The sequence below is a fragment of the Streptomyces sp. NPDC002138 genome, assembly GCF_040296485.1.
Classification (GTDB): domain Bacteria; phylum Actinomycetota; class Actinomycetes; order Streptomycetales; family Streptomycetaceae; genus Streptomyces.
In genome coordinates, this window is sequence record NZ_JBEOXE010000015.1 from 1 (window position 1) to 55,253 (window position 55,253).

The 55,253-nt window shown below is 72.6% G+C and carries 53 protein-coding genes, 1 tRNA gene, 1 pseudogene and 1 riboswitch (1 of these 56 running past the window's edge); of the genes and pseudogenes, 26 read left to right on the top strand and 29 right to left on the bottom strand.

Annotated elements, in window-relative coordinates; translation table 11 throughout:
* Positions 1-106: 106 nt before the first annotated feature.
* Entirely contained in the window at positions 107-1,195 is a 1,089-nt protein-coding gene (locus ABT084_RS12460) for an ABC transporter ATP-binding protein (protein ID WP_351041607.1), read from the bottom strand.
* Positions 1,196-1,492: 297 nt separating this feature from the next.
* On the opposite strand from ABT084_RS12460, the gene ABT084_RS12465 reads away from it, so the two are divergent.
* A tRNA-Thr gene (locus tag ABT084_RS12465) sits at positions 1,493-1,567 on the top strand.
* Between the two features lie 49 nt (positions 1,568-1,616).
* Here the strand turns inward: ABT084_RS12465 and ABT084_RS12470 are convergent.
* Entirely contained in the window at positions 1,617-3,014 is a 1,398-nt protein-coding gene (locus ABT084_RS12470; RefSeq protein WP_351041609.1) for an NAD(P)/FAD-dependent oxidoreductase, read from the bottom strand.
* Between the two features lie 118 nt (positions 3,015-3,132).
* On the opposite strand from ABT084_RS12470, the gene ABT084_RS12475 reads away from it, so the two are divergent.
* Positions 3,133-3,612 carry a GNAT family N-acetyltransferase gene (locus tag ABT084_RS12475; protein WP_351041612.1) on the top strand — a complete coding sequence of 160 codons (480 nt, stop codon included), beginning with the start codon at positions 3,133-3,135 and terminating at the stop codon, positions 3,610-3,612.
* 61 nt (positions 3,613-3,673) lie between these two features.
* On the opposite strand, the gene ABT084_RS12480 is transcribed toward ABT084_RS12475, so the two are convergent.
* Positions 3,674-4,678: a zinc-binding dehydrogenase gene (locus ABT084_RS12480; protein WP_351041859.1), complete on the bottom strand. Its 1,005-nt coding sequence runs from the start codon at positions 4,676-4,678 to the stop codon at positions 3,674-3,676.
* A gap of 153 nt (positions 4,679-4,831) precedes the next feature.
* Here ABT084_RS12480 and ABT084_RS12485 point away from each other — a divergent pair, with 153 nt between their 5' ends.
* A complete protein-coding gene (locus ABT084_RS12485; protein WP_351041615.1) occupies positions 4,832-5,491 on the top strand; it encodes a pentapeptide repeat-containing protein in 660 nt (219 codons plus the stop codon).
* Between the two features lie 108 nt (positions 5,492-5,599).
* Here ABT084_RS12485 and ABT084_RS12490 read toward each other — a convergent pair whose 3' ends face one another.
* The 5 genes from ABT084_RS12490 to ABT084_RS12510 form a co-directional block, all read right to left on the bottom strand.
* Positions 5,600-6,727, bottom strand: a complete 1,128-nt coding sequence (locus tag ABT084_RS12490) for a Vgb family protein (protein WP_351041618.1) — start codon at positions 6,725-6,727, stop codon at positions 5,600-5,602.
* 171 nt (positions 6,728-6,898) lie between these two features.
* On the bottom strand, positions 6,899-7,402 hold the full coding sequence (locus ABT084_RS12495) for a hypothetical protein (protein WP_351041620.1): 504 nt from the start codon (positions 7,400-7,402) through the stop codon (positions 6,899-6,901).
* A gap of 100 nt (positions 7,403-7,502) precedes the next feature.
* Positions 7,503-9,104 (bottom strand): M4 family metallopeptidase, encoded by a 1,602-nt coding sequence (locus ABT084_RS12500; RefSeq protein ID WP_351041623.1) that lies wholly within the window; start codon positions 9,102-9,104, stop codon positions 7,503-7,505.
* Positions 9,105-9,300: 196 nt separating this feature from the next.
* Positions 9,301-9,924, bottom strand: a complete 624-nt coding sequence (locus ABT084_RS12505) for a response regulator (protein ID WP_351041626.1) — start codon at positions 9,922-9,924, stop codon at positions 9,301-9,303.
* Positions 9,921-11,108 carry a sensor histidine kinase gene (locus ABT084_RS12510; RefSeq protein ID WP_351041862.1) on the bottom strand — a complete coding sequence of 396 codons (1,188 nt, stop codon included), beginning with the start codon at positions 11,106-11,108 and terminating at the stop codon, positions 9,921-9,923. Before ABT084_RS12510 ends, ABT084_RS12505 begins: the two co-directional genes overlap by 4 nt.
* Before the next feature lie 740 nt (positions 11,109-11,848).
* On the opposite strand from ABT084_RS12510, the gene ABT084_RS12515 reads away from it, so the two are divergent.
* Positions 11,849-12,436: a GlcG/HbpS family heme-binding protein gene (locus tag ABT084_RS12515; protein ID WP_351041629.1), complete on the top strand. Its 588-nt coding sequence runs from the start codon at positions 11,849-11,851 to the stop codon at positions 12,434-12,436.
* 77 nt (positions 12,437-12,513) lie between these two features.
* A complete protein-coding gene (locus tag ABT084_RS12520; protein WP_351041631.1) occupies positions 12,514-14,037 on the top strand; it encodes a M1 family metallopeptidase in 1,524 nt (507 codons plus the stop codon).
* Here the strand turns inward: ABT084_RS12520 and ABT084_RS12525 are convergent.
* On the bottom strand, positions 14,021-14,548 hold the full coding sequence (locus tag ABT084_RS12525) for a GNAT family N-acetyltransferase (protein WP_351041634.1): 528 nt from the start codon (positions 14,546-14,548) through the stop codon (positions 14,021-14,023). The two genes, ABT084_RS12520 and ABT084_RS12525, sit on opposite strands and share 17 nt — an antisense overlap.
* A gap of 187 nt (positions 14,549-14,735) precedes the next feature.
* Positions 14,736-15,311 (bottom strand): TerD family protein, encoded by a 576-nt coding sequence (locus ABT084_RS12530; protein ID WP_351041636.1) that lies wholly within the window; start codon positions 15,309-15,311, stop codon positions 14,736-14,738.
* A gap of 159 nt (positions 15,312-15,470) precedes the next feature.
* On the opposite strand from ABT084_RS12530, the gene arfB reads away from it, so the two are divergent.
* Entirely contained in the window at positions 15,471-15,905 is a 435-nt protein-coding gene (gene arfB / locus ABT084_RS12535) for an alternative ribosome rescue aminoacyl-tRNA hydrolase ArfB (RefSeq protein WP_351041865.1), read from the top strand.
* Between the two features lie 77 nt (positions 15,906-15,982).
* Here arfB and ABT084_RS12540 read toward each other — a convergent pair whose 3' ends face one another.
* Positions 15,983-16,576 (bottom strand): flavin reductase family protein, encoded by a 594-nt coding sequence (locus ABT084_RS12540; RefSeq protein ID WP_502968919.1) that lies wholly within the window; start codon positions 16,574-16,576, stop codon positions 15,983-15,985.
* A 346-nt stretch (positions 16,577-16,922) separates the two neighbouring features.
* On the opposite strand from ABT084_RS12540, the gene cdgB reads away from it, so the two are divergent.
* Both cdgB and ABT084_RS12550 read left to right on the top strand, forming a co-directional pair.
* A complete protein-coding gene (gene cdgB / locus ABT084_RS12545) occupies positions 16,923-18,641 on the top strand; it encodes a diguanylate cyclase CdgB (protein ID WP_351041642.1) in 1,719 nt (572 codons plus the stop codon).
* Between the two features lie 79 nt (positions 18,642-18,720).
* A pseudogene (locus tag ABT084_RS12550) lies at positions 18,721-19,768 on the top strand (CBM35 domain-containing protein).
* A 40-nt stretch (positions 19,769-19,808) separates the two neighbouring features.
* Here ABT084_RS12550 and ABT084_RS12555 read toward each other — a convergent pair.
* From ABT084_RS12555 to ABT084_RS12565, 3 genes are all read right to left on the bottom strand, one after another.
* Complete coding sequence (locus ABT084_RS12555) at positions 19,809-20,750, bottom strand: 1-phosphofructokinase family hexose kinase (RefSeq protein WP_351041645.1); 942 nt, start codon at positions 20,748-20,750, stop codon at positions 19,809-19,811.
* Between the two features lie 104 nt (positions 20,751-20,854).
* Entirely contained in the window at positions 20,855-22,006 is a 1,152-nt protein-coding gene (nagA, locus tag ABT084_RS12560) for an N-acetylglucosamine-6-phosphate deacetylase (protein WP_351041648.1), read from the bottom strand.
* A complete protein-coding gene (locus tag ABT084_RS12565; protein WP_351041867.1) occupies positions 22,006-22,938 on the bottom strand; it encodes an ROK family protein in 933 nt (310 codons plus the stop codon). Before ABT084_RS12565 ends, nagA begins: the two co-directional genes overlap by 1 nt.
* Positions 22,939-23,116: 178 nt before the next feature.
* Between ABT084_RS12565 and ABT084_RS12570 the strand changes: the two genes are divergently transcribed.
* The 3 genes from ABT084_RS12570 to otsB are packed head-to-tail and all read left to right on the top strand — an operon-like array spanning position 23,117 to position 25,598.
* The gene (locus tag ABT084_RS12570; RefSeq protein WP_502968914.1) at positions 23,117-24,421 is read left to right on the top strand and encodes an ABC transporter substrate-binding protein; all 1,305 of its coding nucleotides are present in this window, start codon (positions 23,117-23,119) and stop codon (positions 24,419-24,421) included.
* A 49-nt stretch (positions 24,422-24,470) separates the two neighbouring features.
* The gene (locus tag ABT084_RS12575; RefSeq protein ID WP_351041651.1) at positions 24,471-24,707 is read left to right on the top strand and encodes a DUF3263 domain-containing protein; all 237 of its coding nucleotides are present in this window, start codon (positions 24,471-24,473) and stop codon (positions 24,705-24,707) included.
* A gap of 33 nt (positions 24,708-24,740) precedes the next feature.
* Complete coding sequence (gene otsB / locus ABT084_RS12580; protein ID WP_351041654.1) at positions 24,741-25,598, top strand: trehalose-phosphatase; 858 nt, start codon at positions 24,741-24,743, stop codon at positions 25,596-25,598.
* A gap of 676 nt (positions 25,599-26,274) precedes the next feature.
* Here the strand turns inward: otsB and ABT084_RS12585 are convergent.
* Positions 26,275-27,708, bottom strand: coding sequence for an alpha,alpha-trehalose-phosphate synthase (UDP-forming) (locus ABT084_RS12585; protein ID WP_351041657.1), 1,434 nt, complete (start codon positions 27,706-27,708; stop codon positions 26,275-26,277).
* Positions 27,709-27,791: 83 nt separating this feature from the next.
* Positions 27,792-28,742: a glucosyl-3-phosphoglycerate synthase gene (locus ABT084_RS12590; protein ID WP_351041659.1), complete on the bottom strand. Its 951-nt coding sequence runs from the start codon at positions 28,740-28,742 to the stop codon at positions 27,792-27,794.
* 194 nt (positions 28,743-28,936) lie between these two features.
* A riboswitch (SAM riboswitch) is annotated at positions 28,937-29,086 on the top strand.
* A 17-nt stretch (positions 29,087-29,103) separates the two neighbouring features.
* Here ABT084_RS12590 and thrC point away from each other — a divergent pair.
* The 8 genes from thrC (at position 29,104) to ABT084_RS12630 (ending at position 36,340) form a co-directional block, all read left to right on the top strand.
* A complete protein-coding gene (thrC, locus tag ABT084_RS12595) occupies positions 29,104-30,390 on the top strand; it encodes a threonine synthase (RefSeq protein WP_351041662.1) in 1,287 nt (428 codons plus the stop codon).
* A gap of 32 nt (positions 30,391-30,422) precedes the next feature.
* The gene (locus tag ABT084_RS12600) at positions 30,423-30,698 is read left to right on the top strand and encodes a ubiquitin-like small modifier protein 1 (protein ID WP_351041665.1); all 276 of its coding nucleotides are present in this window, start codon (positions 30,423-30,425) and stop codon (positions 30,696-30,698) included.
* Between the two features lie 427 nt (positions 30,699-31,125).
* A complete protein-coding gene (locus ABT084_RS12605; RefSeq protein ID WP_003967346.1) occupies positions 31,126-31,332 on the top strand; it encodes a cold-shock protein in 207 nt (68 codons plus the stop codon).
* 381 nt (positions 31,333-31,713) lie between these two features.
* Positions 31,714-33,336 carry a chaperonin GroEL gene (gene groL, locus ABT084_RS12610; protein WP_351041668.1) on the top strand — a complete coding sequence of 541 codons (1,623 nt, stop codon included), beginning with the start codon at positions 31,714-31,716 and terminating at the stop codon, positions 33,334-33,336.
* A 217-nt stretch (positions 33,337-33,553) separates the two neighbouring features.
* On the top strand, positions 33,554-34,060 hold the full coding sequence (locus tag ABT084_RS12615) for a SigE family RNA polymerase sigma factor (RefSeq protein WP_351041671.1): 507 nt from the start codon (positions 33,554-33,556) through the stop codon (positions 34,058-34,060).
* 47 nt (positions 34,061-34,107) lie between these two features.
* A complete protein-coding gene (locus ABT084_RS12620) occupies positions 34,108-34,911 on the top strand; it encodes a hypothetical protein (protein WP_351041674.1) in 804 nt (267 codons plus the stop codon).
* Between the two features lie 44 nt (positions 34,912-34,955).
* Positions 34,956-35,564, top strand: a complete 609-nt coding sequence (locus ABT084_RS12625) for a phosphoribosylanthranilate isomerase (protein ID WP_351041676.1) — start codon at positions 34,956-34,958, stop codon at positions 35,562-35,564.
* A gap of 77 nt (positions 35,565-35,641) precedes the next feature.
* Positions 35,642-36,340: a LamG domain-containing protein gene (locus tag ABT084_RS12630; RefSeq protein WP_351041873.1), complete on the top strand. Its 699-nt coding sequence runs from the start codon at positions 35,642-35,644 to the stop codon at positions 36,338-36,340.
* Positions 36,341-36,374: 34 nt separating this feature from the next.
* Here the strand turns inward: ABT084_RS12630 and ABT084_RS12635 are convergent, their stop codons facing one another.
* Positions 36,375-36,725, bottom strand: a complete 351-nt coding sequence (locus ABT084_RS12635; protein ID WP_351041679.1) for a protease inhibitor I9 family protein — start codon at positions 36,723-36,725, stop codon at positions 36,375-36,377.
* A gap of 392 nt (positions 36,726-37,117) precedes the next feature.
* On the opposite strand from ABT084_RS12635, the gene ABT084_RS12640 reads away from it, so the two are divergent.
* Positions 37,118-38,299 (top strand): S8 family peptidase, encoded by a 1,182-nt coding sequence (locus ABT084_RS12640; RefSeq protein ID WP_351041682.1) that lies wholly within the window; start codon positions 37,118-37,120, stop codon positions 38,297-38,299.
* Between the two features lie 78 nt (positions 38,300-38,377).
* Here ABT084_RS12640 and ABT084_RS12645 read toward each other — a convergent pair whose 3' ends face one another.
* From ABT084_RS12645 to ABT084_RS12655, 3 genes are all read right to left on the bottom strand, one after another.
* Positions 38,378-38,956, bottom strand: a complete 579-nt coding sequence (locus ABT084_RS12645; RefSeq protein ID WP_351041684.1) for a Uma2 family endonuclease — start codon at positions 38,954-38,956, stop codon at positions 38,378-38,380.
* Positions 38,957-39,118: 162 nt separating this feature from the next.
* Positions 39,119-39,373, bottom strand: a complete 255-nt coding sequence (locus ABT084_RS12650) for a DUF397 domain-containing protein (protein WP_351041687.1) — start codon at positions 39,371-39,373, stop codon at positions 39,119-39,121.
* The gene (locus ABT084_RS12655; protein WP_351041690.1) at positions 39,357-40,193 is read right to left on the bottom strand and encodes a helix-turn-helix domain-containing protein; all 837 of its coding nucleotides are present in this window, start codon (positions 40,191-40,193) and stop codon (positions 39,357-39,359) included. Before ABT084_RS12655 ends, ABT084_RS12650 begins: the two co-directional genes overlap by 17 nt.
* A 114-nt stretch (positions 40,194-40,307) precedes the next feature.
* On the opposite strand from ABT084_RS12655, the gene ABT084_RS12660 reads away from it, so the two are divergent.
* A complete protein-coding gene (locus ABT084_RS12660) occupies positions 40,308-40,526 on the top strand; it encodes a hypothetical protein (protein WP_351041692.1) in 219 nt (72 codons plus the stop codon).
* A 48-nt stretch (positions 40,527-40,574) separates the two neighbouring features.
* Positions 40,575-41,819 (top strand): serine hydrolase domain-containing protein, encoded by a 1,245-nt coding sequence (locus ABT084_RS12665; RefSeq protein ID WP_351041695.1) that lies wholly within the window; start codon positions 40,575-40,577, stop codon positions 41,817-41,819.
* Positions 41,820-41,836: 17 nt separating this feature from the next.
* Here the strand turns inward: ABT084_RS12665 and ABT084_RS12670 are convergent, their stop codons facing one another.
* From ABT084_RS12670 to ABT084_RS12680, 3 genes are read right to left on the bottom strand one after another with little or no spacing between them, the layout of a single operon-like run.
* A complete protein-coding gene (locus ABT084_RS12670; RefSeq protein WP_351041698.1) occupies positions 41,837-43,363 on the bottom strand; it encodes a PTS transporter subunit EIIC in 1,527 nt (508 codons plus the stop codon).
* 50 nt (positions 43,364-43,413) lie between these two features.
* A complete protein-coding gene (gene murQ / locus ABT084_RS12675; protein WP_351041700.1) occupies positions 43,414-44,349 on the bottom strand; it encodes an N-acetylmuramic acid 6-phosphate etherase in 936 nt (311 codons plus the stop codon).
* Positions 44,350-44,405: 56 nt separating this feature from the next.
* Positions 44,406-45,398, bottom strand: coding sequence for a MurR/RpiR family transcriptional regulator (locus ABT084_RS12680; protein ID WP_502968920.1), 993 nt, complete (start codon positions 45,396-45,398; stop codon positions 44,406-44,408).
* A gap of 201 nt (positions 45,399-45,599) precedes the next feature.
* Here ABT084_RS12680 and ABT084_RS12685 point away from each other — a divergent pair, with 201 nt between their 5' ends.
* Positions 45,600-45,971, top strand: coding sequence for a DUF8819 family protein (locus ABT084_RS12685; protein WP_351041703.1), 372 nt, complete (start codon positions 45,600-45,602; stop codon positions 45,969-45,971).
* 11 nt (positions 45,972-45,982) lie between these two features.
* Positions 45,983-46,252: a DUF4031 domain-containing protein gene (locus ABT084_RS12690; RefSeq protein ID WP_351041706.1), complete on the top strand. Its 270-nt coding sequence runs from the start codon at positions 45,983-45,985 to the stop codon at positions 46,250-46,252.
* A 22-nt stretch (positions 46,253-46,274) separates the two neighbouring features.
* Here ABT084_RS12690 and ABT084_RS12695 read toward each other — a convergent pair whose 3' ends face one another.
* Both ABT084_RS12695 and ABT084_RS12700 read right to left on the bottom strand, forming a co-directional pair.
* Positions 46,275-47,531, bottom strand: a complete 1,257-nt coding sequence (locus ABT084_RS12695) for a Cmx/CmrA family chloramphenicol efflux MFS transporter (RefSeq protein ID WP_351041875.1) — start codon at positions 47,529-47,531, stop codon at positions 46,275-46,277.
* Positions 47,532-47,631: 100 nt separating this feature from the next.
* Positions 47,632-48,321 (bottom strand): HD domain-containing protein, encoded by a 690-nt coding sequence (locus tag ABT084_RS12700; protein WP_351041709.1) that lies wholly within the window; start codon positions 48,319-48,321, stop codon positions 47,632-47,634.
* Positions 48,322-48,463: 142 nt separating this feature from the next.
* Between ABT084_RS12700 and ABT084_RS12705 the strand changes: the two genes are divergently transcribed.
* Positions 48,464-49,150, top strand: a complete 687-nt coding sequence (locus ABT084_RS12705; RefSeq protein ID WP_351041711.1) for a copper homeostasis protein CutC — start codon at positions 48,464-48,466, stop codon at positions 49,148-49,150.
* Positions 49,151-49,552: 402 nt separating this feature from the next.
* Here ABT084_RS12705 and ABT084_RS12710 read toward each other — a convergent pair whose 3' ends face one another.
* Entirely contained in the window at positions 49,553-51,622 is a 2,070-nt protein-coding gene (locus ABT084_RS12710) for a HelD family protein (protein ID WP_502968915.1), read from the bottom strand.
* A 330-nt stretch (positions 51,623-51,952) separates the two neighbouring features.
* Between ABT084_RS12710 and ABT084_RS12715 the strand changes: the two genes are divergently transcribed.
* A complete protein-coding gene (locus tag ABT084_RS12715) occupies positions 51,953-52,198 on the top strand; it encodes a hypothetical protein (protein ID WP_351041714.1) in 246 nt (81 codons plus the stop codon).
* Between the two features lie 70 nt (positions 52,199-52,268).
* Here the strand turns inward: ABT084_RS12715 and ABT084_RS12720 are convergent, their stop codons facing one another.
* From ABT084_RS12720 to ABT084_RS12730, 3 genes are all read right to left on the bottom strand, one after another.
* Entirely contained in the window at positions 52,269-53,912 is a 1,644-nt protein-coding gene (locus tag ABT084_RS12720) for a DNA repair helicase XPB (RefSeq protein ID WP_351041717.1), read from the bottom strand.
* A 144-nt stretch (positions 53,913-54,056) separates the two neighbouring features.
* Positions 54,057-54,686, bottom strand: a complete 630-nt coding sequence (locus ABT084_RS12725; protein ID WP_351041880.1) for a DUF4291 domain-containing protein — start codon at positions 54,684-54,686, stop codon at positions 54,057-54,059.
* An 81-nt stretch (positions 54,687-54,767) separates the two neighbouring features.
* On the bottom strand, positions 54,768-55,253 hold the end of the coding sequence (locus ABT084_RS12730; RefSeq protein ID WP_351041720.1) for a helicase-associated domain-containing protein. 1,962 nt of this gene lie beyond the right edge of the window; the window shows 486 of its 2,448 coding nt (coding positions 1,963-2,448); its start codon lies beyond the right edge, outside the window — the gene reads right to left on this strand; it ends in the stop codon at positions 54,768-54,770.

Below are 55,253 nucleotides of genomic sequence, written 5' to 3' on the forward strand. Positions count from 1 at the left end.
GCGCCGGCCAGCTCGGCCAGCTCGCCGAAGGCGCCGGTGCCGGTCACCACGGTCACGTGCCCCTGCTCCTCGCGCACCCGCGCGCCCAACGCCCCCTGTCCGTTGATCAGTTGGCGAGCCGCTCGCCCGACGAGGTGGAGAACACGTGCGCCTCACCGGCGCGCGGCACCACGTGCAGCACGGAACCCTTCTCCGGCACCTGACGGCCGTTGACCCGGACCACGATGTCCTGCGCCTTGTCGTCGATCGTCGCCGTGCCGTAGACGTAGCCGTCCGCGCCCAGCTCCTCGACGACGTTGACCGTCACGGCCAGGCCGCCCTCGGAGGCGAGGTCGAAGTGCTCGGGTCGCACGCCGACCGTCACCGTACGGTCACCGGCGTCCGCGGCGGCGGAGAGCGCCTCGCGGGCGATCGGGACCAGGCTCTCGCCGAAGGTCACACCGCCGTCGGTGATCGGGACCTCGACCAGGTTCATCGCGGGCGAGCCGATGAAGCCGGCGACGAAGAGGTTGGCCGGGCGGTCGTACATGTTCCGCGGGGTGTCGACCTGCTGGAGCAGACCGTCCTTGAGCACCGCGACCCGGTCGCCCATGGTCATGGCCTCGACCTGGTCGTGGGTGACGTAGACGGTGGTGATGCCCAGGCGGCGCTGGAGGCTCGCGATCTGCGTACGGGTGCTGACGCGGAGCTTGGCGTCCAGGTTGGACAGCGGCTCGTCCATGAGGAACACCTGCGGCTGGCGCACGATGGCACGGCCCATGGCGACGCGCTGGCGCTGGCCGCCGGAGAGCGCCTTGGGCTTGCGGTCGAGGTACGCGCGCAGGTCCAGGATGTCCGCGGCCTCTTCGACCTTCTTGCGGATGGTGGCCTTGTCCACACCGGCGATCTTGAGCGCGAAGCCCATGTTGTCGGCGACGGACATGTGGGGGTACAGCGCGTAGTTCTGGAACACCATCGCGATGTCCCGGTCCTTGGGCGGCAGGTGCGTGACGTCGCGGTCACCGATGCGGATGGCACCGCCGTTGACGTCCTCGAGCCCGGCGAGCATGCGCAGGGAGGTGGACTTGCCGCAGCCGGAGGGCCCGACGAGGACGAGGAACTCGCCGTCCTCGACGTGCAGCTCGAGCTGATCGACGGCGGGCTTGTCGCCCCCGCTGTAAATACGGGTCGCCTTGTCGAACGTGACAGAAGCCATGGTGATGAATCCCTTCTACCGGCAGGAACGTGCCGGACGATCCGAGTACGAAGGTCTAGTCCAGTCACTGGACTCCGCCCGACGCTACCCGGAGCACCCCACTCCTGTCAGCACCTGACCCCGGGTGACTTCCCCGACGGTCGGAGGCCCTCAACCCGGGTCTGCCCGTGGAGGCGGTGCCGCGGTCGGCTCGGGAGGGTGTCCGGGGGTGTGGCGGGGGTCGGAAAGGTCTTCGCGGGGGTGTGTGGCGGCTGTGTAGAGTGAAGGCGATTCTGTGCGCCGCACAGCGTCACGCACGCCTCCTTAGCTCAGTCCGGCCAGAGCAACGCACTTGTAATGCGTAGGTCGTCGGTTCGAATCCGACAGGGGGCCCCGTGGGGAAGCCCCGGTCCGGACGTCGTCCGGGCCGGGGCTTCTCGCGTCAGTGGCGGCCCGAGATGCGGTCCGCGAGGCGGGCCAGGGGGGTTGTGGTCGCCGTGTGGCTGGCGGTTTCGTGGCGGTCGGCTTCGCGGTAGGCGGCGTACAGGGCCTGGACGCCGAGCCAGCGGAAGGGTTCCGGTTCCCAGCGGCGGACGCGGTGGTTGACCCAGGGGAGCGTGGTCAGGGCGGTGGGGCCGGACTGGCCCGAGTCCTGCTGGACCAGGTCGCACAGGGTGCGCGCGGCGAGATTGGCGGTGGCGACGCCCGAGCCGACGTACCCGCCGGCCCAGCCCAGGCCCGTGGCGCGGTCCAGGGTGACCGAGGCGCACCAGTCGCGGGGGACGCCGAGGACGCCGGACCAGGCGTGGGTGATCGGGGTGCCGGTGAGCTGGGGGAAGAAGGACGTGAGGAGGGTGGTGAGGGCCTCGATGGTGGCGGGCTGGGTGCGGCCGTCGTTGTCGGTGCGGGAGCCGTAGCGGTACGGGACCCCGCGGCCCCCGATCGCGATGCGGTCGTCGGCGGTGCGCTGGGCGTACATGTAGGCGTGGGCCATGTCGCCGAGGGTGGCGCGGTCGGCCCAGCCGAGGGAGTCCCAGGTGGCGGCGGACAGCGGGGCGGTCACGATCATCGAGGAGTTCATCGGGAGCCAGGAGCGCTTCTGGCCCTTGAGGGAGGCGGTGAAGCCTTCGGTGCAGCGCAGGACGTAGGGGGCGCGGACGGTTCCGTACGGGGTGACCGCCTGCTTGGGGGCGATGGCGGTGACCGGGGTGGACTCGTGGATGGTCACGCCGAGGCGTTCGCAGGCGTCGGCGAGGCCGGTGACGAGCTTGGCGGGGTGGATGCGGGCGCCGTGCGGGCTCCAAGTGCCGCCGACGGCGTCGGCGACGTCGACGCGGGCGCGGGTCTCGCGGGCGCCGAGCAGGACGCGGTCGGTCTCGCCGAAGGCGGTTTCGGCGGCGTGGAAGGCCTTGAGGCGGCCGAGCTGGGCGGGGCTGCGGGCGACTTCGAGGACGCCGCCGTGGTGGACGTCCGCGTCGATGCCCTCCTTGGCCGCGGTGTCGATGACCTCGGTGACGGTGTCGTTCATGGCTTTCTGGAGGCGTACGGCGGCCTCGTGGCCGTGCAGCTTGGCGTACCGGTCGCGGCCGGCGATGCCGTTGTAGAGCCAGCCGCCGTTGCGTCCGGAGGCGCCGTAGCCGCAGAACTTCTGCTCCAGGACGGTGATCCGGAGGAAGGGGGCGGCCCGCTTGAGGTAGTAGGCGGTCCACAGACCGGTGTAGCCGCCGCCGACGATGACGACGTCTGCCGTGGCGTCGGCGGTGAGGGGCTCGCGGGGTGGCGGGGTGCCGTCGGTGGCGTACCAGAAGGAGATGCCGCCGTTGATCGTCGCGCTGGTCATGGGGGAGTGGTACACCGCGTTCCGCATGGGTGTCCAGGGTTCGCGCTCCGGTTCGAAGGCCGTGGTGGGGGCATGGACGCGCCCGGCCCCGCGCCGCGCTCCCCTTTAGGCTGCGGGCATGATCCGTACAGCGACTGAGGCCGATGTCCCCGCGATTCACGCGATGGTCCGTGAACTCGCCGACTACGAGAAGGCGTTGCACGAGGTGCGGGCCACGGAGGAGCAGCTCCGGGAGGCCCTGTTCGGCGAGCGTCCGGCGGTGTTCGCGCACATCGCGGAGACGGACGCGGGCGAGGTGGCGGGCTTCGCCCTGTGGTTCCTGAACTTCTCGACCTGGCGCGGGGTGCACGGCATCTACCTGGAGGACCTGTACGTGCGCCCGGAGCACCGCGGTGGCGGGTACGGGAAGGCGTTGCTGCGGGAGCTGGCGGGGCTGTGCCGGGAGCGGGGGTACGAGCGCCTGGAATGGTGGGTGCTGAACTGGAACCAGCCGGCGATCTCCTTCTACGAGTCGCTGGACGCGGCGGCGCAGGATGAGTGGACGGTGTTCCGGATGACGGACGGGGCACTGGCGCGGCTGGGCGGCGGGGAAGGGTAGGGCGGTCGGGGAGGGGGCTGCCCTAAGGGTGGGGCGGCTCAGGGGCTCAGGGGCTCAGGGCTCAGGGCTCCAGGACGACCTTGCCGACGGTGGCGCGGGTTTCCAGGGCGCGGTGGGCCGCGGCGGCTTCGGCGAGGGGGTAGCGCTGGACCGCCGGCCGCAGGCGCCCCGCGGCGGCTTCGGCGAGGGCCCGGGTTTCCAGGGTGCGCATCGGGTCGTCGCCGCCCGCGCGCCGGAGCATGGCGGGGCCGAGGACGTTCTCGGTGGTGATGCCGCGGGCGGTGAGGGCGGCGCGTTCGGTGTCGGTGAGGGCCAGCGGGCTGTCGGACCAGCCGAACACCACGTGCCGGGCGCCGGGGGCGAGCAGGTCGAGGGCGGTGCGGGCGACCGTACCGCCGACGGAGTCGAAGAGGACGGTGGCGCCGGGGCGGCCCAGGGCGTCGAGGTGGGCGCGGACGAGGGCGGGCCAGTCGGAGCGGGTGTAGTCGAGGGCGAGGTCGGCGCCGTTGACGTGGGCCAGGGCCGCCTTGGCGGGGCCGCCCGCGAGGGCGATGACGGTGGCGCCGGTGTTCTTCGCGTGCTGGACGAGCAGGGTGCCGATGCCGCCCGCGGCGGCCGGGACGAGGGCGATGGCGTCGGGCCCGAGCTCGGCGAACTGGAGGATGCCCAGGGCGGTGCGCCCGGTGCCGATCATGGCGACGGCCTCGGCGGGGTCGAGGTGGGGCGGGATGACGTGCAGCCGCTCGGCGCCGGTGACGGCGTACTCGGCGTAGCCGCCGGGGGCGAAGCCGAGGTGGGCGACGACCCGGCGGCCGAACCAGGCGGGATCGGTGCCGGGCCCGAGGGCGTCGACGGTGCCGGCGATCTCGCGGCCGGGGACGGTGGGCAGCTCGGGGAGCGCGGGGAGGGGCCCTTGCTGCCCCTGGCGCAGGGCGGTGTCGAGGAGGTGGACGCCGGCGGCGGCGACGGCGACGCGGACCTGGCCGGGTCCGGGGACGGGGGTGTCGGTGACCTCGTGGCGGAGGTTGTCGGCGGGCCCGAAGGCGTGGAGTCGGATGGCGTGCATGGAGGTGTGCGTGCGGATGGCGTGCGTCGGGTTGGCGTCCATGGCGGCGACTCAACAACCTCAGGTCCGGTTGAGGTCAAGAGCGATCGGCGATCAGCCGTCAGCCGTCAGCGGTCAGCGGTGAGTGTCAGTGGCGTGGGTCAGGATGGGCATATGGCGCGAAAAGTGAAGGCTGTGCGGCGGGCGGAGGTGCGGTTGCCGGAGTTGCGGCCGTACGAGGACGCGGGTCTGGAGCCCGACGGGGACTACGACGGGCTGGAGTTCGCGGACCTGGACCTGGGCGGCCAGGAGGGGATCGGCGCGCGGTTCATGGACTGTGCGCTGCGCCGTTGCTCGCTGGACGAGACGCAGCTGGCGCGGGCGCGGTTCATGGACGCGGTACTGGAGGGGGTGCGCGGGGTCGGGACCGACCTGGCGGAGGCTTCGCTGCGCGACGTGGAGCTGCGGGACGCCCGGCTGGGCGGGGTGCAGCTGCACGGGGCGGTGCTGGAGCGGGTCGTGGTGCACGGCGGCAAGATCGATTACCTGAACCTGCGCAAGGCGCGGCTCAAGGATGTGATCTTCGAGAACTGCGTCCTGGTCGAGGCGGACTTCGCGGGCGCGGTGCTGGAGCGGGTGGAGTTCCGCGACTGCACGCTGCGCGGGGTGGACTTCGGCGGGGCGCGGATGACGGACGTGGACCTGCGGGGTGCGGCCGAGCTGGACATCGCGCGGGGCGTGGAGTCCCTGGCGGGTGCGGTGATCAGCCCGCCGCAGCTGCTGGACCTGGCTCCGGCGCTGGCGGCGCAGGTGGGGCTGCGGGTGGAGGCGTAGGCGTGGGTGTGGGTGTGGGCCGTCTCGTCCGGCCCGGGCCGGTGCCCGTGGCGGCACTAGCACTGTGGCCGGGAGCCTTACCGGCTCACCGGCCACAGCGTGGGGCCGTCAGCGGCAGAACGGGGCAGCGGCGCGGGGTGTCCCGGGGCCGCAGGGCCTCATGCGGTGGGGACGCTCGTGGCGCTGCCCTTGCGGACCCTTCGGAGTCGGCTGCCCGACGGAGGCGTGCGGGCCGTGCCCGCGGCCCGGGTGGGCGTCGAGGCGGCCGATGGCGTTGCCGAGGAGTTCGGTGAACCAGATGTTGTGGTCGGGCCCGGTCGCGATGTTGAAGGGCACCTTGTCCGAGCCGCCCGTCACGGGGAATTCGGTGACCTTCCCCTTCGGGGTGATCCGCCCGATGTGGCCGGCCTGGTCGGCGTACCACATGTTCCCGTCGGGGCCGCGGGTGATGCCGTCGGCGCCTTCGTCCGGGTTCGGCAGCGGGAAGAGCGTGATCTTGCCCTTCGGGGTGATCCGCCCGACCTGGTGGGTCGCGGTGAACCACATTCCGCCGGGGCCCTCCGCGATGTCGGACGGGAACTCGAACCCGGTGGGCAGCGGGTACTCGGTCACCTTGCCGAAGTGGTCGACACGGCCGATCTTGCCCGCGATCTCCTCCGTGAACCACACACCGCCGGGGCCGGCCGCGATGTGGTACGGATCGCTCTCCGGTGTGGGAATGGCGTACTCGGTGACGGCTCCGTCGGGCCGCATCCGCCCGATCTTGTTCGTGCCCGCCTCGGTGAACCACAGGGCGCGGTCGGCGCCGAGGGTGATGCCCAAGGGGAAGCTGCCCGCCACGGGCAGGGGGAATTCCGAGACCGCGCCGGCGGCCGTGATCCGCCCGATCTTGTCGGCGGAGCCCTCGGTGAACCACAGGGCGCGGTCCGGGCCCTGCGTGATGTCGAAGGGGAAGCTCGACGCGGTGGGTACGGCGAACTCGGTGATGGCGCCGCCGGTCGTGATGCGTCCGATCTTGTCGACACCGGACTCGGTGAACCACATGGCCCGGTCCGGTCCCGCCGTGATCCCGGCGGGGAAGCTGTCGGACGTCGTGATCGGATACTCCGTCACGTCGCCCACGTCGCCCACGTCGGCCCGGGCGGGGGCGGTCTGCACCGCGACGGCGAGCAGCGCGCCCAGGGAACCGGCGACCAGCCGGTTGAGTCGTCGTCGGATGGTCGGCGTGCCCGGCATGGACCAGCCCCTTTGTGGTGAGAGACGGGAGAGTGGCAAGCGACGGCTTACCAGTTCCCGCCGGAGACCCGCCCGGCCCGCGCCGCCGAGTCGGCCGCGGACCAGCCGACTGCCGTAGCCGCCGGCGGCGTGCCGGGCGCCGCGACCCGGTGAACCTTTCCGGTCACGGCACTAGGCGGGGACGCGGGGGAAGCGGGTCTGCAGGGTCCAGATCGTCGGGTTGTCGGCCAGCCCGTCGTGCATGTCGGTGAGGTCCGCGATCACGTCGTGGAGGAAGTCGCGGGCCTCGCGGCGCAGCAGCCGGTGGCTGAAGGTGAGGGGGGCTTCCTCGGGGTCCATCCAGTCCGCCTCGACGTCGACCCAGCCGAAGCGCCGCTCGAAGAGCATCCGGTCCGAGGATTCGGTGAAGTCGAGTTCGGCGTACTGGCGGTTCGCGGCGCGGCTGCCCCGGGGGTCCTGGTCGAGCTGCTCGACGATGTCGCACAGCGCCCAGGCGAAGTCCAGGACGGGGACCCATCCCCAGGCTGTGGATACTTCCCGGTCCGCGTGGGTGTCGGCGAGGTAGACGTCGCCGCAGAACAGGTCGTGGCGCAGGGAGTGGACGTCCGCCGAGCGGTAGTCGGTCTGCGGGGGGTCCGGGAAGCGCCGGGAGAGGGAGTAGCCGATGTCGAGCACGTAGTCGATGGTGTCACGGGCGGGGGGTGAGTGCGGCCGGAGGGGGCGTGCGGCCGGTGACGGTCGCGTGGCGCTGCTCCCGGCCGGCCGCATGGCGGGCTCAGTGGACGTTGACCGCGTTCCAGGCCGCGGCGACGGCGGCGCGCTCGGGGCCGGCGGCGCCGTAGAGGTCGGTGGCGGCCTGGAGGGTGGCGCTGCGGGCGCGGGAGTAGTTCGAGGTGGAGGTCATGTAGACGCTCAGCGCCCGGTACCAGATGCGCACGGCCTTGTCCTGGGTGATGCCGAGCAGCTTCGAGCCGTCGTAGGTGGGCGAGTCGTAGGTGATGCCGTTGATCACCTTGCGGCCGCTGCCCTCCGAGAGGAGGTAGAAGAAGTGCCGGGCGGGGCCGGAGGCGGCGTCCGGGCTCAGGGTGCCGATGTCGCTGGACCAGTAGTCGCGGGAGTAGCCGTCGCTGCTCGGGCGGTCCATGGTGCGCAGCGGCTTCTCGGAGACGCGTTCGCCGATGTAGTAGTCGGCGGTGTCGGTGGCGTTGTCCGCGAAGAACTCTCCGGCGGTGCCGAGGATGTCGGAGGTGCCTTCGTTGAGTGCGCCCGGTTCGCCGGAGGACAGGAGTCCGGCGGTGCTGGCTGTGAGGCCGTGGGCGAGTTCGTGGCCGACGATGTCGAGCGAGGTGAACGGCTTGCCGCTGCCGGGTACGCCGTCGCCGTAGCTCACGCAGCCGCAGGAGCTGTCCCAGAAGGCGTTGGCGTAGTTGTTGCCGTAGTGGACGCGGGAGACGACGCCGCGGCCGTCGCCCCGGATGCCCTTGCGGTTGAAGACGGCGCGGTAGAAGTCCCAGGTGACGGCGGTGCCGTAGTGGACGTCCACGCCGGCGGTCTGGCGGCTGGAGGGCCCGCCGTTGCCCCAGACGTCGTCGGCGTCGGTGAAGAGGACCCCGCCGGTGGTCTGGTTCAGGGCGTCGAGGGTGCGCTGGTCGCCGCGGAGGGTGTCGCGGAGCTGGTACAGGGAGCCGCTGAGGGTGGTGCCGAGGGGGACGGAGCCGGAGTACTGGCTGTTGCCGGTGCCCGCGTGGACGGCGTCGTACGAGCCGAGGACGGCGCCGGTACGGGCGTCGGTGACGGTGTGCAGTTCGCTGGGGGTGCCGTCGGCGCGCGGGGTGCGGGTGACGGTCTCCCAGGCGACGGCGGGGGTGGCGGTCGCGGCCCAGATGATCCGGCGGGCGCCGGGTCCGGGGGCGAGGGCCGGGGCGGCGGCGGTGGCGGTGGCGGTGGCCGCGGCGGCCTTCAGGGCGGCCGGGACGGCGGTGTCGGTGGTGGTCCGGGTGCCGTCGGGGCGCTGGTGGACGATCAGGTCGCCGCCCAGGACGGGGAGGCCGCCGATGGTGCGGTCGTAGTGGGTGTGGGTGGTGCCGTCGGGGTCGGTGACGGTGGCGGCGGGACGGACGGTGAGCTGCTCGGTGGTGCTGGTGGTGCTGGTGGTGCCTGTAGTGCTGGCGGCGCTGGTGGTGCCCGACTGCCCGGGACTCGCGCTCGCCGGGGCGGCGAGGGTGGCGAGGGTGGCAGCGAGCACCGCGGTGGTGGCGGTGGCGAGACGGACCAGGGCGCGGGGGGTGCGGGCGGTGCGGGAAGCGGGGGAGGTGGGGGAAGCGGGGGAAGCGGGGGCGGTGCGGGCGGTGCGGTGGGAGGACGCGTGGTGGGTCACTCGGGCTCCTTCGCCGGCGGTGGCGCCCGGGGTGTGGGCGCGCGTCAGCGGAGCGTGCCAGCGGAGGGTGCGGGTGGGACAGGTCTGGGACGGGGCCGCGCCCGTGGTTGTCCGAAGAGGGGGCGTCACTGTCCGGATCACGGTGGGTGGGGCGGGAGGGGGAGGGGGGAGGAGGGGGCCGGGGCCGCGGCCGGGGTCAGGACGGCAGGAGGCGCTGTTCCTTGGCGACCGCGACGGCGCCGCTGCGCGTGTCGACGCCGAGCTTGTCGTAGATGCGGCCCAGGTGGGTCTTGACGGTGGCCTCGCTGATGAACAGCGTGCGGGCGATGTCCCGGTTGCCCAGGCCCCGGGCGAGCTGGCCCAGGATGTCCAGCTCACGCTCCGTCAGGGTGGGCTTCGTACCGCGCATCTGGGCCATCACCCGGCTGGCCACGGGCGGCGAGAGGGTGGTGCGGCCCTGGGCGGCGGAGTGGATGGCCGCGAAGAGCTCCTCGGGGCGCTCCGCCTTGAGCAGGTACCCGGTGGCGCCCGCGCCGATGGCGCGGGTGATGTCGGCGTCCGTGTCGTACGTCGTCAGCACCAGGACGTGCGGGGGGCCGGGGAGCGCGGTGATGCGGCGGGTGGCCTCGATGCCGTCGATGCCCTCGCCGAGCTGGAGGTCCATCAGGACGACGTCCGGGCGCAGCGCGGCCGCCAGGGCCACCGCTTCCTCGCCGTTTCCGGCCTCGCCGACCACCTCGATGTCCGGCTCGCTGCCGAGGAGGGCGAGCAGGCCCGCCCGGACGACCAGGTGGTCGTCGCAGAGGAGGATCGTCGTCATTGGGGCTCCAGGGGGGTCAGGGGCAGGGCGGCGGACAGGACCGTGCCCTCGGCCGGGGTGGACTCGACGGTCAGGGTGCCGCCCAGCTGACGGACCCGGGCGCGCATCGCGGGCAGGCCGTGGCCGCGGCCGGGGCGCTCGGGGCCGGCCGCGCCGGGCTGTGTCCGGGAGGCGGCGAAGCCCCGGCCGTCGTCCGCGATGTCCAGGACCACCTGGTCGCCGAGGAAGCTGAGGGTGAGGGCGGCGGTACGGGCGCCGGAGTGCTCGCGGACGTTGGCGAGGGCGCCCTGGGCGATGCGGAGCAGCGCGGACTGGGTCCGGTCCGGGAGGGGGACCGGCGCGCCCTCCAGGTGGAAGCGGACGGTGACCTCCGGACCGGCGTCCAGTGCGCGGAGCGCCTCGGCGAGGGGGACGCCGTCGGCGAGCTCCGCCGGGGCCAGGTCGTGCACGAGCCGGCGCGCCTCGGCGAGGCCGCGGGCCGCGATGCCGGTGGCGGTACGGACGTGCGCCCGCGCGGTGGCCGGGTCCGCGTCCCAGGTCCGCTCGGCGGCCTGGAGCAGCATCTGCTGGCTGGAGAGGTTCTGGGCGAGGGTGTCGTGGATCTCCATCGAGAGGCGCTGCCGCTCGGCGAGGGTGCCTTCGCGGCGTTCGGTGGCGGCCAGTTCCCGGCGGGTGCGGATGAGGTCGTCGATGAGGGTGCGCTGGGCCTGGGTCTGGCGCTCCATGTGGACGAACACGGCGGTCGCGAGGGCGGCGACGGCGGGCGGGGCCAGCAGCAGGTTCGGGTCGAAGGCGGTGGCGAGCTTGAGCTGTGCGGCGACGACGAAGGCGGTGAGCAGGGCGACGAGGACGATGGCGGCGCGGGGCAGGAGGGTGCGCAGGGCGGTGTAGAAGAGCGGTACGGCGCACCAGGCGAAGCTCGGGGCGAGCACGACGAGCACCACCCAGGTGGCGACGACGAGGGCGAGCCGGGCGAGGTGGCGGGGGGTGGGGCGGGGGGTTGTGGTGGGGGTGGTCGCGGCGGGGGCCGTCGTCGGGGCGGTGGCTGTCTTCGGGCCGAGGACGTAGAGCAGGGCCAGGGTGATGCTCAGGGCGATGATCCACGGGGTGCGGGGTTCGCCGGGGTGGCGCAGGAGGAAGCGGGCCACGGAGGAGCCGAGGAGGAGGAAGAAGGCGGCGTGCATGACGGTGGTGAGGGTGCGGCTGGGTGGGGTCACGGGGCGTTTCCTCCTCCGGAGTGGGTGGTGGGTGGTCGGGTGGGTGGGGGCCGTGCGGTGTCCATCGTGCCCGCACGCCGGACCCCCCGCCGCCCCGGCAAGCCACCCCGCCCGGCGCCCGAGGCCCCGGGGTCGGCAAGCCACCCCGCCCGGCGCCTGAGGCCCCGGGGTCGGCAAGTCAGCCTGCCCGGCGTTTGAGGGCCCGCCGGAGGCCCCCGGACCCGCGCCTCAAACGCCGGCGGGGCTGGGGTGCCCCGGACCCGCGCCTCAATCGCCGGCGGGGCTGGGGTGGCCCCGGGCCCCGCGCCTCAAACGCCGGCGAGGCTGGAATTGCCTCGGGCCGTCGGTGTGGCAAGTCAGCCTGGCCGGCGTTTGAGGGCCCGCCGGAGGCCCCCCGGGCCCGCGCCTCAATCGCCGGCGGGGCTGGGGTGGCCCCGGGCCCCGCGCCTCAAACGCCGGCGAGGCTGAGATTGCCTCGGGCCGCCGGTGGGGCTGGGGTGGCTGCCCCGCGGGCCGTCGGCGGGGTCCCGCTCGGGGACAAGCCTGGGGCCTCTGGGCGGGTTCCGGATCGACCGATCGGTTGACCCCCGGGTCATCCGGTACGGGCGCCCGGGCGAGCCGGTGCGCGGATCCCGTGGGGTGGGCGGCCGGGACACGATCAGGGGGTGCCCGGAACACCGGCAACCCCCGAAACCCCAGGAGCAGCCATGAACACCCGCACCCGCCTCCTCACCGGCGCCGCCCTCGCCGTCGCCCTCGGCGCCGGGACCTTCGGGGCGGTCAGCGCCAACGCCTCCCCGGCCCCGGCGCCCGCCACCGCCGCCGCCCCCGCCCACAAGAGCGACGACAAGAGCGACGACAAGGGCGACGACAAGGGCGGCGCCAAGAACTTCACCACCTCCACCCACCTCACCATCGACGCCGCCACCCGCGCCGCGCAGGCCGCGCTGCAGGCCGCCGAGAAGGAGAACCAGAAGGTGACGGTCGCGGTGGTCGACCGCAACGGCAACACCCTCGTGACCCTGCGCGGCGACGGCGCGGGCCCGCAGTCCTACGAGTCGGCGCAGCGCAAGGCGTTCACCGCCGTGTCCTGGAACGCCCCGACCTCCGTCCTCGCGGGCCGTCTCGCCCAGACCCCGAACCTCAAGGACATCCCGGGCACCCTCTTCCTCGGCGGCGGCACGCCCGTCCAGGCCAAGGGCGCGCCGGTCGCCGGCATCGGCGTGGCCGGCGCGCCGAGCGGTGAGCTCGACGAGAAGTTCGCCAAGGCCGGCGCCGACGCCCTCGACAAGTAAGGACGGGCAAGGGACAAGTCGGCGGCAAAAGAGCGCCAGGCAAGTCCCGAAATGTAGGACACCCCTACTATCGGAGCGTGGATGACCGCGCCCTGCCCCCCGCCCCCGCCGTGGCGACGGCCTTCGCCCTGCTCCTCGCGCTCCTCGCCGGGTGCACGGGCGGCCCGGTGGAGGGCAGACCCGGGGCGGCGGGACTGCGGGACCCGCTCTTCCCCAAGGCGGGCAACGGGGGTTACGACGTACAGCACTACGCCCTCGGGATCACCTACGAGCCCCGGCAGCGGCACCTGACGGGGACCGCCGTCATCACCGCCCGCGCCACCCAGGGGCTCAGCTCCTTCAACCTCGACCTCGCCGGGCTCGACGTCAAGGGCGTCACCGTCGAGGGCGCCGGGGCCCGCTTCAACCGGACCGGGAACGAGCTGACGGTCCGCCCCGCCGAGGACCTGAAGAAGGGCGAGGTCTTCCGTACCCAGGTGAGCTATTCCGGCACCCCCCGGGTCATCCACGACGTGGACGATTCCAAGGAGGGCTGGATCCCCACCGGCGACGGCGCGGTGGGGGTGGGCGAGCCGGTCGGGTCGATGGCCTGGTTCCCGGGCAACCACCACCCGAGCGACAAGGCGACGTACGACATCACGCTCACCGTCCCGCAGGGGTACGAGGCGGTGTCCAACGGGGAGTTGCGCTCCCGTACGGACGACGGCGCCGGGCGGACGGTCTTCGCGTGGCACGGCGACCAGCCGATGGCGAGCTACCTGGCGGTGGCCGCCGTCGGCAAGTACAAGATCACGACGGGGCGGACGGCGTCCGGGATCCCCGTCTACGACGCCGTCGCGCCGGAGGAGGAGGCTGCCTCCGCGGGGCCGCTCGCGCGGCTGCCCGAGATGGTGGAGTGGGGCAGCGGGAAGTTCGGGCCGTACCCCTTCTCCACCACCGGGGCGATCGTCGAGCGCCACGGCACGCTGGGCTACGCGCTGGAGACGCAGACGCGGCCGGTGTTCTCCGGTGCGCCGAGCGAGATCCTCGTCCTGCACGAGCTGGCGCACCAGTGGTTCGGGAACTCGGTGTCGCCCAAGGCGTGGAAGGACATGTGGCTCAACGAGGGCTTCGCGACCTACGCCGAGTGGCTGTGGTCCGAGGACCACGGCGGGGCGAGCGCGCAGGACCGGTTCACCGCGTTCCTGGAGGGCGACACCCGCGTCGATTCCGACGCCGACCGGGCGTGGGGGGACTTCCCGCCCGCCGAACCGCCCGGGCCCGAGGACATCTCGGCCGATCCCGTGTACTACCGCGGCGCGATGGTCCTGCACCGGATCCGTCAGGAGGTCGGCGACCCGGCCTTCTTCGCGCTGGTGCGCGGCTGGGCCGCCGAGCACCGGCACGGGAACGCCGGTACGCGCGACTTCACCGCCTACGCCGAGAAGTCGACGGGGCACGACCTGAGCGACGTCTGGGACGTGTGGCTGTACGGGAAGGACAAGCCGAAGGCCCCGAGCGACGACAAGGCCGGTGCGGCCGGGGTCGGCGCCGCGAAGGCCGGCGCCGCGAAGGCCGACGCCGCCAAGGCCGTCGGCGTCGGGGTCAGCGGGGGTCGGTGAGCGGCTTGCGCAGGACCGTGCAGGGGCGGCCGTGTTCGAGGTCGGGGGCCCGGCGCAGCTCGGTGTAGCCCTGGGCGGTCCAGAACGCCAGCGCGCGCGGGTTGTTGTCGAGCACCGCCAGGCGCAGGCCGTCCCGTCCGGCGGTGCGGAAGCGGTCCTCGACGAGGGTGGCGAGCGTACGGCCGTACCCGGAGCGGTGGGCGGTCGCGTCGATCAGCAGCAGGCCGATCCAGGGGTCCGGATCGCCGGAGCCCGGGTCGGGGTGGTGATCGAGGGTGGCGACCAGCCCGACCAGGCGGCCCGCCGAACGGGCCAGCAGCACCCGGGCGCCGTCATGGGCGAGTTCGTCGGCGAGCGCGGCCGCGACCTGCTCGACGGTGATCCGCGCGGGGTCGGGGAAGTCCCCGCTGAGCTCGAAGAAGGCGTGGTTCGTCGCGTAGAGCGCGGCGACCTCGGTGAGGACCGGCCCGGGCAGCGCGCCGTCGACGGGGGCGAGGGGTTCGAGGATCACCCGGCGACCGTAGCAAGGCGAGCCCCCGCCCGCGTGGGGACAGGAGCGCACCGGCCCCCCGAACGCACCGAGGCCCCCCGTGCGGACGGGCACGGAGGGCCTGGGGGGAAGTCCGGGGCGGACGGGCCCCGGACGTGACCTTGCGCGGCGCCGCGCGGCGTGGCGTCACGCCGTGCCGTGCGGCCGACTAGACGTTGACGCCGAAGTCCTGGGCGATGCCCGTCAGGCCGGAGGCGTAGCCCTGGCCGACCGCGCGGAACTTCCACTCCGCGCCGCTGCGGTACAGCTCGCCGAAGACCATCGCGGTCTCGGTCGCCGCGTCCTCGGAGAGGTCGTAGCGGGCGATCTCGGCGCCGCCGGCCTGGTTCACGACGCGGATGTACGCGTTGCGCACCTGGCCGAAGTTCTGGCCGCGGGCGTCGGCGTCGTAGATGGAGACCGGGAAGACGATCTTGTCCACATCGGCCGGGAGGCCCGCCAGGTTGACCTTGATGGACTCGTCGTCGCCGGAGCCCTCACCGGTGCGGTTGTCACCGGTGTGCACGATGGTCTGGTCCGGGGTGGACTTGTTGTTGAAGAAGACGAAGTGGCCGTCGGAGACGACCTTGCCCGTCGGGTTCACCGCGATCGCGGACGCGTCCAGGTCGAAGTCGACACCGGTCGTCGTACGGACGTCCCAGCCCAGACCGACCGTGACGGCTGCGAGGCCGGGAGCCTCCTTGCTGAGCGAGACGTTGCCGCCCTTGGACAGGCTTACAGCCATGGGATGTCCCTTTCCTGTGCTGCCGGCGCCCTGCGACGCCGTGCGACGTCCTCTGACGCCCTGGTGACGTTACCGCTGACTGTCATAACGCCGGGAGGGGGCGCAGAGGTTCCAGCCCGCGTGAAATGGGGGTGACGCGGTGGTGGGCGGGGGCGGATCATAGGGGGCATGCCTGGTCCCTATGTCATCCGCGGTGCGGTCGCGCTGCCCGAAGCCGAACTCACCTGGCGCTTCTCGCGCTCCTCGGGGCCCGGGGGGCAGCACGTCAACACCTCCGACTCGCGGGTCGAGCTGCTCTTCGACATCGGGGCCACCAAGGCGCTGCCCGAGGTGTGGCGGGCGCGGGCGCTGGAGCGGCTCGCCTCGCGGCTGGTGGACGGCGTGGTGACCGTACGGGCTTCCGAGCACCGCTCGCAGTTCCGCAACCGGGAGATGGCGCTGGTCCGGCTGGCCGCGCTGCTGGCCGAGGCGACGGCGCCGCCGCCGAAGGCGAGGCGGGCGACGAAGATCCCGCGCGGGATCAACGAGCGGCGGCTGCGCGAGAAGAAGGCGCGGGCCGAGACCAAGCGGGGGCGGACCGGCCGGGACTGGTAGCCCGCGGGCAGCCGACCCCCCGGGGCTCCGCCCCGGACCCCGCGCCTCACACGCCAGCGGGGCGGGAATGCCGGGCCTCACGCACCCAAGTGGCGGTACTTGCCGCGGAAATAGGTGAGCGGGCCGCCGCCCTCGGTGCCCCCGGCGGCCGGGATGCCCGCCGTCAGCACCCGCCCGATGACCAGGGTGTGGTCGCCCGCCTCGACGCGGCTCTCGGTGCGGCACTCCAGGGTGGCCAGCGCGCCGCCCATCAGCAGGGCGCCGGAGGCCTCGCCCCGCCGGTACGGCAGGTCCGCGAACAGCAGCCGGTCGCTGATCCGGCCCTTCATCGCGAACCGGCTCGCCACCTGCCGCTGGCTCTCGGCGAGTACGGAGACCCCCCACAGCGGCTGTTCGGCCAGCAGGTCGTCCATCCGGGACCCCTCGCGCAGGCTCACCAGGACCAGCGGCGGATCCAGGGACACCGACATGAAGGCGGTCGCCGTCATGCCGACGTCCTCGCCGTCGGGGCCGGTCGCGGACAGGGGCTCCTCGCGTGCCGTGACCAGCACCACGCCCGCCGCCAGCCGGGACATGGCCTCCCGGAACTCGTCGTTGCTCACTCCCTCAGCATGAGGGGTGGCCGGGCGGCCGGGGATCACGGCGGGGGGCACGGCGGGAATCAGGGGTATCGCGGGTCTCGTCTTCAGCACGGACGAAACGCTAGTCTCGCGTCCCCACCGGCACATCGGGCCGTGGTCCCAGGCGCCGCGCGACCCGCGGCCTAGGTCTTCCCGGCCCGACTTCCCACCGCTTTCCGGGTGCCCGGCGTATCGTTTGCTCCCGGGAATGAAGGGGAGCGCTCCCAGTCGGCAAGGGCCCCATTATCCATCTCATGTGACTTGAGTCACAGAGGGCAAGATTTGTTGACCCTGTGTACCTGCGGCACAGCTCACTGTGATTCAGTGGACGGGACACCGCAACGAAACGCCGATGACATACCTGGAGTTGCTGTCGAGGTCTCGGGGAGAGCGAGCAATGGAGACCGAGTCGGAGCCGTACGTCCGTCTTGCGACCCTGCGGCAGCTGCACAAGGTGGTCGCCGAGCTGAATACGGCCCGGAGTCTCGCGGACACCCTGCAGACCGTCGTGGACGGCATCGTCGTGGGCCTCGGCTACGAACTCGCCTGTGTCAACCTCGTCCGCCCGGACGGTGATCTGGTCGTCGCCGCCTTCGCCGGCGACCCCTCCGCGGAGGCCCTCATCACCGGTCGCGTCGGCTCCCGCGCCTCCTGGGACCGCCGTCTGACGATGGGTGAGAACTGGGACGGGCTGCGCTTCATCCCGCACACCGAGGGCTGGGTCCTGATCGAGGACGACGTCCCGCAGTGGCACACCGAGGGCCCCGATCCGCGGTTCGAGGACGAGTGGCACCCCGAGGACCGGCTCTACGCCCCCATGTACGCGTCCGCCGGGGAACTTCTGGGTGTCATTTCGGTGGACAGGCCGCGCAACGGGCGCCGCCCCGGCGCGTGGGGGCGCGAAGCGCTGCAGATGTACGCGTTCCAAGCGGCGATTGCGATCAGCAACGCGCGGCTGCGCGCGAACATGCAGCGGGCCCTGGTCCGGCTCGAACGCGAGCAGCAGGCGCTGCGGGCCAGCGAGGAGTCGTTCCGCCAGGCCTTCGAATACGCGCCCAGCGGCATGGCGATCGCCGAGATGGGCGGTGACCAGCACGGGCGGCTGCTGCGCACCAACGACGCGCTGTGCCGGCTGCTCGGCCGGCCCGCCTCCGTCCTGCGCCGCTACTCCTTCTCCGACCTCGTGCACCCCGAGGACATCGGCACCCTGCTGCGGACCTCCGCCGAGGGCGGCCGGGCCGAGCTGCGGCTCGGGCGGCGCGACGGCACGTATGTATGGGTGTCGCTGCGCAACTCCGTGGTGGCGGACGCGGCCGACGGGCCCCGTTTCCTGCTCACCCACGTCGAGGACATCGAGGAGCGCAAGCGGCACGAGCTCCAGCTCGCCCACCGGGCCAGCCACGACGCGCTGACCGGACTGCCCAACAGCGCCGAACTGCGGGCCCGGCTCGGCGCGCGGCTGTGCCGCAGACCCCAGTCGGTGCGGGCGACGGCGGTGGAGGCCCTGGACGCGGCCTACGAGGGGCGGAGCGAGGCGGGTGGTGCCGGTGAGCACGGGTTTCGGCCCGACGGCGGCCCCGACCCCTTCGAGTTCCCCGGCGTGCCCGGGCAGACCGGCGGCCCGGGAGGCCCCGGCGGGCCCGGCGGCCCGGGGGGAGTGGGACCGTACGACCACCACGTGCACACGGTGGCGCCCGAGACGGAGATCGACGACGGGACCAAGGGACTCGCGGTGCTCTTCTGCGACCTCGACGGGTTCAAATCGATCAATGACCGGTTCGGGCACCACACCGGGGACGCGGTGCTCATCGAGGTGGCACGGCGGCTGACGACCGGTGTCAGGGACGGGGACACCGTCGCCCGGCTGGGTGGGGACGAGTTCGTGGTGCTGGCCGACGGGCTGGGCGCCGCGGACGCCGCCGACCTGGCCGTCCGGCTGCGCAACGCGATCATCCCGCCGATCCGGGTGGACGGCCGGGCGGTCCGCGTGGGGGCGAGTTTCGGAATCGGCTGGGCGAGCTGCGGGATGTCCGCGGATGAGGTGCTGCGCTCCGCCGACCAGCGGATGTACATCGAGAAGCGGTCACGGTCCAAGGCGCACCGCAGGGCGGGCTGAGCCCGTCGTCGGGGTGGTAGAGCGCCTGGAGCGCGCCTGTTCGAGGTAGGCTCCCGTGGGTCGAAAGGAGTGACCTGAGATGACGACGCCCGCGAACCACGGCTCGAACGGTGGGGCGAACCAGCCCGAGGACGACGATCCGTTCGGCTACCTCTACGAGGACGGGCAGGCGGCCGGTGCCACACCGCCCGGACAGGGTGGTGGATACGGCTACCCCGGCCCCGCCGGTGGCGCGCAGCCAGGTGTCCCCAGGACCTCCTACAACCAGGTGCGCACGGTAGGCGACCGCCCGTCGTACGGCGGCCAGCGCGGCCAGGTCCCCTACCAGCAGGGCCCGAACGGCCCGGCCCCGGGCCAGCAGGCCGCGTACCAGCAGCCGGGCCAGCCCCCCCTACCAGGCGCAGTACCAGGCCCCGGAGACGATCCAGACGGGCTACGGCGTCCCGCCGCACCAGCCCCCGCACCACGGCCAGCAGGGCCCGCCGCACGGCGGCGGCTCCGGCTCCAGCCGCCGGGGCATGCTGATCGCGGCCGGTGCCGTGGTCGCCGCCGTGGCGATCGGCATCGGCGCGGCCGTGGCCTTCGGCAACGACGATTCGGACAAGGACAAGGCGGACGGCAAGAACACCGGCCCGACCCAGTCCCAGTCGCGGCAGCCGTCCGGCGAGCCGAGCGGATCGCCGTCGCCCTCGGCGTCGGCGGCGAAGCTGCCGAAGGCGGACGCGACCGGTTCCGGCTTCGCCCTGGCGGGCGGCGCGGGCGTGCAGAACAGCGTGCCGGGCGCCAAGTCGAGCACCGGGCAGTACGTGGGCGGGTTCAACAAGCCCGGTGCGTCGCTGACCTGGTCGCTGGACGTGCCGAAGGAGGGGTCGTACAAGCTGAAGATGACGTACGGCGTCCCGGGCAAGGACGGCACCACCACGCTGACCGTCAACGGCGAGGCGCAGACCCGCCCGATCAACATGAAGAACTGGGCGAACGCGAAGCCCGGCGAGTGGGACAAGGGCTGGACCAACACCTACTCGCTGGTCGACCTCAAGTCGGGCGCGAACACCATCAAGATCTCGTGCGAGACGGGCAACCAGTGCGACGTGCTCATCGACCAGCTGTGGCTCGAGGCGAACTGACGCCGCTCCCCGCAGCCACCACCCGCACGGGCGCGCCCGGTCACTGACCGGGTGGCCGCGAGACGGTGACCGACCCCCGTACCTCCTCGTAGGTGCGGGGGTCGAACTCTCCCGCCACCGGGGAGTGCACGGTGGCCGCCGAGAGGGCGACCGCGCGGGCCAGCCGGTCGGGCCAGTCGAGGCCCTCGGCCAGGGCCGACAGGAGGCCCGCGACGGCGGAGTCCCCGGCTCCGGTGGGGTTGCCGGACAGGGCGCGGGGCGGGGCGGCCTGCCAGGTGCCCTGGGGAGTGGCCGCGAGCAGGCCCGCCGGGCCCAGCGAGGTGATCACCGCGTGGGCGCCGCGCCGGCGGGCGTCGCGGGTGGCGGGGAGCGGTTCGCGGGAGCCGGTCAGCTCGGCGAGTTCGGCGGCGTTCGGCTTGATCATCTCGGGGCGGGCGGCGATCCCGCGCCGCAGGGCCTCGCCGCTGGTGTCGAGGAGGACCGGGACGCCGGCCGCGCGGGCCGCGCGGACGAGCACCGCGTACGCGCCGACGGGGACGCCGGGCGGCAGGCTGCCGCACAGGGCGACCGCGGCGACGGGGCGCGCGGAGGACCGTACGAGGGCGTCGTAGTGCTCCAGGAAGGCGGCCCATTCGGCGGGCGTGATCAGCGGGCCCGGTTCGTTGAACTGGGTGGTGTCGCCGGTCGCGGCGTCGGCCACGGCCAGGGTGCGCCGGGTGGGGCCCGCGCAGGGCAGGAGCGCGTCGACGACGCCGGGCGCGTGGGCCGCCAGGCCCGTACGGACCGCCGCGCCCGCGGGGCCGCCCGCGAAACCGGTGGCGGTGACCTCGTGGCCGAGCGCGGCGAGCACCCGGGCCACGTTGAGGCCCTTGCCGCCGGGGCGCTCGATGACGTCGCTCACCCGGTGCGAGGCGTGCGGCAGCAGCCTCGGCACCCGATAGGTGACATCGAGTGCGGTGTTGAGCGTGACGGTGACGATCATGCGGCGGGACCCCCGGGTTTCGGTCTGCCGGGATCATGCCAAACAGAAGGCGGTCGGCCCAGTCCCCCGGGCCGACCGCCCGTGCCGGTGCACCGGTTGGCCGCTCAGACGGCCGGGGTGACGATCCATTCGCCGCGCCGCATGACGCCCTTGACGTCGAAGTCCGCGTCGAGGACGACGAGGTCGGCGTACTTGCCGGGCTCCAGCGAGCCGACCTGGTCGTATACGCCGATCAGCCGGGCCGGGTTCGCGGAGATCGCCTGGACGACGGACTCGACCGGCAGCCGGTCCAGGGTCACCGACCGCTTGAACGCGGTGTCCAGGGTCAGCGTCGAGCCCGCGATGGACCCGCCCTCGACGAGCCGGGCCACGCCGTCCTTGACCTCGACCTCCAGCGGACCGAGGTGGTAGGTGCCGTCGCCGAAGCCCGCCGCGTCCATCGCGTCGGTGATCAGCGCGACGCGGTGCGCGCCCGCGTGGTGGAAGGCCAGCTCCAGCATCGCCGGGTGCAGGTGGGTGCCGTCGTTGATCAGCTCGACGGTGATCCGCTCGTCCTCCAGCAGCGCCGCGATCGGGCCGGGCGCGCGGTGCTCCATGCCGGGCATCGCGTTGTAGAGGTGGGTGGCGACGGTGGCGCCCGCGTCGATGGCCTGGCGGGTCTGCTCGTACGTGGAGTCGGTGTGCCCGATCGCGGCGATCACCCCCTGCTCGGCCAGCAGGCGTACGGAGTCCAGCCCGCCCGGCAGCTCGGTGGCCAGCGTGAACATCCGGGCGGCGCCGTGCGCGGCGTCCATCAGCTTGCGGACCTCGGCCGGGTCCGGGTGGCGCAGCAGGTCTTCCTTGTGCGCGCCCTTGCGGCAGGGGTTGATGAACGGCCCCTCGAAGTGGATGCCCGCGATCTCGCCCTGCTGGGTCAGCTCGGCGAGCAGCGCGGCCCGCCGGGCCAGCTCGTCGAGATCGCCGGTGACGGTCGAGGCGACCAGCGTGGTGGTGCCGTGCTCGCGGTGGGTCCGTACGCCCTTGAGGATCTCCTCGGGGGTGCCGGAGGTGAAGGAGGCGCCGCCACCACCGTGGTTGTGCATGTCCACGAAGCCGGGGACGATCCAGTGCCCCGCCAGGTCCAGGGCCCGCGCGTCCTCGCGCGCGCTGCCGGCGATGCGCTCGCCCTCGACGATGACGCGGCCGCCCGTGACGGTCCCGGTGGGCAGCACCACCTTGGCGCCGGAGAGAACGGTGCTGTGTGCGCTTCCGGCCATCAGGCAGGTACCTCCGTGGCGAGTAGGTCCCAGGCGAGCAGACCCGCGCCCAGGCATCCGGCCGTGTCCCCGAGGGCCGCCGGAACGATCTCGGGCAGTCGCTGGAACGTCACGCGTTCCTCGACGGCGGCCCGAAGTGGTGTGAACAAGGTTTCTCCGGCCTCGGCCAGCCCGCCACCGATGATCAGCGTGCGCGGATCCAGCAGCGTGAGGGCGGTGACCAGACCGTCGGCGAGGGCGCCGACCGCGGCGAGCCAGACCTCCAGGGCGCGCGGATCGCCGGACTCGACGGCCTTGGCGCAGTCGGCCGCGTCCGCGGCGGGGTCGCCGGAGGCGGCGGCCCACGCGCGGGTGACGGCGGAGGCGGAGGCGAGGGTCTCCAGGCAGCCGTACTGGCCGCAGCCGCAGGCGGGGCCGCCGGGGCGGACCACGATGTGGCCGATCTCGCCCGCGTAGCCGTGCGCGCCGGCCTCGATCCGGCCCGCGATGCCGATGGCGCCCGCGATGCCGGTGCCGAGCGGTACGAAGAGGAAGCGGTCGGCGCCCCGGCCCGCGCCGATGCGGCCCTCGGCGAGGCCGCCGGTGCGCACGTCGTGGCCGAGGGCCACCGGGATGCCGCCGAGCCGACTGCTGAGCAGGGCGCGCATCGGTACGTCGCGCCAGCCCAGGTTCGCCGCGTACACGGCGATCCCGTTCTCGGCGTCGACGATCCCGGGGACGGCGACTCCGGCGGCGGAGGCGGGCTGTCCGTACCGCTGGACCCCCAGGTCGCGCAGCTCGGCGGCGAACTCCAGGATCGACTCGACGACGGCATCGGGGCCCCGGTCGCGGCCGGTGGCCCGGCGCGCCTCGTGGAGCAGCGAGCCGTCCCCGGCGACGAGGGCGGCCTTCATCCCGGTGCCGCCCACATCGAGGGCGATGACGTGTTTCACGGGTTTCACAGGTGACAGTCTCGCGTGCTGGACGGGGAAAGGTCTAGTCCACTGAGGGGGATTGTTGAGTAGCCATACAAATGGGGGACCGCGATCCCCGTCCGGTTGTGGACACTCGGCGAAAGTGGTGTAGACCTTACGTGGATCGTACGTACAACCATGGGGTGGACCGAGAGCTGTGAGAGCCCGTTTCCTGAGCCTGGCGGCCTGCGGCGCCGCACTCTGCATGACCGTGACGCTGACCGGCTGCGGAAGCGAGGTCCTCGCCGGGAACAACGAGGTGACCCTGCACGTCGTGGCGGCCGACTACGGGGACAATCCGGGGAATTCCTCCACCAAGTACTGGAAGGACCTCGCGCACCGCTTCGAGAAGGACCACAGCGGCGTCAAGGTCGAGGTGAACGTCTACTCCTGGACCGAGGTCGACGCCAAGGTCGCCGGGATGGTCAAGGCGGGCAAGGCCCCCGACATCGCGCAGATCGGCGCCTACGCCGACTACGCCGCCGCCGACAAGCTCTACACCGCCGACGAGCTGCTCTCCGTACAGACCGAGGCCGACTTCCTCGCGCCGCTCGCCGACGCGGGCAAGGTCAAGCGGGTCCAGTACGGCATGCCCTTCGTGGCCAGTACCCGGCTCCTCTTCTACAACGAGAAGCTCTTCGCCGACGCGGGCATCATCCCGGCGAGCGCCGTCGGCACCGGCAAGGGCTGGCAGCCCAAGTCCTGGTCCGAGCTGGAGTCGGCCGCCAAGAAGCTCAAGGCGGCCAAGGTCCCGACCCCCTTCGCGCTGCCGCTGGGCCGCGAGGAGGCGCAGGCCGAGACCATGAACTGGCTGCTGGCGGGCGGTGGCGGCTACACCGACAACGAGGAGTCCTACGCGCTGGACTCCCCGGACAACGTCAAGACCTTCGAGTACCTGCGCGACACCCTGGTCGGCGGTGGCCTGACCGGCCCCGTCGAGCCCGCCAAGCTGGACCGGCAGGCCGCCTTCGACGGCTTCACGCGCGGTGAGGTCGGCATGCTCAACGGCCACCCGACGCTGATCAAGCAGGCCACGGCCAAGGGCGTGAAGTTCGGCATGGTCGCCCTGCCGACCGCCGACGGCGCGGACAAGCCCGCCATGGGCGTCGCCGACTGGGTCATGGCCTTCAAGAACGGCCACCGCAAGGAATCGGGCAAGTTCCTCGACTTCCTCTACTCGGCCGAGAACCAGACCGCCTTCACCGGGCAGTACGACCTGCTGCCGGTCACCACCAGCGGCTACCGGTCGATGGACGCGGCCACCGGGGCGGGCGCCGGCCAGCTCAAGACCTTCCTCCAGGCGCTGCCGACCTCGCGGCTCTACCCCGTCGGCAAGAAGTCGTGGTCGGGCGTGAGCGAGAACATCAAGCAGAACATCGGCAAGACCGTCCAGCCGGGCGGGCAGCCCGCGAAGACGCTGGAGGAGATGGCGCGCTCGGCGCGTGCGGAGGACGCGCACTGATCGTCCAGCTCCTGCTCCTGCTGTCGGTGGCCGGAGTTAATCTGGAGGTATGACGGAGGGCGGGCGGTTGACGGAGACGGAGGCCGCCGTGCTCGCGTACGAGGGGCGTACCTGGCCCGGTCCCGGCGCCAAGGAGCGGGCGATACGGGAACGGCTGGGGATGTCCCCCGTCCGCTACTACCAGCTGCTCAACGCCCTGATGGACGACCCGCGGGCGCTGGCGCACGCGCCCGGTACGGTCAACCGGCTCCGCAGGCTGCGCGAAGCGCAGCGGGCCCGGCGATAGCCCTCCCCGGAGGGGACCGTTAGGGTCGTGCGTATGGGGAGCCATCCGCACAGCACGCCCGCCGACAGCCTGCCGGTGCCCGTGACCGCCGCCGGACGCGAGGGGCTCGACGCCCTGCTCCGGAATCCGGGCCGGTCCGTGATCGCCCTCGATTTCGACGGCACGCTCGCCGAGATCGTGCCCGACCCCGACCAGGCGCGCGCCCACGCCGACGCCGTGCCGGCGCTGGCCGCGCTCGCGCCGAAGGTCGCGTCGGTGGCCGTGGTCACCGGGCGGCCCGCGGGGGTCGCGGTGCGGTACGGGGGGTTCGCGGGGGTGCCGGGGCTGGAGCACCTCGTCGTCCTCGGGCACTACGGCGCCGAGCGCTGGGACGCCGTCACCGGGACCGTGCACGCGCCCGCCGAACACCCCGGGGTGGCGGCGCTGCGGGCCGAGCTGCCGGGGTTCCTGGACGCCATCGGGGCGTGGCGCGGCACCTGGATCGAGGAGAAGGGGCGGGCGCTGGCCGTCCACACCCGGCGGGCCGCCGATCCCGCGGCCGCGTTCGAGGCGTTGCGGGGGCCGCTGGCCGAGCTGGCGGCGCGGCACGGGCTGATGGTGGAGCCGGGGCGGGCGGTGCTGGAGCTGCGGCCGCCGGGGATGGACAAGGGCGTGGCCCTCACCGAGTACCTGGCGGAGACCGGGGCCGAGGCGGTGCTGTACGCCGGGGACGACCTGGGGGACCTTGCGGCGTTCGCGGCCGTGGAGAAGCTGCGGGGGGAGGGCGTGCCGGGGCTCCTGCTGTGCAGCGGCTCGGCCGAAGTCCCCGAACTCGCGGCCCGAGCCGACCTGACCCTGGCGGGTCCCCCCGAAATCGCGGCCTTCCTGACCACCCTGTCCGCAGCCCTGTAACCGCGCGCCCGCCACCCGCCCCGCCGGGGCCGACGAGGCTGAGGGGTGGCCGGTCCCGGTGGGCCGCCTGCGGCTGCTCATGCCCTCCGGGGGCGCTGGGGGTGTGCCCGGCGGGGGTGGCCGGTCCCGGTGGGTCGCCTGCGGCTCGCTGTGCCCTCCGGGGGCGCCTCAATCGCCGGCGAGGCTGAGGGTGGTGCGGCGCGCTGCCAGGGCTGGGGGTGGCCGGTCCCGGTGGGTCGCCTGCGGCTCGCTGCGCCCTCCGGGGGCGCCTCAATCGCCGGCGGGGCTGAGGGTGGTGCGGCGCGCTGCCAGGCTGGGGCTGGCCGGTCCCGGTGGGTCGCCTGTGGCTCGCTGTGCCCTCCGGGGGCGCCTCAATCGCCGGCGGGGCTGAGGGTGGTGCGGCGCGCTGCCAGGCTGAGGGGTGGCCGGGTCCGGTGGGTTGCCTGCGGCTTGCTGTGCCCTCCGGGGGCGCCTCAATCGCCGGCGGGGCTGGGGGTGTGCCCGGCTGGGGGATTGCCCGGAGGGCAATTTCAGCCGCCCGGCGTTTGAGGGCCCGCCGGAGGCAACACCAGCCCGCCCGGCGTTTGAGGGCAAAGCCTCAGCCCGCCCGGCGGTTGAGGGCAGTACACGGGCCGAGCGGGCGTATTCCAGCCCGCCCGGCGTTTGAGGGCGAGGGTCAGGGCGCGGCCAGGGCCGACAGCTGGGATTCGAACCAGGTCGACGGGGGGAGGGCCGTGGCGTGGGCGGCCAGACGCTTCGTGCGCTCCGCCCGCTCGGCCGACGGCATCGACAGGGCCGCGTGCAGCGCGGCCGCGGTCTCCGTGACGTCGTACGGGTGCACCGTCAACGCATCCTCCCGCAGCTCCTCGTACGCCCCCGCCCCCGTCGACAGGACCAGCACGCACCCCGCCTCCGACACCACCGGGATCTCCTTGGCGACCAGGTTCATCCCGTCCCGCACCGGGTTCACCAGCGCCACGTCCGCCAGCCGGTACGCCGCCAGCGAGCGCGCGAAGTCGTCCTCCACCGAGACCAGCACCGGCTGCCAGTCCGGCGTGCCGAGCTCCGTGTTGATCTCCGCCGCCAGCTCTCTCACCGCCTGCGTGTACGACCGGTAGACGGCCAGGTCCTGCCGGGACGGATAGGCGGACGCCAGGTGCACCACGCGGCCGCGCCACTCGGGGTGGACCGTCAGCAGCTCCCGGTAGGCCAGCAGCCCGCGCAGGATGTTCTTCGACAGCTCCGTGCGGTCCACCCGGACGATGGCCTTGCGCCCCGCGACCTCCGCCCGCAGCGCCGCCAGCTTGTCGTTCACCTCCGGCCGGTGGGCCAGCTTCCGCAGCTCGTCGCCGTCCACGCCCAGCGGGAACACCCGGACCGAGGTGGTCCGGTCCCCCCACGCCTCGTGCCGCCGGTGGGCGATCTCCTCGCCGTCCGCCGTGGCCACCCCGTGGCCGTCGTCCAGGGTCATCGCGTCCAGGAACGCCCGGGCCCACGCGTGCGTGTGGAAGCCCACCACGTCGGCGCCGAGCATCCCCCAGAGCAGCTCCTCGCGGACGTACGAGGGCAGGATGCGCAGGTAGTCGTACGAGGCCCACGGGGTGTGGGTGAAGTGCGCGATCAGCAGATCCGGCCGCAGCACCCGCAGCATCCCGGGCACCAGCGCCAGGTGGTAGTCCTGCACCAGGACCCGCGCGCCCTGCTCCGCCTCCTCGGCCAGCGCCTCGGCGAAGGAGCGGTTGTAGGCGACGTACGACTCCCACGCCCGGTGGAACGCCGCGTCGAAGACCGGCTCGCGCGGGACGTCGTACAGGTGGTGGTGGGTGAACCAGAGCACCGAATTGGCGATGGCGTTGTACGCGTCGTCATAGACGGCGGGATCGATGTCCAGCATCCGGACACCCGGCTCGGAAACCCCCCGCCGCACCGCCTCGCGGTCCGCGTCGGACAGCGCCGCGCAGATCCACAGCGCCTCCGGCTGGCGGGAAAGGGCGGCGGAGAGACCGGAGACGAGACCGCCTCCGCCGCGCCGGGCACTGAGCGTGCCGTCGGCGTCGAGGGCGTACGAGAGCGGGCCGCGGTTGGCGGCGACGAGTACCTGAGAGGCCATGCGGGCAACCTAGCCCGCGGGCGCGGGGCTCAAACCGTGACAACCGTCATGGCCCCTGCCACCCGCGCCCGCCGCTTCCGCCGTCACGCCACCCGCCGGCGGGCGTACTCCTCGACCTCCCGCATCGGCGGCCGCTCCACCGTGTCCACCGGGTAGGTGCGCGGCTCGAAACCGTCCGGGCCGCGCTCGAACTGGGTCAGCTCCGGCCGCACCAGGTGCCCGCGCGACAGCCGCAGCTGCGCGGTCCGGTAGATCGCGGCGGCCATCCGGCCCAGCGCCCGGCCGTCCTGGTGCCGGTGCAGCCGGACCCCGACGTCCACCTGCGCCAGCGCGTCCAGGCCCGCCGTGTGCAGCGCGTCCACCAGCAGGCCCAGCTCCACGCCGTAGCCGACGGGGAACGGCAGCCGCTCCAGCAGGGAGCGGCGTACGGCGTACTCGCCGCCCAGCGGCTGGACGAATCCGGCCAGCTGCGGCCAGTGCAGGTTCAGCAGCGGGCGGGCCACCAGCTCGGTGACCCGGCCGCCCTGGCCGGGGGCGTCGCCGAGGGGGCGGTCGTACATCGCCTTGACGAACTGCACGTCCGGATCGGTCAGCAGCGGGCCGACGATCCCGGAGACGAAGGTGGCCGAGAAGTCGCGCAGGTCGGCGTCGACGAAACAGACGATGTCCCCCGTGGTGACCAGCAGCGAGCGCCACAGCACCTCGCCCTTGCCGGGCAGTGCCGGGACCCGCGGCAGGATGTCGTCGCGGTGCACCACGCGGGCGCCGGCCTTCTCGGCGACCTCCGAGGTGCGGTCGCTCGAGCCGGAGTCGATGACGACGAGTTCGTCGACGAGCGGGACGGGCAGGCGGGCCATGAGGTCACGGCGGATGACCTCGACGATCGCGCCGACCGTCGCCTCCTCGTCAAGGGCGGGCAGGACGACGCTGACCGTGACGCCCGATGCCCGCTTGGCCGAAAGGAGCTGCTCCAACGGTCGGTCGGTGGCGGACCAGGAGCGGGCCCCCAGCCAGCGCTCCACCTCTTCCAGCACCTTCAGCACTCCTTGATTCCGTTGTGACCCGGCCATCGATATGGCCGATATGTGATCCATCTCGCGGTTCGGACGGCTGTCTCAACCGCCCATGCCTTCGGTTACAGTCTTGAACAACGCGGAGACCCCTCGCATGTCGGGGGTCCCCACGAACAAACGCACGGGTGCGCCGCCAAGGCGCGTTCGCGCCATACCGCTCATCCAGAGGGGCAGAGGGATACGGCCCGTTGAAGCCCCGGCAACCCTCCAGTCGGTCTCGCGATTCTGCAAAGTCAGCGAGGTCCCCGGCTAGGGAAGGTGCCAAATCCGTCTCGTGGCGAAGTGCGCCACGGGGAAGATGAGGAGAAAGGGCCTCGCCGTCATGGCTGTACAGACTCACCCCACCTCTGCCGCGACCTCCGTCGATCTCGGACCCGCCGCCGGACTTTCCTGCCGCGAGTGCGGTACCCGCTTCGAGCTGGGTCCCATTTTCGCCTGTGCCGAGTGTTTCGGTCCGCTGGAAGTCGCATACGACCTTCCGACCGGTGACCCCGAGGCGCTGCGCGCCGCGATCGAGGCCGGCCCGGACAACATCTGGCGCTACGCGCCGCTGCTGCCCGTCCCCGCCGACGTGGCCTCGAAGCCGAACCTGAACCCTGGCTTCACCAAGCTCGTGGACGCCGAGAACCTGGCCAAGGAGCTGGGCTTCACCGGCAAGCTCTACGTCAAGGACGACTCCGGCAATCCGACGCACTCCTTCAAGGACCGGGTCGTCGCGATCGCCGTCGAGGCCGCCCGCGCCTTCGGCTTCACCACGCTCTCCTGCTCCTCCACGGGCAACCTGGCCGGGGCCGTCGGCGCCGCCGCCGCCCGGGCCGGACTGCGCTCCTGCGTGTTCATCCCGCACGACCTGGAGCAGGGCAAGGTCGTCATGGCCGGTGTGTACGGCGGCGAGCTGGTCGGCATCGAGGGCAACTACGACGACGTCAACCGGTTCTGCTCGGAACTGATCGGCGACCCGCTCGGCGAGGGCTGGGGCTTCGTCAACGTCAACCTGCGCCCGTACTACGGCGAGGGTTCCAAGACGCTGGCCTACGAGATCTGCGAGCAGCTCGGCTGGCAGCTGCCCGACCAGATCGTCATCCCGATCGCGTCCGGCTCGCAGCTCACGAAGATCGACAAGGGTCTGCAGGAGCTGATCAAGCTCGGCCTGGTCGAGGACAAGCCGTACAAGATCTTCGGTGCCCAGGCCGAGGGCTGCTCCCCCGTCTCGACCGCCTTCAAGGCCGGTCACGACGTGGTCCGCCCGCAGAAGCCCAACACCATCGCCAAGTCGCTCGCCATCGGCAACCCGGCCGACGGCCCGTACGTCCTGGACATCGCCCGCCGTACGGGTGGCTACGTCGAGGACGTCACCGACGAGCAGGTCGTCGAGGCCATCAAGATCCTGGCGCAGACCGAGGGCATCTTCGCCGAGACCGCGGGCGGCGTGACCGTCGGCGTGACGAAGAAGCTGGTCGAGAACGGGCAGCTCGACCCGGCGCTGACCACGGTGGTCCTGAACACCGGCGACGGGCTCAAGACCCTGGAGGCCGTGGCCGCCGACAGCGGCCAGAGCGCCACCATCCGCCCGAGCCTGGAGGCGTTCCGCGCCGCCGGGCTGGCCTGACCACCCCCCGACCCCCGGAAGGCAGTAGCGCCATGAGCGTCAACGTCCGCATCCCCACCATCCTGCGCACCTACACCGGCGGTCAGTCGGAGGTCTCCGCCGAGGGCGCCACCCTCAGCGAGGTCATCGACTCCCTGGAGCAGAGCCACCCGGGCATCGCCGCCCGCGTGCTCGACGACCAGGGCAAGCTGCGCCGCTTCGTGAACGTCTACGTCAACGACGACGACGTGCGCTTCGAGAGCGGGCTGCAGACCCCGACGCCCGACGGCGTGGGCGTCTCGATCATTCCCGCGGTCGCGGGCGGCTGACCTTCCGGGTCGGCGCCGCGCCGGGCCCGCGCGCGGGTTCGTGTGAGCCGAAAACCTGAATTGCCCCCTCCGGTAAGAAACGGAGGGGGCAATTCTGCTTGATTGGGCGCGGTAGAGTTGGGGAAGTCCCCGCCGCTGTTCTTGCCCGCCGCATATGAACGGGTCGCGGAAGGGTTGACATTGAGTCAACATGCAAGCGCGCTATGGGTAGTTGGCGCGCTTTGTCCGGCCCGAGTTGCCCCGGAATATTCCAGGTTTTCACCCTATTTCAATCTTTTGGCGTGTCCAGAATTCTCGTCGGAATGACCTGTTGCAGACAGCAGCGGTGCGGATACATTCAGCCCCGGTCGAGGCGTTCCGGCGCAAGTTCTGACCCGGGACCGCGAAGTGCGGTCCCGCGCAAGGGCCAGTAATAGGGGAGTTAGGCATGGCTCAGGGCACCGTCAAGTGGTTCAACGCGGAGAAGGGCTACGGCTTCATCGCGGTCGACGGTGGTGCGGATGTGTTCGTCCACTACAGCGCCATCCAGATGGACGGGTACCGCACCCTTGAAGAAGGTCAGCGGGTCGAGTTCGAGATCTCGCAGGGCCAGAAGGGTCCGCAGGCGGACATGGTCAAGCTCGCAGTCGGCTAGCCGGAGCGATCGACCACCGACACGCGACGCGAGGGGCCCGCATCCTGAGACCAGGATGCGGGCCCCTCGTGCGTCCGGAGCCGCCCCCGGGCCCGTCCGGAGCCGACGTGGGGCCCGCCCGGAGCTGTCCCAGGGCCCGCCCGGGCCCGTCCGGAGGCCGCGCCGTTCACCGGGTGTTCCCCGAAGCCGCTTGCACTCGAGGGTGCCGAGTGCTAATCATTGGCGTTAGCACTCTCCTAGTGAGAGTGCTACCTAAACGAGGACCGGGTCAGTGAGGCCCAGGGGTCCGGCGGGAAGAAACCGCCGGGCACGCAGGCCGTCCGTCGCGGGCGCGGGCGCGGTCCGGGAGCAATCCACCGCTGTCCGGGAGGACCACTTCAGATGGCCAAGATCATTGCGTTCAACGAGGAGGCCCGGCGCGGTCTCGAGCGAGGCATGAACCAGCTCGCCGACGCCGTCAAGGTCACCCTTGGCCCCAAGGGTCGCAACGTCGTCCTTGAGAAGAAGTGGGGCGCGCCCACGATCACCAACGATGGTGTCTCCATCGCCAAGGAGATCGAGCTCGAGGACCCGTACGAGAAGATCGGCGCCGAGCTGGTCAAGGAAGTCGCCAAGAAGACGGACGACGTCGCCGGCGACGGTACGACCACCGCCACCGTGCTGGCCCAGGCGCTCGTCCGCGAGGGTCTGCGCAACGTGGCCGCCGGTGCGAACCCGATGGCCCTCAAGCGTGGTATCGAGAAGGCCGTCGAGGCCGTCTCCGCCGCCCTGCTGGCTCAGGCCAAGGATGTCGAGACCAAGGAGCAGATCGCTTCGACCGCCTCCATCTCGGCCGCCGACACCCAGATCGGCGAGCTCATCGCCGAGGCCATGGACAAGGTCGGCAAGGAAGGCGTCATCACGGTCGAGGAGTCGCAGACCTTCGGCCTGGAGCTCGAGCTCACCGAGGGCATGCGCTTCGACAAGGGCTACATCTCGGCGTACTTCGCCACCGACATGGAGCGCATGGAGTCGTCCCTCGACGACCCGTACATCCTGATCGTCAACTCGAAGATCGGCTCGGTCAAGGACCTGCTGCCGCTCCTCGAGAAGGTCATGCAGTCCGGCAAGCCGCTGCTGATCATCGCCGAGGACGTCGAGGGCGAGGCCCTGTCGACCCTGGTCGTCAACAAGATCCGCGGCACCTTCAAGTCCGTCGCCGTCAAGGCTCCGGGCTTCGGCGACCGCCGCAAGGCCATGCTCGGTGACATCGCCATCCTCACGGGCGGCACCGTCATCTCCGAGGAGGTCGGTCTCAAGCTCGAGAACGCGGGCCTCGACCTGCTCGGCCGCGCCCGCAAGGTCGTCATCACCAAGGACGAGACCACGATCGTCGACGGTGCCGGTGACAGCGACCAGGTCCAGGGTCGCGTCAACCAGATCCGCGCCGAGATCGAGAACTCCGACTCGGACTACGACCGCGAGAAGCTCCAGGAGCGCCTCGCGAAGCTGGCCGGCGGCGTGGCCGTCATCAAGGCCGGTGCCGCGACGGAGGTTGAGCTCAAGGAGCGCAAGCACCGCATCGAGGACGCCGTCCGCAACGCCAAGGCGGCCGTCGAAGAGGGCATCGTCGCCGGTGGTGGCGTGGCCCTGCTCCAGGCCTCCGCGGTCTTCGAGAAGCTCGAGCTCACGGGCGACGAGGCGACCGGTGCCAACGCCGTGAAGCTCGCGCTCGAGGCCCCGCTCAAGCAGATCGCCGTCAACGGTGGTCTCGAGGGCGGCGTCGTCGTCGAGAAGGTGCGCAACCTGCCGATCGGTCACGGCCTGAACGCCGCGACCGGCGAGTACGTCGACATGATCGCCGAGGGCATCATCGACCCGGCGAAGGTCACGCGCTCCGCTCTGCAGAACGCCGCGTCCATCGCCGCGCTGTTCCTCACCACCGAGGCCGTCATCGCCGACAAGCCCGAGAAGGCCGGTGCCCCCGCGGGCGGCGGCATGCCGGGTGGTGACATGGACTTCTGATCGACCCCGGCTCCGGCCACGGTTCGATCGGCTGTTCTTCGTACGAGGGCGGCACTCCCCACCGGGGGGTGCCGCCCTCGGGCGTTTCCGGGGGCGCCGCGTTCCCCGGCGGCCGCGTGCGAAAGAAGGTGCCCGCGGCGCGCGACATCCCGGCGCCCCGCGTAGTCAAGAGGGGTATGCACGCGGATCACAGGACGAGGGAACAGGCGGGGGCCGAGTGAAATCAGCACAGGAGGACGCGTACCTGGAGTTCGTGGCGGCGCGGGCGAAGGCGTTGTACCGCTCGGCGTACGTGCTCGCGGCAGGCGACACGCACCTGGCCGAGGACCTGGTCCAGGAGACCCTCAGCCGCGTGTACGTGCACTGGAAGCGGGTGGCCAGGGCGGACAGCCCGGTGGCCTACGCCCAGACGGTTCTGGTCCGCACCTTCCTCAGCCTGCGGCGGCGCCGCAGCACCGGCGAGCGCCCCTTCGGGAACATGCCCGACCGCGCGGGCTCCGGCCCCGACACGGCGCTGCGGCTGACCCTGCTGGACGCGCTGGGCCAACTGCCGCCCCGCGACCGGGCGGTGCTGCTGCTGCGCTACTGGGAGGACCGCAGCATCGAGGAGACCGCCCAGATGCTCAGGCTGAGCAGCAGCGCGGTCCGCTCCCAGGGCACCCGGGCACTCGGCAGGGTGCGCGCGCTGCTCGGCGAGAGCCTGTCCGACCTGATTCCGCACTGAGCACCGCCGCACCGCCCCCATCAGCGACAGAGAAAGGTGACGCCAGCATGCCCTTCGAAGCAGACCTCGCACAGGCCCTGGACCGCACGACCGACTCCCTCGATCCCGATCTCACCGCGCTCGTGGGCGCCGCCGTCGCGCACGGGCGCCGCCGTCGGCGCCGGCGCGCCGCCGCCGCCATGGCCGGGGTCGGCGCCTGCGCCGCGATCGCGGCGGCCGGCCTGCTGGCCCCCGGCGTGCTCGCCGGACTCCGGGCCGGGGGATCCGACATCGAACCGGTGGCGCTGGCGATGCCGCGCTCCGCGATCACCGGCGACCAGATGGTCCAGGCCCTGGAACAGACCTTCCCCGGGGGCCGGTTCAGCGAGACCAAAGGACAGAGCAACAACCCCTCGGATCCGTCCGGCGGATACGTCGCCAATGGCGGCCTGGTCCTCGACGACGGGCACGGCGCCGCCTACGTCGGCATCTCGGCCGTGCGGCTCAAGCTGCCGTTCGGCGACGGCGACGGGCTGAGCTGCGACCGTACGCCCGCCCGCCCCAAGGGCGACACCTGCGCGCTGCGCGAGCTGCCCAGCAGCGCCGCGATCCCCGGCGGGGCCCTGGTGATGTCCGAGAAGGCCGCGGCCGAACACCCGGCGGGTGCCGACACCGCTCACCGCTGGACGGTGACGGTGACCCTCAAGGCGACCGGCGCTCAGCTGCAGATCGTGCAGTGGAACAGCACCGGCGGCGGCAGCGGCGCCGACACCCCGAAGCCGACCCGGCCCGCGCCCCCGCTCTCCGAGGAGCAGGCCGTGGCCGCGCTCACCGGCCCGGTCTGGGCGCCGATCCTCGGCGCCGTGGCCTGACCCGCACGGCCCGTCCGGCTCCCCGGGGTGGTTGACTGCGGGGCATGACTGACGTGTTCATCAAGATCTGTGGGCTGCGGACCGCGGCGGACGTCGATGTGGCCGTGGGCGCCGGGGCCGATGCCATCGGGTTCGTCTTCGCGCCGGGCAGCCCGCGTACGGTCGATGCCGCCACCGCCCGCGAGCTGGCCGCCCGGGTCCCGGCGGGGGTGCTCACGGTCGGGGTGTTCCGGGGCCAGCCGGTGGAGGAGGTGCGCCGGCTCACCGAGGAGAGCGGCGTGCGCGGGGTCCAGCTGCACGGGGACGAGGGTCCGGAGTACTACGAGGCCCTGCGCGCCGAGGGCCGGACCCTGCTGCGGGCCACCGCCGAGCACGTGGCGCGCTGCGGGGAGTACGGGGAGGACCTGCTCCTGCTCGATGCCCCCGACCCGGGCTCCGGCAAGCCGTGGAACTGGGGCTCGGCGGACTTCAAGGCCCCCGAGGGCCGCTGGCTGCTGGCGGGCGGCCTGACCCCGGGCTCGGTGGCGGAGGCCATCGGGGCGACCGGGGCGTGGGGCGTCGACGTGTCCAGCGGGGTGGAGCGCGAGCGCGGGGTGAAGTCCCCCGAACTGATCCGGGCCTTCGTCGAGGCGGTGCGGGGAACGCACGCCTGAACGCTCAGAGTTGTCATGTGATTACTCTGAGCGAGAACGCGGGTGTTGGGCGCGCTCCGGGCGGGCAGATCTCCGGCATGGTCTCGGACATGCTCGAACGGCTGCGGCGCCTGACCCGCCCGCGGCGCACTCCCGTCTTCACCGCCGACTTCACCTCTCCCACCCAATGGGTCGCCGGCCGCTCCTGGGCGTATCCCGACGGCGGCCCGGTCAACCCCGGTGACAACAAGCTGGACCACCTCGTCACCGACCCCGCCTACAGCCGCGGCGGGGTCTTCCGGGCGACGCTGCGCCCCGACGGCGACTGGGACAGCGGGCTGCTCACCACCGAGGGCAGCGACGAGGGCTTCGCGGTGCGCACCGGCGATGTGCTGGAGGCCCGGGTGAAGCTGCCGGCGGAGCGGGGCGCCTGGCCCGCCATCTGGACCTGGCGCGACGGCGGCCAGGAGATCGATGTCTTCGAATACCACCCCGACAACCCGGACCTGCTGGAGCTCTCCAACCACGTCCGGGAGGCCCACCGCTACTATCGCGATCCCGCGATCCGGCCCGGCGGATGGGTCGACCTGAAGGTCGAGTTCGGGCGGAGCTCGGTCATCTGGTGGATCAACGGCGCCCGCGTCTTCAGCGACGGCAGGGGAGTGGGCCGCGGCTGGTCCGCCTACCTCATCGTCAACCTCTCGGTCTCGGCGGGCAGGTACCACCCGGCGCCGGAGCCCGGGGTGACGGAGATGTCGTACGAGGTCGCGCGGTTGCGCGTCTTCCGGGGCCGCTGAGGGCCGCTCCGGCGCGGCCCCCGGCGCGGCGGGGTCAGAAGCCGCCCGAGGCGGCGGCCCGGCCGTCCTCCTCGATGGCCTCCACGCCCGGCATCGCGCGCAGGGCCGTGACCTGCGTGGGGCTCAGCGGGGCGGCGAAGCCGTTCAGCACCGTGTGGTAGACGTGCGGCCGCTTGACCCCGGCCCTGCGGGCCACCTCCGCCGGGTCGAACGCCTTGTCCACGGTGACGATGTACAGCGGGTGCTGTTCCACGGGGGCCGCGTGCGGGACGGGGTCGCGGTCGCGCGGGGCGGCGCCGGCCGCCGACCCGGGCAGGGCGGCGACGGCGGCCAGGACGGCGGCGGCCAGGGACAGGGCACGGGCACGGTTCAGGGGGTTGCGCATGGGCCGAGGTCACCACGGGCGGCCGGGCAGGTCAAAGACGTCCGGGGGTGTGGCGGGGGCACGGAGAGCGCACGGACCGTGCGCCCCCCGGGGCGGTGGCGGGCCGTACGGGTGATCTTGGTGGGGCCGGTCGTGGGTGGTGCGGGCCGGGGCGGATCGGGGTCGCCCGGGGCACAACCCCGGCGACACAAGAGGATTTTCGTTTCTGCTGCTTGTGGGAGCGGGCGCGGCGGCGGTCTCCCGGACGCTCGGCCACGCGAGGGGCGCTGGTTCAAGGCGGCCGGTCGTGGGACCGATGGGAGGGAGGGCCGTACCCGCGGATTCACCAGGTGTCGCGGGTGCGGCCCACCCCCACCCCCACCCCCATACCGACCCCGTCAGGGAGTTCTTCCATGCGCCTGCTCGCACGTCTGGCCACAGCCGCGCTCCTCACCGTCCCCGCGGTCGCGGCCGGTACGGCCGCCTCGGCGGCCCCGGAGCCGACCCCGGCGCCCCTTTTCACCGCTGCCAATGCCGTGCCCGGCCAGTACATCGTCACCCTGGAGAAGGGGCAGGACGCGGAGAAGGTCGCGAAGCGGCTGGAGTTGAAGGCGACGCACATCTACACCAAGGCGATGAACGGCTTCGCGGTCCCGCTGACCCCGCTCCAGCTGACGATCGTCCGCAACTCCCTCGGGGTGAAGTCGGTCGAGGAGGACGCGAAGGTGCAGTCCGTACCGACGCGGTCCGCGGCGCCGGGCACGCGGGCCCCTTCGAACTCGTGGGGGCTCGACCGGATCGACCAGAAGGAACTCCCGCTCGACAACAATTTCACCACGCAGGGCAACGGCGCCGGGGTGACCGCCTACATCCTCGACACCGGCATCGACTACAACCACGACGAGTTCGGCGGCCGCGCCACCTTCGGCTACGACGCGGTGGGCGACGGACGCAACGGCGCGGACTGCAACGGTCACGGCACGCACGTCGCGGGCACCGTCGCGGGCAAGACGTACGGCGTCGCGCGCAAGGCCAATCTCGTCAGTGTCCGCGTGCTGAACTGCGAGGGCAAGGGCGAGTACTCGGGGATCATCGCCGGGCTGGACTGGGTGGCCAAGAACGCCAAGCAGCCGGCGGTGCTGAACGCCTCGCTGGGCGGGGACAAGTCCGCGGCCGTGGACAACGCCGCCACGGCCCTGTCCGACGCGGGCGTGCTGCCGGTCCTCGCGGCGGGCAACGACGCGAAGGACGCGTGCAACGTCTCCCCGGCCAGTGCGCAGAGGGTGGTGACGGTGGCCGCGTCCAACAAGTACGACGAGGAAACCGACTTCTCGAACTGGGGCCGGTGCGTCTCCCTGTACGCACCGGGCCAGGCGATCGTCTCCGCCAAGCTCGGCGGCGGCAGCGTGGCGCTGGACGGCACGTCCATGGCTTCCCCGCACGTCGCCGGTGTCGCCGTCCTCTACAAGCAGGCGCACCCGACCGCCACCCCGGCGGAGCTCGCCGAGTTCCTGGACGACGAGTCCACCAAGGACGTCCTGAAGAGCGTGAGCAAGAGCAGCCCGAACCGGCTGCTGTTCACCGCCGGTCTGTGACCGGTCGGAGGCCCTTGACGGCCAGGTCCCGGGCCCGCGCGTGGAAGACCACGCGCGGGCCTTCGGGCTGTCGGGCCGCTACTCCGCGAAGTCCTTCAGTTCCTCGGTGGCGAGGCGGATGCCGACGGGATCGGGGATCTCCACGGTCTCGCCATACGCGAAGGCGGGGTCCTGGACGTACCGTCCGTCCTGGGGCTCGCTGTAGACGGTCAAGGTGTGGCGGTCCCGGTCGATGAGCAGGTAGACCGGGATCCCGGCGGCCGCGTAGGCCTCGCGCTTCTCATTGCGGTCCCGGCTGTCGGTGTCGGAGTCGTGGGAGGCCACCTCGGTGACCATCAGGACGTGGCCGGGGTCAGACCATTCGCCCTTACCCGCGAACGTGCGGCGTGGGGCCAGCGATGCGTCCGGGCGCGCGCGTCCCGCGCGGTATCGCTCGACCGCCAGTCCCTGCTCCAGGTAGAGCGCCAGGTCGGGGCGTTGTCGCATGCAGTGCAGAAGCAGCCACTGGATGATTTCTGCGTGGTCGCCGTCAGGCACAGGCTTGACCTCTAGCTTTCCCGCAATGAATTCGAGCGTCACGGTCTCGGGCGCGCCGCGCTCAAGTGCTTCGAAGTCATCGAGGGTCATCTGCGGACGCTTGGCGGAGCTAGCGGTCATGGGGTCGCCTCCTCCACCCCATGGTGCCCTCTGCGCCTTGCGGCGGACCGTCTGAAGCGCCATATGTGACTCCGTTCGGCTACGGCTGTGGCACACGCTAGTGGCATATGACAGAGGGCCATCGGCCCCATCGCATGACGTCAATGCGATGGGGTGATCCGGTCAGAGGGTGGCGACGAAGGCGGTCCAGGCGGGGCCGTTGAAGGTCAGGTGGGGGCCGTCGGGGCGCTTGCTGTCGCGGACGGGGACGACGTCGGGGTGGCCGTCGAATACCTCGACGCAGTCACCGCCGTCGCCGCCGCTGTGGGTGGACTTCCGCCAGGTGGCCATCTCCAGGCACTCGCCACCGTCGCCACCGCTGTAGCTGGACTTGTGCCACCGGGCCGTCGACAGGTCGTACTCAGGAGTGCTGGTCATCTTCGAAATCCTCCGCCACCGACTCGATCATGGCCAGGGATTCGCGCGGCGACAGCGCATTGGCCGTGAGGAGATCGTAAGTCAGGGTGTGGTGGGCGACCGTGGCCGGATCGTCGAATAGCTGCCCCGTTCCCATGCCTTGGACGTATGCCAGCGGGGGTGCGTCCTCGAAGGACATCAGCTTGAGGGAGCCCAATAGGCCCGCGTGCACACCCGCACTGAACGGGAGCACCTGCACGATGATCCGGTGCGACCGGATCAGTGTCGCGATGTGGCGCAGGTTCTCGGCCAGCACCGCCTTGTGGTCGCCTGCCCGGCGGAGGACAGCCTCGTCGATCACGCACCACAACAGTGGCGTCGTTGGGTCGTTGAGCAGGGCGGATCGGGCGAGTCGGTTCGTAACCAGCTCATCGATGGTCGCCTCTGGGGCTGTGGGCTGGTAGGCGCGGAACACCTCTCGGGCGTACCGCTCCGTCTGCAGCAGCCCCGGGATGATCAGCGGCGCGTACTCCCGGATTCCCGTCGCCAGCGCCTCGGCCTCGGCCGCCGCCGCGAAGTGATCCGGGTACCTCGATTTGGCCGCCGCCCCGCAGTTGCGCTCGAAAAACCCTCCCGTGTTGAGGATCTGGTCGATCTGCCGCGCGAAATCGATGTGCATGCGCCGCGTACCCGCCTCCAGCTGGCCGATGAACGAGCCGCTGACGAACAGCGGTTCGCCGAGTTCGGCCTGGCTGAGGCCCGCGCGTTCGCGGGCCACGCGCAGTTCGGCGCCCAGCAGGGCGCGGGGTGAGGAGGAGGGGTCGAGGCTCTTACCTGGCATGGCAACTCCCTGGACAACACGTGCCGTTGTTGAGGTGTCCGCATTGAAAGGCTAGCGAGCCGATCGCCACTCTGTGTGCGGAAGTTGATTACTCAGAGTGGAAGGTGACATGTCATGGTGATGACCCCCCGGGAGCGGATGCGGGCGGCCGAGGAGGCCGTGGTGCAGCTCAGGGAGGCGCTCGACGGCGTCGGCGTGGTGTTCCCGTCCCTCGACGTGGACGGGGTGTCGGCGGCGGGCACGTACGGGCTTCCGCTCGTCGATCTCGGCCGGTGCAATCTGGATACGGCGATGCGGCTGGCGGCCGTCCTGCACGAGCGTGCCCACCCCTGACGGCCTACGCTGGATGTCGGGTTTGTCCTCGTCGGCAGGAGTCGTGCCATGACGCACTCGTCCATACGGTTGCGCAGGGGGGCCGTGACCGCCGTCGCGGTCGGGACGCTGTTGGTGCCGGTCGCGGGCGGGGTGGCGTTCGCGGAGCGGGCGTCCGTACCGGCGGCCGCCGCCGCGACCGATCCCCCGGTCGCGCCCGGGACCGTACGGGAACTCACCCCGGCCGTGACGAAGCAGCTCGACGCGGCCCTCCAGCAGCTCTTCCGCGACTCGAAGGTGCCCGGGGTGGCCGTCGGGCTGTGGACTCCGGACAAGGGCGAGTACGTCCGCACCTTCGGGGTCGCCGACAAGGCCACCGGGCAGAAGATGTCCACCGACCTGTACACGCGGATCGGCAGCGAGACCAAGACCTTCACGGTGTCGGCCCTGCTCCAGCTGGTGGACCAGGGCAAGGTCGGGCTGGACGATCCGATCGGCAAGTACGTCAGCAACGTGCCGAACGGGGACAAGATCACGCTGCGCCAGCTCGCGGAGATGCGCAGCGGGCTCTTCAACTACTCGGCTGACGAGGGCTTCTACAAGGCGCTGACGTCCAATCCCGACAAGCCGTTCACCCCGCAGGAGCTGCTGGCCTACTCCTTCAAGCACCCCGTGCTCTTCGCGCCGGGCGCGGACTTCCTCTACTGCAACACCAACCTCATCCTGCTCGGCCTGGTGGTCGAGAAGGAGAGCGGGCAGCAGCTGGGGGACTACATCCAGGAGCACGTCCTCACCCCGGCGGGCATGCACAAGACGCTCTTCCCGAAGGGCGCCGAATTCCCGGAGCCGCACGCCCAGGGCTACACGGTGCAGACCGCCGGCGGGAAGCTGGAGGACTCGGCCGACTGGAACCCCTCGTGGGGCTGGGCGGCCGGTGCGATGATCTCGACCCTCGACGACCTGCGGACCTGGGCGCCCACCGTCGCCACGGGTGTGTTCCCCGACGGGAAGGCCATGGTCAGCGCGGCCACGCAGAAGCAGCGGCTCGCCGTGGTCCCGACCACGATCCCGGGCGCCGGTTACGGCCTCGGCATCTTCAAGGTGCAGGGGTGGACCGGGCACAACGGGTCGCTGCCGGGCTACGAGTCGCTGACCATCTACCTCCCCGAGGCGAAGGCGACGCTGGTGGCCGTGCTGAACACGGACGTCAACTACAAGGGCGGGGAGCCCAGTACGGCCTTCGGCGAGACGATCACGAAGATCGTCTCGCCGGGGAACGTGTTCAACCTGCCCGCGCAGGCCGCGGCGCGGTGACGCTCATGCCGTACGGGCTATGACAGCGCCGGTTCCGTCGCCGGGACCGGCGAGGTCGTGGTCCCGGCGGCGGCCGGGTCCGGCGCCGTCTCCGTCTCCGGGTCGGTGTTCAGGTCCACCAGCATCCGGCGCGTGAAGCCGAAGAAGTAGGTGGCCAGGAAGCCGACCGCGTAGCCGACGGCCAGCCCGCCCGCGTAGATCGCGATGGTCACGCCCAGCCCGGCCTTGCCGTTGAGCAGGGGGAACAGCGCCCAGCCCGAGGGGCCGATGGCGGTCGAACCGAAGGCCACGCCCAGCTGGTTGAAGAGGCCGATGAAGGCCCCGCCCGCCGCGCCGCCGACGCAGGCGGTGACGAAGGGGCGGCCCAGCGGCAGCGAGACGCCGTAGATCAGCGGTTCGCCGACCCCGAGGAAACCGGCCGGGAGCGCGGACTTGATGGTGCGGCGCAGCGAACCGTTGCGCGGGAGGCGGTAGTAGACCGCGATGGCCGCGCCGACCTGGCCCGCCCCCGCCATGGCGAGGATGGGGAGCAGGACGGTGTAGCCGGTCTGCTCGATCAGGGTGGTGTGGATCGGGATCAGGGCCTGGTGCAGGCCGAGCATGACCAGGGGGAGGAAGAGCCCGCCGAGGACCAGCCCGGCGAAGGCGCCGCCGGAGGCGAGCAGCCAGGTGGCGAACGTACCGATGGCCCGGGAGGCCTCGCCCGCGAGGAACATCAGGCCGAAGAGGGTGACCAGGCCGGAGATCAGCACGGTGAGGGTGGGGGTCACCAGCACGTCGAGGGCCTCGGGGACCCACCTGCGGCACCACTTCTCGACGTACACGGCGAGCAGCGCGGCGGCGAGGGCGCCGAGCACGCCGCCCTGGCCGGGGGAGAGGTGCTGGCCGAAGGCGTCGATCTTCGCGACGCCCGGGAAGACGATGATCGCGGCGACGGCGCCGCCGAGGATCGGGGTCCCGCCGAACTCCTTGGCCGTGTTGAAGCCGACGAAGACGGCGATCAGCGACATGAAGCCGGAGGCGATGGCGGCGAGCGCCGGGACGAGGGCGGGCAGCCAGCCGAAGTTGGTCAGGAGGCCGTTCAGGCCCGCGATGATGCCGCAGCCGATGAGGGCCGGGATGAGCGGGACGAAGATGTTCGCGACGCGGCGCAGGAAGAGCTTGAACGGGGTGGAGTTCTTCGCCTTCCGCGCCTGCTTGAGCGCTTCTCCCTGGGCCGCCAGTTCGTCGGCCGTCACGGGGTGGGGGGCGGCCGGGGCGGCGGCGGGCGCGGGGGCCGCGGCGCGCTCTTCGGCGACCAGGGCTTCCAGCTCCGGGGTGACGCGGGCGACCGTACCCGGGCCGAGGACGATCTGGTACGTGTCGTCCTCGACGACGCCCATCACCGCGGGGAGGGCCTTGAGGGCCTCGTCCTGGACGAGGGCGCGGTCGCGCAGGCCGATCCGCAGGCGGGTCATGCAGTGGGCGATCGAGGTGATGTTGGCGGGGCCGCCGACCAGCGGAAGGATCGCGGCGGCGGTGGCGCGGTTCTTGTCTGTGGACATGGTGAGGGTCCCTGGTGGTGGGGTGGGTCGGGAGTGGTGGGGCCGGCGGGTCAGGCGGTGGCCGGGCGGGCGGCGGCGAGCGCCTCGCGCAGGTGGCCGCGGGAGGCGGTGAGCAGGGCGGCGGCGGCGGGGGCGTCGACGCCGCCGAGGAGGACGAGGACGGCGTGCTTGACCTCGCCGTCGGTGGCGGTCAGCGCGGCCTCGATCTCCTCGTCGGGGGCGCCGGTGGCGAGGGCGACGATGCGGCGGGAGCGGGCGCGCAGCTTCTCGTTGGAGGCGCGCAGGTCGACCATCAGGTTCCCGTAGGTCTTGCCGAGCCGGATCATCGTGATCGTCGAGATGAGGTTGAGCACGAGCTTCTGCGCGGTGCCCGCCTTGAGGCGGGTGGAGCCGGTGAGCAGCTCGGGGCCGACGACGACCTCGATGGGGTGCTCGGCGGCCGCGCCGAGCGCGGAGTCCGCGTTGCAGGACAGGCCGACGCTCAGGGCGCCGCGCGTACGGGCGAACTCGACGGCGCCGATGGCGTACGGGGTGCGCCCGGAGGCCGAGATGCCGATGACCGTGTCGTCGGCGCTCAGGCCGAGGGCGGTGAGGTCCTCGACGGCCAGGGCCGCGGAGTCCTCGGCGCCTTCGACGGCCTTGACCATGGCGGACGGGCCGCCCGCGATGAGGCCGACGACCTGGCCGGGGTCGGTGTTGAAGGTGGGCGGGCACTCGCTCGCGTCCAGGACGCCCATCCGGCCGGCCGTGCCGGCGCCCGCGTAGATCAGCCGGCCGCCGCGGGCCATGCGCTCGGCGATGGCGTCGATGGCGGTGGCGATCCGGGGGAGCTGGGCGGCGACGGCCGTGGGGACGGCGGTGTCCTCGGCGTTCATGATGCGGGCGAGGTCGTAGGTGGGGAGGCGGTCGATGTCGGCCAGCTCTGGGCGGAAGGCCTCTGTGGTGAGGGTGTTCAGCTGTTCGCGGAGGTCGCTGGTGCTGGGCATGGGTGGCTCCTTGCGGGTGCGGGTGTTCTGTGGCCGTCGTCGCCTCCGGCGGGCCCTCAAGCGCCGGGCGGGCCGGATTTGGGCGGGCCCGGTGTGGTCGGGCCTCCGGTGCCGGGGGCGGGAAGTCCGGCCTCGCCGGCGTTCGAGGCGCCCCTGGAGGGGCGGGGGGTGCCGGGGGTGGTGGCGCGGTGCCGGGGCGCGAGGGCTTCGTACGAGGCGGCCAGGGCGGGGGCGGCCGTGGCGAAGGAGCGCTGCGCGATGCCGACGAAGAGGCAGTCGACGACGAGCAGCTGGCTGGTCCTGCTGGACATGGCCGCCGGGCGCAGCTCGGTCTCCCGGGCGGCGGAGGTGGCGAGCACGAGGTCGGCGTAGTGGGCGACCGGGCCGCCGGGGCGGCCGGTGACGGCGATGGTGGCCGCGCCGTGCTCGAAGGCGTGGCGCAGCGGTTCGATCACGTCGCCGGTGGTGCCGGAGTGCGTGATCGCGACGGCCGCGTCGCCGGGGCGCAGCAGGACGGCGTTGGTGATGGCGAGGTGCGGGTCGCTGTGCGCGTGGGCGATCAGGCCGATGCGCAGCAGCTTCTGCGCGAGGTCCTGGGCGACGAGGGCGGAGGCGCCGACGCCGTAGATGTCGATGCGGCGCGCGCTCGCCAGCGTGGTGACGGCGGCCGCGAGCTGGGCGTGGTCCAGGCCCGCGGCGGTCTCGGCGAGGGTCCGCTGCTCCTCGTAGGCGAGTTTGGCGACGACGTCCGCGATCGGGTCGTCCACGGCTATGTCCGCGGTGAGGGCGGGGGAGGCGCCGGACTCCTGGCGGGCCGCTATGGCGGCGAGGGCCAGGCGCAGGTCGCGGTAGCCGGGGTAGCCGAGGTGGCGGGCGGTGCGGACGACGGTGGCCTCGCTGGTGCCGGTGCGGGCGGCGAGCGCGGTGACGGTGAGCTGTGAGCAGTCGGCCGGGTCGGCGGCGACGGCCTCGGCGACGACGAGCATGGAGCGGGTCATCGAGGGGCCCAGCGTGCGGACCTTGGCGCGCAGGGTCTCGGGGCCGGGGATGGCGGCGGGGCCGGAGACGGTGACGGTGCCGGAGACGGCGGCGGAGCCGGAGAAGGCGGCGGGCGTCTGGCTGAAAGTTTCCTTCTGTTTTTCGCTCACCTCTGAAAGATATTTTCAGGCGCTCGCGGGCGTCAAGGCGCCATGGGGCACCTGACCGGGGGACCTTCGCCACTTACCCGCCAGGGGTCCACAATGACTCGTATGGACCACGCGACCCCCCTCGAACAGGCGCTGCATGCCGCCCGTGCTCTCGTACTCGCCGACCTCATAGCGGGTGAGGTCGCCGACGCCGATGTCGTTTCCCTCGTGGAGGACTCGGTCACGCACCGCCGCTGGTGGGCGGAGCAGTGGCCGGAGGGTGCCGACTACCTCGCCGGGCTCGTCGCCCAGGACGTGCAGGACGCGCTCCTGGAGAAGCACGGGCGCTGGCCGCTGTGCCCCGTCTGCTCGCATTCCGATCTCCACGCGATGGACGTGGACCCGGAGCTCGGGCCCGATCCGCACTGGGTGTGCGGGAAGCAGGGCGTGAAGGTGGCCGCCGTGGGCGGCCTCGGCCCCGTCCTCGGACGCTAGGCCGGGCGCGGGTGACCCTCTACATCGATCCGCCGACCTGGCCGGGGCACGGCCGTATGTGGTCGCACCTGGTCAGCGACGTCTCGTTCGAGGAGCTGCACGCCTTCGCGGCGGCCATCGGCTGCCCGGAGCGGGCCTTCGAGCGCGACCACTACGACGTCCCCTCGCACCGGTACGCGGACGCGGTGCGCGCGGGGGCCGTCGAGGTGGGCAGCAAGGAGATCGTCCGCCGCATCACGGCGGCGGGCCTGCGCCGCCCCAAGGGCCGCCCGTCCGCGTGAGCAGCGGATGCGGCGCGCCGCGCTAGACCCGGTCTTCGTGCAGGGCCGGGGCGGGGGTGGAGGCGGGGGCGGGGGTGGAGGCGGGGGCCGGGACGGCCCCGGACGAGGTGACGACGTGGGTCGCGCGGGACGGCGTACGCCGCTCCAGGCGCAGGGACACGACGGCCAGGGCGATCGCGGTGACCGTCATGGCGGCGCCCGCCCAGGCGGTGGCGGCGAAGCCCCAGCCCGCGTCGATGACCGTACCGCCGAGCCAGGGGCCGCCGGTGTTGCCGAGGTTGAAGGCGGCCGTGGTGGTCGCCCCGGCCAGGGTCGGGGCGGCGCCCGCCACGTTGAACATGCGGGCGTTGAGCGCCGGGGCCGTGAAGAAGGCGGAGAAGCCCAGCAGGAACGCCAGCGCGATCGCGGCCACCTGCGCGGAGGCCAGCAGCGCGAGCGCGGTCAGGAAGACGGTGGAGGCGCCGATGCCCCAGAGCAGCACCCCGAAGAGGTGCGCGTCGGCGACCCGCCCGCCCACCGTCGTACCGATGAGCGCGCCGATGCCGAAGAGGCCGAGGATCCACGGCACCCAGGCCGAGTCCAGTCCGGCGACCTCGGTGAGCAGCGGCGAGAGGTAGCTGAACGCGCAGAAGACGCCGCCCGCGGCGAGCGCGGTGACCCCGATGGACAGCCAGACCTGGCGGTCACGGTAGATGCGCAGCTCGCGCACCAGGCGGGGCTTCTCGGCGGGCAGCGGGATCGGCGGGATCAGCGCGAGGATGCCGACGAGGGCGATGGCGGAGGCGGCGCCGACGGACCAGAAGGCGGAGCGCCAGCCGAGCTGCTCGCCGAGGAAGGCGCCCGCCGGGACGCCGAGGACGTTCGCGATGGACAGGCCGCCGATCATGACGGCCATCGCGCGGGCCCGCTGGTGCCGCTCGACCATGGCGATCGCGACGGCCGCGCCGACGGCCCAGAAGCCCGCGCAGGCGAGGGCGGAGACGATGCGGGAGGCGAAGAGCAGCTCGTAGGTCGGGGCGAGCGCGCCCGCGACCTGGCCGAGGCCGAAGAGGCTGATGAGCGAGACGAGGGTGGTGCGGCGGGGGAGCCGCAGGGTGGCCACGGCGAGCAGGGGGGCGCCGACGACCATGCCGATCGCGAAGGCGGATATGAGCAGGCCCGCCTGCGGGATGGTGACGCCCATGTCGTCGGCGATGGGTGGCAGCAGCCCGGACAGCATGAATTCGCTGGTCCCCAGCGCGAAGACGGACAGGCCGAGGATGTACACGGCGACGGGCATGCGGGTGCGTTCGGCTACGACGGGCATGCCTTGCACCAACCGAGCGGAACGCGCCCGCATTCCCACGGATTCCCTTGTGCGGTGTTATGTGACGCGTTGCTCAGGTGGCAAGAGGGTGGAGCCGCTCGGCTTCGGCGGCGAGGTTGGCGCGGGCCGGGGCCTCCCAGTGCGCGGCGCCGTACGGGGTGCGGAAGAGCCGGGGCAGGGCGAGGAGCTGGCGCAGTACGGCCGCGCGGCCGGCCCGGAAGGCGTCGTCGGGGACGAAGCCGTACTCCTCGCGGACGGCGGCGGCGTACGCGGCGTAGGCGTCCGGGGTCCCGGCCAGGACCGCGAGGTCCGCGTCGCAGAGCACCTCGCCGTCGGTGTCGCCGGGGGCCGGGTCGTGCGTGACGGTGAGCCGGACGAGGCGGGCCACCTCGGCGGTGCGGGCCGCGTCGACGCCGAGTTCGGACAGGGCGCGCTCGGCGAGGGCGGCGCTGCGCTCCTCGTTCTCGGAGCGGTCGGGGCGGTAGACGGCGTCGTGGAACCAGGCGGCGAGGCGGACCGCGGTCGCGTCGGCGGCGTGGTCGGCCAGGGTATCGATGTGGGCGAGTACGGCGGCCAGGTGCGGGGTGGAGTGGTAGCGGCGCTGGGGTTCGGCCCAGGCGGCGAGCAGCCGGTCGGCGTAGGGGCCGGGATCGCGGTCGGCGCCGGCGGCGGTGGCGGTCCGGTGCCAGGCGGCGCGGAGGTCTTGGGGTTCGGCTCGGGCGGCTCGGCCGTGTCGGTCGTCTCGGGCGGATCCATTTTCCATGGGCACATTGTGCGGGTGGCGCGATTGTGCTGGTGGGGGCGCCGGGGGAGCCGTACCCTGGATATTGGACTAGACCTATTTTCCATACCAGTCGTACCAGTCATACGCGTCATACGAGCGGCAATCCGAAGGATGGGGTCAAATGAGCAACCGTGCGCTCCTGGAGGTGATCGCCCTCGACGTCGAGGACGCGGTCGCGGCCCAGGCCGGTGGGGCGGACCGTCTCGAACTGGTCACCGACATGGCCGCCGACGGGCTCACCCCGCCGCGCGCGACCTTCGCGGCGATCCGGGCGGCCGTGGACATCCCCCTGCGCGTGATGCTGCGGCTGGCCGACGGGTTCGCGGCCGGTGACCTCGAGGAGCTGGTCGCGGCGGCGCGGGGGCTGCGGGCGGAGGGGGCGGAGGAATTCGTACTCGGCTTCCTGAACCCCGAGGGGGGCGTGGACCTCGCCGCGGTCGAGGCGCTGGTGGCGGAGCTGGACGGCTGCCGGTGGACCTTCCACCGGGCCATCGACCGGGCCGCGGACCGGGACGGCCTGCGCAAGGCGCTCGCGGATCTGCCGGGCCTGGACACGTACCTGACGGCGGGTGCCGCGGGTGGGGTGGACCTCGGGCTGCCGACCCTCCTGGCGGAGCAGGCGCGGCGGGGTGAGCCGGGGTACGGGGCGCGGATCCTGGTCGGCGGCGGCCTCGGCCTCCACCACCTCCCGCAGCTCCGCGCGGCGGGCCTGGACGCCTTCCACATCGGCGGCGCGGCCCGCCCGAACGGCTGGTCGACCCCGGTCACCGCGTCGGCGGTAGCGGAATGGCGCACGGCCCTGAGCTGACCGGGGCCCGTTGCCGGGGGCCCGCGCTGCGGCCCGTTGGCCCCCCGGGGGCGCCTCAATCGCCGGCGGGGCTGGATGTGGCGGCGCCGCGGTCGCCTGCGAGCCGCCCCCCAGCCCCGCCACGTGAAGCCACGGCGCCGCACCCCCCAGCCACGGCGCCGCACCCTCAGCCCCGCACCCTTCAGCCCCGCACCTGCCCGCCGCGACAGCCTCGGCGCCGCATCCTTCAGCCCCGCCGGCGTTTGAGGCGCCCCCGGAGGGCAGGCAAGCCGCAGGCGGCCAGCTCACCTCAGCCACCTTGTCGCGGGGCGGGGCCCGGTGTCGTCCTGCGGCCCGTTGGCCCTCCGGGGGCACGCCTCACACGCCGGCGGGGCTGGATGTGGCCGCCCCGGGCCTGGATGCCTACGCCAGGGCCGCTGGGAGGGGGGCTGCGTGGAGGGTTGTCAGGCCTGAGACGGCTCGGGTCAGGCAGACGTACAGGCGGCGCAGCCCCGTCCGCTCGTCCGGCTCGCCGGACACGATCGCCGCGGGCTCCTCCAGCACGACGTAGTCGTACTCCAGACCCTTCGCCAACGACGCCGGCACCAGCGTCAGCCGAGACTCGGCCGTGGTCTCCTCCCCCGGCTCCAGATACGGCAGACCGGCCCCCGCCAACGCCTCCCCCAGCCCCCCGACCCGCGCGTCCGCGGCGATCACCCCGATCGACCCCTCGTGCGCGAGCGCCTCCCGGCACGCCGCCACCACGGCCGCGGTGAGCTCCTCCGGCGCGCCCACTGCCCGCACGGACAGCGACCCCGGCGTCTCACGCACCGAGGACACGGCCGCCAGCCCGGGCGAAATCTCCGGCAGCAGCCGCGACGCGTACGCGATCACCTCGCGCGGCACGCGGAAACCGGCCGTCAGCTCCTCCAGCACCGCCGCCGGCTTGCCCAGGTGCCCCAGCGCCTCCGCCCAGCTCTGCGTGGCCCACGGCGTGGTCCCCTGGGCCAGGTCGCCCAGTACCGTCGCCGAGCCCGTCGTACAGCGCCGCCCCACCGCCCGGTACTGCATCGGCGACAGGTCCTGCGCCTCGTCGAGGACGACGTGACCGAGCGAATGCGTACGCTCCACCAGGTCGTTCGCCTCGTCGATGAGGACCAGGTCGGCCGGGGACCACTTCGCGGCCTTCACGCTGCGGTACGGCTTCGGCCACACCAGCAGCTTCTGCTCGTCCTCCGTGAGCACCCCCTCGGCGTGCTCCGCGAGGAACTCCGGCTCGGCGAGCAGCCGCAGTACGAGCTTCGCCGGGTCCACCGGCGGCCACATCTGCTTGACGGCCGCCTTGACGGCCGGGTTGCGGGCCACCGCGTCCTGCACGCGGTCGTCGGGGGCCTCGCCCGCCTGCTCCATCCGGACGAGCACGGTGTGCGCGATGCGCTGCGGGAGCGCGTCGCGGGCGGCGCCGTAACGGATGTCGCGGTTCTGGAGTTCCTCGACGATCTCGGCGAGTTCGTACGCCGGGACCCGCCAGCGCCGCGAGCCGCGGACCACCATCAGCGGCTCGGTCGGCGGCGTGACGTGCGCCCGTACCGCCCGGCGCAGGACCTCCGCCATCCGGGCGTCGCCCTTGACGACGGCGGTCGGGGCCGGGTCGGCGCCCCGGACCTCGGGGCCGCCCGGGCGGGCCACCAGGTCGTCGACCGTCGCCTGCTTGACCTCCAGCTCGCCGAGGGCCGGAAGGACCTGCTCGATGTAGTGGAGGAAGGAACGGTTCGGCCCGATGACCAGGGTGCCGGTGCGGGCGAGCCGGTCGCGGTGCGCGTAGAGGAGGTAGGCGACGCGGTGCAGGCCCACGGCCGTCTTCCCGGTGCCGGGGCCGCCCTGGACGCAGACCGATCCGCCGAGGTCCGACCGTACGATCTCGTCCTGCTCCGGCTGGATCGTGGCGACGATGTCCCGCATCGGGCCGACGCGCGGCCGCTCGATCTCCTGCTGGAGCAGCTTGCTGACGGCGGACGCCTCGGCGGGGTCGGAGAGGTGCTCGTCCTCGTACGCCGTCAGCTCGCCGCCCGTGTAACCGAAGCGGCGGCGCAGCGCGATGTCCTGCGGGTCGGTCCTGGAGGCGCGGTAGAAGGGCTGCGAGACGGGCGCGCGCCAGTCGATGACCATCGGGTCGCCGCCCGCGTCGTGGACGTGGCGGCGGCCGATGTAGAACTGCTCGCCCTCCGCGCCTTCGGCCAGGTCGGCGCCGGGCGCGTGCAGGTAGTTGAGGCGGCCGAAGAAGAGCGGGGTGTGCGCGAGGTCCGCGAGGGTCTTGATGCGGTCGTCGATCTGCGCCTGCAGGACGATCGCGTTGACCCAGTTCGCGGTGACGTCGCGGATGTCGAGGGACTCGACGTCCTCGCGCATGGCGCGCAGCGCGGAACGGGACGCGGAGAGATGGGCCCGTTCACGGGCGAGTGGATCGGCGGACACGGTGCTGCCTGCGGACACGGAACTGCCTCCAGCTGCTGATCTCTGTGATCGGACCGTCCGGTTTCCGAGCGGACGGTGGCTCTCCCCGGCGGCGTGGTGGAGCGACGGCGGGAGGGGAGGCGGCAAGAGCGGAGATTCTAGCCAGCGCGGGCAGGGTGTGCGAACGGGTTTTATCGGGGGGAGCAGGGTCCTGTGTCATACGGGAGAGGGCCCGTGTCATACGGGGGAGTGTCAGACCTTGGGCAGAGGCCCTAGGGGTTGCCGTGCATCGTGAGGAGGAGACGGGAGGGCGTGAGGTTCCCTCCGGAGAGCGATGTGATATCCGCGGAGAAATCGGACCATGGGTACATGAGCACCGCAACCTTCACCCCGACCCAGGGCCGCCACTCCCGCGGCGCCACCACCACTCCTTCGTCCACCTCTCCCACGTCCCTCGCCTCCGAGCTCCACACCGCGCGGGCGGCCGAGGCCGTCCACCCCGGGCAGCGCCGCAAGGGCGGGCTGCTCCGGGCGGCGAAGATCTTCGCCGGGACCGCCGTGAGCGTGGTCCTCCTCGGCGAATACGGCGAGGACGCCGGAGTCATACGTCGCTGACGACGCACCCCAGGGGCCCCGGCGGCCCCGGCGGCCCCGGCGGACCTGGCGGCCCCGGCTTCCGGACCGGCTAGTCGCTGGCCAGCAGCTCGTCGGCGTCCATGATCCGGTAGGCGTAGCCCTGTTCGGCCAGGAACCGCTGGCGGTGGGCGGCGTAGTCCTGGTCGATCGTGTCGCGGGCCACCACCGAGTAGAAGCGGGCCTCGTGGCCGTCCGCCTTCGGGCGCAGCACGCGGCCGAGGCGCTGTGCCTCCTCCTGGCGGGAGCCGAAGGTGCCCGACACCTGAATGGCGACCGTCGCCTCCGGGAGGTCGATCGAGAAGTTCGCGACCTTCGAGACGACCAGCACGCTGATCTCGCCCTCGCGGAAGGCGTTGAACAGCTTCTCCCGCTGCGCGTTCGAGGTCTCGCCCTTGATGACGGGCGCGTCCAGGTGCTCGCCCAGCTCGTCGAGCTGGTCGATGTACTGACCGATGACCAGCGTCTGCTCCCCCTGGTGCTTGCGCACCAGCGCCTCGGTGACCTTCCGCTTCGTCGCGGTCGTCGCACAGAAGCGGTACTTCTCCTCCGTCTCGGCGGTCGCGTAGGCGAGCCGCTCGGTCTCGGTGAGATTGACCCGCACCTCGACGCAGTCGGCCGGGGCGATGTAGCCCTGCGCCTCGATCTCCTTCCACGGCGCGTCGAACCGCTTGGGGCCGATCAGCGAGAAGACGTCGGACTCGCGGCCGTCCTCGCGGACCAGCGTCGCCGTCAGACCGAGCCGCCGGCGTGCCTGCAGGTCCGCCGTGAACTTGAAGACGGGCGCGGGCAGCAGGTGCACCTCGTCGTAGACGATCAGGCCCCAGTCCCGGGAGTCGAACAGCTCCAGGTGCGGATAGATGCCCTTCCGCTTCGTCGTCAGGACCTGGTACGTCGCGATCGTGACCGGGCGGATCTCCTTGCGGGTGCCCGAGTATTCGCCGATCTCCTCCTCGGTGAGCGAGGTCCGCTTGATCAGCTCGTGCTTCCACTGACGGGCCGAGACGGTGTTCGTGACCAGGATCAGCGTGGTCGCCTTGGCCTGCGCCATGGCCCCGGCGCCCACCAGCGTCTTGCCCGCGCCACAGGGCAGCACGACCACGCCCGAGCCCCCGTGCCAGAAGCCCTCGACTGCCTGCTGCTGGTAGGGGCGCAGCGCCCAGCCGTCCTCGGCCAGCTCGATCGGGTGCGCCTCACCGTCGACGTACCCGGCGAGGTCCTCGGCCGGCCAGCCCAGCTTGAGCAGGGTCTGCTTGATCTGCCCGCGCTCGGAGGGGTGCACGGCGACGGTGTCGGCGTCGAGCCGCGCCCCGACCAGCGGAGCGATCTTCTTGGACCGCAGGATCTCCTCCAGCACCGGCCGGTCCGTGCTGGTCAGGACCAGCCCGTGCACGGGGTGCTTGGTGAGGGTGAGGCGCCCGTAGCGGGCCATGGTCTCGGCGACGTCGACGAGCAGCGCGTGCGGCACCGGGTACCGGGAGAATTCGACGAGCGCGTCCACGACCTGCTCGGCGTCGTGCCCGGCCGCCCGGGCGTTCCACAGGCCGAGCGGGGTGATCCGGTAGGTGTGGATGTGCTCGGGCGCCCGCTCCAGCTCGGCGAAGGGCGCGATGGCCCGCCGCGCGGCGGCGGACAGTTCGTGGTCGACCTCGAGCAGGAGGGTCTTGTCACTCTGGACGATCAGAGGCCCGTTCAAGAGCGTCCCTTTCCGGCGGTGTGGCAGCCCGGGCGCGGACGGCCAAACCTCCAGTCTGCCGTATCCCCCGCCTGGTGTGGGGGTTCGGCGGGATCGGGCTCGCCCGGACACGTCGGCGGCGGGTGCGCGGATCCGGCGAGCCGGTCAGGCGCCCAGGTGGGCCAGAGGGCCCGCCGGATAGACGGTCTCGACGGGGAGCAGGGCGCGCGCCGCGTCGTCGTCCCCGGCCCGGACGAGGGCGTGGATCTCGCGGGCCAGTGGGGTGACGTCGCGGATGGAGACCGTCCACTCGTCGGCGTAGGCGCGCGACGTGGGCCCGGACAGGCCCAGTTGGAGCGAGCGGTGCGGCAGGGGGTTCAGGTGGAGGTCCCGCTCCGGGTCCCACTGGACGCGGGCCGGGGCGGAGCGCAGCGCGTGCCGCCAGGCGGTGTGGTCGGGGTGGATGCCGGACTTGTAGTGGGACAGGCAGGCGCGGCGCAGGGCGTGGTCGAAGCCGGCCCGGGTGATCTCCACGGCGAGCACCGTCTCCTGGCCCTCTTTGGTGCCCCAGCCGCAGCGGTACATCATCCACAGGAAGGACGGCTTGATCCAGGTCATCCGGTCCCGCTTCCAGTCGGGCGGGAAGCGGCCGTCGCGGGCGGCCGGGAGGCCCAGTCGCGGAGAGTAGGCCTGGTACACGGTGATCGTGCCGGCGGTGTGGGCGGCGCGGATCCGGCGGGTCGGTTCCGGGGCGGTCGGTTCCGGGGCGGTCGGTTCTGCGGAGGTCGGAGCCATCTGGGACATGGGGTCAGGATCGCGGTCCGTCAGGCCGTCCGGCCAGCGGTTTTCGCCCCCCGCCCGGTCGCCCGGGACGGTTCACAGCTGGTCGTCGGCCAGTTCGGCCACGCCCGTGACCCGGTGCAGGGCGTAGGTGCGGACCTCGTCCGCGGTGTGGTCGTAGCCGGTGACGAAGCCGCCCTCGACCCGGACCGGTGCGATCACGCGCTGGCTGGCCGCGCCGTCCGCGTTCACGTACCCGATCCACACCGCCGTGCCGGTCAGCGCCGCCGCCTGCACCGTCGCCAGCGTCTCCGCGGCGCTGGTGCGCGGCAGTTCGCCGGGCACGGCGGACGCGGTGGCGGAGGGCGCGGGCTCCTTGCGGACCGCCGTCGCCGCCAGGTCGCCCGCGCGGATCGCCCGTACCGCCGCGCTCAGCAGGGTCCGGTCCGGCACCGGCGGCCCGTCCGGGACGGGTACGGGCGCGGCGCGCCGGGGTGTGCGGTGGGCGTCGGCCCGGGCCACCAGCACGTCACCGGTGCGGGATTCGGCGGCCGGGGCGTAGCCCATCGCCCGCAGCCCGTC

What these genes read in the sequence shown, in the direction of transcription:
- ABT084_RS12460 (WP_351041607.1), bottom strand. Translation starts at nt 1,195, where the DNA reads ATGGCTTCTGTCACGTTCGACAAGGCGACCCGTATTTACAGCGGGGGC.
- ABT084_RS12470 (WP_351041609.1), bottom strand. Translation starts at nt 3,014, where the DNA reads ATGACCAGCGCGACGATCAACGGCGGCATCTCCTTCTGGTACGCCACC.
- ABT084_RS12475 (WP_351041612.1), top strand. Translation starts at nt 3,133, where the DNA reads ATGATCCGTACAGCGACTGAGGCCGATGTCCCCGCGATTCACGCGATG.
- ABT084_RS12480 (WP_351041859.1), bottom strand. Translation starts at nt 4,678, where the DNA reads ATGCACGCCATCCGACTCCACGCCTTCGGGCCCGCCGACAACCTCCGC.
- ABT084_RS12485 (WP_351041615.1), top strand. Translation starts at nt 4,832, where the DNA reads ATGGCGCGAAAAGTGAAGGCTGTGCGGCGGGCGGAGGTGCGGTTGCCG.
- ABT084_RS12490 (WP_351041618.1), bottom strand. Translation starts at nt 6,727, where the DNA reads ATGCCGGGCACGCCGACCATCCGACGACGACTCAACCGGCTGGTCGCC.
- ABT084_RS12505 (WP_351041626.1), bottom strand. Translation starts at nt 9,924, where the DNA reads ATGACGACGATCCTCCTCTGCGACGACCACCTGGTCGTCCGGGCGGGC.
- ABT084_RS12510 (WP_351041862.1), bottom strand. Translation starts at nt 11,108, where the DNA reads ATGCACGCCGCCTTCTTCCTCCTCCTCGGCTCCTCCGTGGCCCGCTTC.
- ABT084_RS12515 (WP_351041629.1), top strand. Translation starts at nt 11,849, where the DNA reads ATGAACACCCGCACCCGCCTCCTCACCGGCGCCGCCCTCGCCGTCGCC.
- ABT084_RS12530 (WP_351041636.1), bottom strand. Translation starts at nt 15,311, where the DNA reads ATGGCTGTAAGCCTGTCCAAGGGCGGCAACGTCTCGCTCAGCAAGGAG.
- cdgB (WP_351041642.1), top strand. Translation starts at nt 16,923, where the DNA reads ATGGAGACCGAGTCGGAGCCGTACGTCCGTCTTGCGACCCTGCGGCAG.
- ABT084_RS12555 (WP_351041645.1), bottom strand. Translation starts at nt 20,750, where the DNA reads ATGATCGTCACCGTCACGCTCAACACCGCACTCGATGTCACCTATCGG.
- nagA (WP_351041648.1), bottom strand. Translation starts at nt 22,006, where the DNA reads ATGGCCGGAAGCGCACACAGCACCGTTCTCTCCGGCGCCAAGGTGGTG.
- ABT084_RS12575 (WP_351041651.1), top strand. Translation starts at nt 24,471, where the DNA reads ATGACGGAGGGCGGGCGGTTGACGGAGACGGAGGCCGCCGTGCTCGCG.
- otsB (WP_351041654.1), top strand. Translation starts at nt 24,741, where the DNA reads ATGGGGAGCCATCCGCACAGCACGCCCGCCGACAGCCTGCCGGTGCCC.
- ABT084_RS12585 (WP_351041657.1), bottom strand. Translation starts at nt 27,708, where the DNA reads ATGGCCTCTCAGGTACTCGTCGCCGCCAACCGCGGCCCGCTCTCGTAC.
- thrC (WP_351041662.1), top strand. Translation starts at nt 29,104, where the DNA reads ATGGCTGTACAGACTCACCCCACCTCTGCCGCGACCTCCGTCGATCTC.
- ABT084_RS12600 (WP_351041665.1), top strand. Translation starts at nt 30,423, where the DNA reads ATGAGCGTCAACGTCCGCATCCCCACCATCCTGCGCACCTACACCGGC.
- ABT084_RS12605 (WP_003967346.1), top strand. Translation starts at nt 31,126, where the DNA reads ATGGCTCAGGGCACCGTCAAGTGGTTCAACGCGGAGAAGGGCTACGGC.
- groL (WP_351041668.1), top strand. Translation starts at nt 31,714, where the DNA reads ATGGCCAAGATCATTGCGTTCAACGAGGAGGCCCGGCGCGGTCTCGAG.
- ABT084_RS12620 (WP_351041674.1), top strand. Translation starts at nt 34,108, where the DNA reads ATGCCCTTCGAAGCAGACCTCGCACAGGCCCTGGACCGCACGACCGAC.
- ABT084_RS12625 (WP_351041676.1), top strand. Translation starts at nt 34,956, where the DNA reads ATGACTGACGTGTTCATCAAGATCTGTGGGCTGCGGACCGCGGCGGAC.
- ABT084_RS12630 (WP_351041873.1), top strand. Translation starts at nt 35,642, where the DNA reads ATGGTCTCGGACATGCTCGAACGGCTGCGGCGCCTGACCCGCCCGCGG.
- ABT084_RS12635 (WP_351041679.1), bottom strand. Translation starts at nt 36,725, where the DNA reads ATGCGCAACCCCCTGAACCGTGCCCGTGCCCTGTCCCTGGCCGCCGCC.
- ABT084_RS12640 (WP_351041682.1), top strand. Translation starts at nt 37,118, where the DNA reads ATGCGCCTGCTCGCACGTCTGGCCACAGCCGCGCTCCTCACCGTCCCC.
- ABT084_RS12645 (WP_351041684.1), bottom strand. Translation starts at nt 38,956, where the DNA reads ATGACCGCTAGCTCCGCCAAGCGTCCGCAGATGACCCTCGATGACTTC.
- ABT084_RS12650 (WP_351041687.1), bottom strand. Translation starts at nt 39,373, where the DNA reads ATGACCAGCACTCCTGAGTACGACCTGTCGACGGCCCGGTGGCACAAG.
- ABT084_RS12655 (WP_351041690.1), bottom strand. Translation starts at nt 40,193, where the DNA reads ATGCCAGGTAAGAGCCTCGACCCCTCCTCCTCACCCCGCGCCCTGCTG.
- ABT084_RS12660 (WP_351041692.1), top strand. Translation starts at nt 40,308, where the DNA reads ATGGTGATGACCCCCCGGGAGCGGATGCGGGCGGCCGAGGAGGCCGTG.
- ABT084_RS12665 (WP_351041695.1), top strand. Translation starts at nt 40,575, where the DNA reads ATGACGCACTCGTCCATACGGTTGCGCAGGGGGGCCGTGACCGCCGTC.
- ABT084_RS12670 (WP_351041698.1), bottom strand. Translation starts at nt 43,363, where the DNA reads ATGTCCACAGACAAGAACCGCGCCACCGCCGCCGCGATCCTTCCGCTG.
- murQ (WP_351041700.1), bottom strand. Translation starts at nt 44,349, where the DNA reads ATGCCCAGCACCAGCGACCTCCGCGAACAGCTGAACACCCTCACCACA.
- ABT084_RS12685 (WP_351041703.1), top strand. Translation starts at nt 45,600, where the DNA reads ATGGACCACGCGACCCCCCTCGAACAGGCGCTGCATGCCGCCCGTGCT.
- ABT084_RS12695 (WP_351041875.1), bottom strand. Translation starts at nt 47,531, where the DNA reads ATGCCCGTCGCCGTGTACATCCTCGGCCTGTCCGTCTTCGCGCTGGGG.
- ABT084_RS12700 (WP_351041709.1), bottom strand. Translation starts at nt 48,321, where the DNA reads ATGGAAAATGGATCCGCCCGAGACGACCGACACGGCCGAGCCGCCCGA.
- ABT084_RS12705 (WP_351041711.1), top strand. Translation starts at nt 48,464, where the DNA reads ATGAGCAACCGTGCGCTCCTGGAGGTGATCGCCCTCGACGTCGAGGAC.
- ABT084_RS12715 (WP_351041714.1), top strand. Translation starts at nt 51,953, where the DNA reads ATGAGCACCGCAACCTTCACCCCGACCCAGGGCCGCCACTCCCGCGGC.
- ABT084_RS12725 (WP_351041880.1), bottom strand. Translation starts at nt 54,686, where the DNA reads ATGGCTCCGACCTCCGCAGAACCGACCGCCCCGGAACCGACCGCCCCG.